The sequence below is a fragment of the Tumidithrix helvetica PCC 7403 genome (assembly GCF_965232925.1).
Taxonomy (GTDB): Bacteria; Cyanobacteriota; Cyanobacteriia; order Pseudanabaenales; family Pseudanabaenaceae; genus Tumidithrix; species Tumidithrix helvetica.
In genome coordinates this window covers 173,015-230,685 of record NZ_CBDDRA010000001.1, presented here as the reverse complement: position 1 = coordinate 230,685, position 57,671 = coordinate 173,015, and the positions used below count along the sequence as shown (strand labels likewise).

44 protein-coding genes and 1 pseudogene (2 of these 45 running past the window's edge) are annotated in these 57,671 nt (G+C 45.1%); 26 read left to right on the top strand and 19 right to left on the bottom strand.

Annotation, left to right across the window (positions count from 1 at the left end):
* A protein-coding gene (gene recG, locus ACP2WE_RS00980; protein ID WP_425213738.1) for an ATP-dependent DNA helicase RecG crosses the window boundary here: on the bottom strand, positions 1-2,153 show its 5' portion. The gene continues 361 nt to the left of window position 1, outside the view; only the first 2,153 of its 2,514 coding nucleotides appear in the window; its start codon is at positions 2,151-2,153; the stop codon falls past the left edge of the window.
* Positions 2,154-2,775: 622 nt separating this feature from the next.
* On the opposite strand from recG, the gene ACP2WE_RS00975 reads away from it, so the two are divergent.
* Positions 2,776-4,050, top strand: coding sequence for a late competence development ComFB family protein (locus ACP2WE_RS00975; protein WP_425213737.1), 1,275 nt, complete (start codon positions 2,776-2,778; stop codon positions 4,048-4,050).
* Between the two features lie 61 nt (positions 4,051-4,111).
* Here ACP2WE_RS00975 and ACP2WE_RS00970 read toward each other — a convergent pair whose 3' ends face one another.
* Both ACP2WE_RS00970 and ACP2WE_RS00965 read right to left on the bottom strand, forming a co-directional pair.
* Positions 4,112-5,734: an ATP-binding protein gene (locus ACP2WE_RS00970; RefSeq protein ID WP_425213736.1), complete on the bottom strand. Its 1,623-nt coding sequence runs from the start codon at positions 5,732-5,734 to the stop codon at positions 4,112-4,114.
* 100 nt (positions 5,735-5,834) lie between these two features.
* Positions 5,835-6,935 carry a 2OG-Fe(II) oxygenase gene (locus tag ACP2WE_RS00965; RefSeq protein WP_425213735.1) on the bottom strand — a complete coding sequence of 367 codons (1,101 nt, stop codon included), beginning with the start codon at positions 6,933-6,935 and terminating at the stop codon, positions 5,835-5,837.
* Positions 6,936-7,242: 307 nt separating this feature from the next.
* Here ACP2WE_RS00965 and ACP2WE_RS00960 point away from each other — a divergent pair.
* Positions 7,243-7,491 (top strand): annotated as a pseudogene (locus tag ACP2WE_RS00960) (IS4 family transposase); the annotation flags it as partial.
* Positions 7,492-7,923: 432 nt separating this feature from the next.
* On the opposite strand, the gene ACP2WE_RS00955 reads toward ACP2WE_RS00960, so the two are convergent.
* From ACP2WE_RS00955 to ACP2WE_RS00945, 3 genes are all read right to left on the bottom strand, one after another.
* Positions 7,924-8,487: a hypothetical protein gene (locus tag ACP2WE_RS00955; RefSeq protein WP_425213734.1), complete on the bottom strand. Its 564-nt coding sequence runs from the start codon at positions 8,485-8,487 to the stop codon at positions 7,924-7,926.
* A 120-nt stretch (positions 8,488-8,607) separates the two neighbouring features.
* A complete protein-coding gene (locus tag ACP2WE_RS00950; RefSeq protein ID WP_425213733.1) occupies positions 8,608-9,279 on the bottom strand; it encodes a response regulator transcription factor in 672 nt (223 codons plus the stop codon).
* 13 nt (positions 9,280-9,292) lie between these two features.
* Positions 9,293-10,555 (bottom strand): sensor histidine kinase, encoded by a 1,263-nt coding sequence (locus ACP2WE_RS00945; RefSeq protein WP_425213732.1) that lies wholly within the window; start codon positions 10,553-10,555, stop codon positions 9,293-9,295.
* 458 nt (positions 10,556-11,013) lie between these two features.
* On the opposite strand from ACP2WE_RS00945, the gene ACP2WE_RS00940 reads away from it, so the two are divergent.
* Both ACP2WE_RS00940 and ACP2WE_RS00935 read left to right on the top strand, forming a co-directional pair.
* The gene (locus tag ACP2WE_RS00940; RefSeq protein ID WP_425213731.1) at positions 11,014-12,303 is read left to right on the top strand and encodes a hypothetical protein; all 1,290 of its coding nucleotides are present in this window, start codon (positions 11,014-11,016) and stop codon (positions 12,301-12,303) included.
* Positions 12,304-12,513: 210 nt separating this feature from the next.
* Positions 12,514-12,870 carry an Hpt domain-containing protein gene (locus ACP2WE_RS00935; RefSeq protein WP_425213730.1) on the top strand — a complete coding sequence of 119 codons (357 nt, stop codon included), beginning with the start codon at positions 12,514-12,516 and terminating at the stop codon, positions 12,868-12,870.
* Between the two features lie 25 nt (positions 12,871-12,895).
* Here the strand turns inward: ACP2WE_RS00935 and ACP2WE_RS00930 are convergent, their stop codons facing one another.
* Complete coding sequence (locus ACP2WE_RS00930; RefSeq protein WP_425213729.1) at positions 12,896-14,794, bottom strand: O-linked N-acetylglucosamine transferase family protein; 1,899 nt, start codon at positions 14,792-14,794, stop codon at positions 12,896-12,898.
* A gap of 140 nt (positions 14,795-14,934) precedes the next feature.
* Between ACP2WE_RS00930 and ACP2WE_RS00925 the strand changes: the two genes are divergently transcribed.
* The 4 genes from ACP2WE_RS00925 to ACP2WE_RS00910 all read left to right on the top strand — a co-directional run bounded on the left by ACP2WE_RS00925 (position 14,935) and on the right by ACP2WE_RS00910 (position 28,235).
* On the top strand, positions 14,935-17,358 hold the full coding sequence (locus ACP2WE_RS00925) for an AAA family ATPase (RefSeq protein WP_425213728.1): 2,424 nt from the start codon (positions 14,935-14,937) through the stop codon (positions 17,356-17,358).
* A 238-nt stretch (positions 17,359-17,596) separates the two neighbouring features.
* Positions 17,597-22,024, top strand: coding sequence for a CHAT domain-containing protein (locus ACP2WE_RS00920; RefSeq protein WP_425213727.1), 4,428 nt, complete (start codon positions 17,597-17,599; stop codon positions 22,022-22,024).
* Between the two features lie 156 nt (positions 22,025-22,180).
* Positions 22,181-26,215 (top strand): CHAT domain-containing protein, encoded by a 4,035-nt coding sequence (locus tag ACP2WE_RS00915; protein WP_425213726.1) that lies wholly within the window; start codon positions 22,181-22,183, stop codon positions 26,213-26,215.
* 217 nt (positions 26,216-26,432) lie between these two features.
* The gene (locus tag ACP2WE_RS00910; RefSeq protein ID WP_425213725.1) at positions 26,433-28,235 is read left to right on the top strand and encodes a ShlB/FhaC/HecB family hemolysin secretion/activation protein; all 1,803 of its coding nucleotides are present in this window, start codon (positions 26,433-26,435) and stop codon (positions 28,233-28,235) included.
* Positions 28,236-28,259: 24 nt separating this feature from the next.
* On the opposite strand, the gene ACP2WE_RS00905 is transcribed toward ACP2WE_RS00910, so the two are convergent.
* Together ACP2WE_RS00905 and pyrE are read right to left on the bottom strand one after the other, a co-directional pair.
* A complete protein-coding gene (locus tag ACP2WE_RS00905; protein WP_425213724.1) occupies positions 28,260-29,579 on the bottom strand; it encodes a DUF58 domain-containing protein in 1,320 nt (439 codons plus the stop codon).
* A gap of 60 nt (positions 29,580-29,639) precedes the next feature.
* A complete protein-coding gene (gene pyrE, locus ACP2WE_RS00900; RefSeq protein WP_425213723.1) occupies positions 29,640-30,209 on the bottom strand; it encodes an orotate phosphoribosyltransferase in 570 nt (189 codons plus the stop codon).
* A gap of 84 nt (positions 30,210-30,293) precedes the next feature.
* Here pyrE and ACP2WE_RS00895 point away from each other — a divergent pair, with 84 nt between their 5' ends.
* Positions 30,294-30,731, top strand: coding sequence for a hypothetical protein (locus ACP2WE_RS00895; protein ID WP_425213722.1), 438 nt, complete (start codon positions 30,294-30,296; stop codon positions 30,729-30,731).
* A 187-nt stretch (positions 30,732-30,918) separates the two neighbouring features.
* Here ACP2WE_RS00895 and ACP2WE_RS00890 read toward each other — a convergent pair whose 3' ends face one another.
* Positions 30,919-31,329: a DUF1824 family protein gene (locus tag ACP2WE_RS00890; protein WP_425213721.1), complete on the bottom strand. Its 411-nt coding sequence runs from the start codon at positions 31,327-31,329 to the stop codon at positions 30,919-30,921.
* A 31-nt stretch (positions 31,330-31,360) separates the two neighbouring features.
* Here ACP2WE_RS00890 and ACP2WE_RS00885 point away from each other — a divergent pair, with 31 nt between their 5' ends.
* From ACP2WE_RS00885 to ACP2WE_RS00870, 4 genes are all read left to right on the top strand, one after another.
* Positions 31,361-32,044 (top strand): polysaccharide deacetylase family protein, encoded by a 684-nt coding sequence (locus ACP2WE_RS00885; RefSeq protein ID WP_425213887.1) that lies wholly within the window; start codon positions 31,361-31,363, stop codon positions 32,042-32,044.
* 50 nt (positions 32,045-32,094) lie between these two features.
* Positions 32,095-32,673 carry a GNAT family N-acetyltransferase gene (locus ACP2WE_RS00880; RefSeq protein WP_425213720.1) on the top strand — a complete coding sequence of 193 codons (579 nt, stop codon included), beginning with the start codon at positions 32,095-32,097 and terminating at the stop codon, positions 32,671-32,673.
* 171 nt (positions 32,674-32,844) lie between these two features.
* A complete protein-coding gene (gene eno / locus ACP2WE_RS00875; RefSeq protein WP_425213719.1) occupies positions 32,845-34,143 on the top strand; it encodes a phosphopyruvate hydratase in 1,299 nt (432 codons plus the stop codon).
* A gap of 324 nt (positions 34,144-34,467) precedes the next feature.
* Positions 34,468-36,738, top strand: a complete 2,271-nt coding sequence (locus ACP2WE_RS00870; protein WP_425213718.1) for a pentapeptide repeat-containing protein — start codon at positions 34,468-34,470, stop codon at positions 36,736-36,738.
* A gap of 110 nt (positions 36,739-36,848) precedes the next feature.
* On the opposite strand, the gene ACP2WE_RS00865 is transcribed toward ACP2WE_RS00870, so the two are convergent.
* Positions 36,849-37,448, bottom strand: coding sequence for a Uma2 family endonuclease (locus tag ACP2WE_RS00865; protein WP_425213717.1), 600 nt, complete (start codon positions 37,446-37,448; stop codon positions 36,849-36,851).
* Between the two features lie 174 nt (positions 37,449-37,622).
* On the bottom strand, positions 37,623-39,416 hold the full coding sequence (gene typA, locus ACP2WE_RS00860) for a translational GTPase TypA (RefSeq protein ID WP_425213716.1): 1,794 nt from the start codon (positions 39,414-39,416) through the stop codon (positions 37,623-37,625).
* Between the two features lie 156 nt (positions 39,417-39,572).
* On the opposite strand from typA, the gene ACP2WE_RS00855 reads away from it, so the two are divergent.
* The 3 genes from ACP2WE_RS00855 (at position 39,573) to glmM (ending at position 41,889) form a co-directional block, all read left to right on the top strand.
* Positions 39,573-39,707: a hypothetical protein gene (locus ACP2WE_RS00855; RefSeq protein WP_425213715.1), complete on the top strand. Its 135-nt coding sequence runs from the start codon at positions 39,573-39,575 to the stop codon at positions 39,705-39,707.
* 143 nt (positions 39,708-39,850) lie between these two features.
* On the top strand, positions 39,851-40,369 hold the full coding sequence (locus ACP2WE_RS00850) for a hypothetical protein (protein WP_425213714.1): 519 nt from the start codon (positions 39,851-39,853) through the stop codon (positions 40,367-40,369).
* 134 nt (positions 40,370-40,503) lie between these two features.
* On the top strand, positions 40,504-41,889 hold the full coding sequence (glmM, locus tag ACP2WE_RS00845; protein ID WP_425213713.1) for a phosphoglucosamine mutase: 1,386 nt from the start codon (positions 40,504-40,506) through the stop codon (positions 41,887-41,889).
* Between the two features lie 122 nt (positions 41,890-42,011).
* On the opposite strand, the gene ACP2WE_RS00840 is transcribed toward glmM, so the two are convergent.
* Both ACP2WE_RS00840 and ACP2WE_RS00835 read right to left on the bottom strand, forming a co-directional pair.
* Positions 42,012-42,650, bottom strand: coding sequence for a lysophospholipid acyltransferase family protein (locus tag ACP2WE_RS00840; protein WP_425213712.1), 639 nt, complete (start codon positions 42,648-42,650; stop codon positions 42,012-42,014).
* A gap of 8 nt (positions 42,651-42,658) precedes the next feature.
* On the bottom strand, positions 42,659-42,949 hold the full coding sequence (locus ACP2WE_RS00835; protein WP_330484279.1) for a BolA family protein: 291 nt from the start codon (positions 42,947-42,949) through the stop codon (positions 42,659-42,661).
* Between the two features lie 148 nt (positions 42,950-43,097).
* On the opposite strand from ACP2WE_RS00835, the gene ACP2WE_RS00830 reads away from it, so the two are divergent.
* The 4 genes from ACP2WE_RS00830 (at position 43,098) to rpsU (ending at position 45,492) form a co-directional block, all read left to right on the top strand.
* Complete coding sequence (locus ACP2WE_RS00830) at positions 43,098-43,589, top strand: photosystem I reaction center protein subunit XI (protein ID WP_425213711.1); 492 nt, start codon at positions 43,098-43,100, stop codon at positions 43,587-43,589.
* A gap of 152 nt (positions 43,590-43,741) precedes the next feature.
* Positions 43,742-43,852, top strand: coding sequence for a photosystem I reaction center subunit VIII (locus tag ACP2WE_RS00825; protein ID WP_330484281.1), 111 nt, complete (start codon positions 43,742-43,744; stop codon positions 43,850-43,852).
* A 264-nt stretch (positions 43,853-44,116) separates the two neighbouring features.
* Complete coding sequence (locus tag ACP2WE_RS00820) at positions 44,117-45,064, top strand: aldo/keto reductase (protein ID WP_425213710.1); 948 nt, start codon at positions 44,117-44,119, stop codon at positions 45,062-45,064.
* A 239-nt stretch (positions 45,065-45,303) separates the two neighbouring features.
* The gene (gene rpsU, locus ACP2WE_RS00815) at positions 45,304-45,492 is read left to right on the top strand and encodes a 30S ribosomal protein S21 (RefSeq protein ID WP_330484283.1); all 189 of its coding nucleotides are present in this window, start codon (positions 45,304-45,306) and stop codon (positions 45,490-45,492) included.
* Positions 45,493-45,495: 3 nt separating this feature from the next.
* Here the strand turns inward: rpsU and ACP2WE_RS00810 are convergent, their stop codons facing one another.
* The gene (locus ACP2WE_RS00810) at positions 45,496-46,641 is read right to left on the bottom strand and encodes a glycosyltransferase family 4 protein (protein ID WP_425213709.1); all 1,146 of its coding nucleotides are present in this window, start codon (positions 46,639-46,641) and stop codon (positions 45,496-45,498) included.
* A gap of 65 nt (positions 46,642-46,706) precedes the next feature.
* On the opposite strand from ACP2WE_RS00810, the gene cbiB reads away from it, so the two are divergent.
* Positions 46,707-47,741 carry an adenosylcobinamide-phosphate synthase CbiB gene (gene cbiB / locus ACP2WE_RS00805; protein WP_425213708.1) on the top strand — a complete coding sequence of 345 codons (1,035 nt, stop codon included), beginning with the start codon at positions 46,707-46,709 and terminating at the stop codon, positions 47,739-47,741.
* Positions 47,742-47,906: 165 nt separating this feature from the next.
* Here cbiB and ACP2WE_RS00800 read toward each other — a convergent pair whose 3' ends face one another.
* A complete protein-coding gene (locus ACP2WE_RS00800; RefSeq protein ID WP_425213707.1) occupies positions 47,907-48,113 on the bottom strand; it encodes a hypothetical protein in 207 nt (68 codons plus the stop codon).
* Positions 48,114-48,498: 385 nt separating this feature from the next.
* Between ACP2WE_RS00800 and psbP the strand changes: the two genes are divergently transcribed.
* Together psbP and ACP2WE_RS00790 are read left to right on the top strand one after the other, a co-directional pair.
* The gene (gene psbP / locus ACP2WE_RS00795; RefSeq protein WP_425213706.1) at positions 48,499-49,041 is read left to right on the top strand and encodes a photosystem II reaction center PsbP; all 543 of its coding nucleotides are present in this window, start codon (positions 48,499-48,501) and stop codon (positions 49,039-49,041) included.
* Positions 49,042-49,084: 43 nt separating this feature from the next.
* Positions 49,085-50,287, top strand: coding sequence for a PP2C family protein-serine/threonine phosphatase (locus tag ACP2WE_RS00790; RefSeq protein ID WP_425213705.1), 1,203 nt, complete (start codon positions 49,085-49,087; stop codon positions 50,285-50,287).
* Positions 50,288-50,328: 41 nt separating this feature from the next.
* Here the strand turns inward: ACP2WE_RS00790 and ACP2WE_RS00785 are convergent, their stop codons facing one another.
* Positions 50,329-50,652, bottom strand: coding sequence for an STAS domain-containing protein (locus tag ACP2WE_RS00785; protein ID WP_425213704.1), 324 nt, complete (start codon positions 50,650-50,652; stop codon positions 50,329-50,331).
* A 199-nt stretch (positions 50,653-50,851) separates the two neighbouring features.
* Here ACP2WE_RS00785 and ACP2WE_RS00780 point away from each other — a divergent pair, with 199 nt between their 5' ends.
* From ACP2WE_RS00780 to ACP2WE_RS00770, 3 genes are all read left to right on the top strand, one after another.
* On the top strand, positions 50,852-51,934 hold the full coding sequence (locus ACP2WE_RS00780) for an Mrp/NBP35 family ATP-binding protein (protein ID WP_425213703.1): 1,083 nt from the start codon (positions 50,852-50,854) through the stop codon (positions 51,932-51,934).
* Positions 51,935-52,048: 114 nt separating this feature from the next.
* Entirely contained in the window at positions 52,049-52,903 is an 855-nt protein-coding gene (locus ACP2WE_RS00775) for a hypothetical protein (protein WP_425213702.1), read from the top strand.
* 33 nt (positions 52,904-52,936) lie between these two features.
* The gene (locus ACP2WE_RS00770; RefSeq protein ID WP_425213701.1) at positions 52,937-53,743 is read left to right on the top strand and encodes a cobalamin biosynthesis protein; all 807 of its coding nucleotides are present in this window, start codon (positions 52,937-52,939) and stop codon (positions 53,741-53,743) included.
* A gap of 291 nt (positions 53,744-54,034) precedes the next feature.
* On the opposite strand, the gene ACP2WE_RS00765 is transcribed toward ACP2WE_RS00770, so the two are convergent.
* Together ACP2WE_RS00765 and ACP2WE_RS00760 are read right to left on the bottom strand one after the other, a co-directional pair.
* Complete coding sequence (locus tag ACP2WE_RS00765) at positions 54,035-55,465, bottom strand: pentapeptide repeat-containing protein (RefSeq protein WP_425213700.1); 1,431 nt, start codon at positions 55,463-55,465, stop codon at positions 54,035-54,037.
* 52 nt (positions 55,466-55,517) lie between these two features.
* Positions 55,518-57,671: the 3' portion of a COG1470 family protein gene (locus ACP2WE_RS00760; protein WP_425213699.1), read on the bottom strand. 675 nt of this gene lie beyond the right edge of the window; 2,154 of the gene's 2,829 nt are visible here — the last part of the coding sequence; its start codon lies off the right edge, out of view — the gene reads right to left on this strand; its stop codon occupies positions 55,518-55,520.

Below are 57,671 nucleotides of genomic sequence, written 5' to 3'. Positions count from 1 at the left end.
CCGCGCAACTGGTGCAATTGTGCCAAGCCAAAGCGATCGGCATGTTCGATCAACATGACTGAAGCATTGGGAATATCAACCCCCACCTCTACAACTGTAGTAGCGACAAGAATCTCGGTTTCAGAACGGCGAAACTGATTAATTGCTTCATCCTTTTCGCTTGAGGTCATTTGCCCATGCAGCAAGCCAATCTTAAAGTTAGGGAAAACCACAGATTGCAGATGTTCGCGTTCTTGAATGGCAGCCTTAACATCTTCCATTTTGTCTGATTCTTCTACCAAGGGAAATACAATGTAGACCTGTCTTCCTTGGGCGATTTCGCGCCGCATCAACTCATAGGCATCTTTACGCTGTGAGGGTTTGAGCAGGGTTGTTTGAATGGGCTTCCGTCCAGGCGGTAATTCATCAATAATGCTCACTTCTATTTCCGAGTTGGTTAAATAGAGCGTGCGTGGAATCGGCGTCGCTGTCATGATTAGAACATGGGGATCTTCGCCTTTTTGCAGGAGCCGCGATCGCTGATCTCTACCAAACCGATGCTGTTCGTCAATTACCGCTAGCCCCAAGCGACAAAAGTTTACTGTGTCTTGAATCAAAGCATGAGTACCAATAATTAAGGGTAATTCCCCCGTTTCTAACTGACTGAGCGTCTCTCGTCGCTTTGCGGTTCTGGTCGAACCTGTCAACAGCTCGACGGGAATATAGAGCAAATTGAACCATTCCACAATTTTACGGTAATGTTGCTCTGCCAAAACTTCCGTCGGAGCCATCAGGGCTGCCTGATAGCCCGATTCGATCGCAGCGAGTAAAGCATAAACTGCCACAATGGTCTTCCCCGAACCGACATCGCCTTGAACGAGGCGGTTCATAGGTGTAGTTCCCTGCAAATCTGCTCGAATCTCGGCGATCGAGCGATTTTGCGCCCCTGTTAGCTGAAATGGCAAAATTGCTTCTAATTTCTCAATTAAATGGCTGCGCGGCACAAACTGAATTGCTTTTTGCTGATTGCGTCGATATAGCGACACCAACCGCCGATAGAAATATTTGTCAAAGGTCAGACGCACGATCGCTGCCTCTAGTTTTTCACTGTCATCGGGGTAATGGACTTGGGCGATCGCTTCTGCTAAACCGATCAGTTGATAGTCTTTGCGCAGTTTCTCAGGAATCGAATCGGGGATTTTATGGGCGATCGGCAAGCACTGAATCACCACGCGCCGAATCAATTCGGGGCTAATGCCTTCGGTGAGGGGATAGACGGGCACAACCCGACCGATCGTATTGGACTCGATCCGATCTTGGCTGTGATCGAGCACTTCGAGGTCAAAGTCCTCTAGGGTCAGTCCATACTTGCCGCGCTTTACCACGCCCGAGGCAGCGACTGTCGCACCTTGGGGATACAGACGTTTTTGCTGCTCTTGCCAGCCGCGATTGCTATAGCGCTTGCCAGCCCAAAACCGATTAAGTTTAATTTGCCCCGTGCGATCGCGCAAAATAATTTCTACAATCGTCAAATTAGGATTTTTAGGACTGGTAAAACAGCTATAACGATGAATTGTGCCAATTACCGTGACTGTTTCCCCGTCATTGAGGTTGCGAATCTCGATCTGGCGAGCATAGTCAATATGATCGCGCGGATAATAATTCAGCACATCTTCGACGGTATAGAGATCTAACCTTGTCAGTTTCTCCGCTACTTTCGGGCCAATGCCTTCAAGATATTGCAGGTTTAGATCTAGGCTGAGTGGTTTGGGTGCAGTTGTGCCAGTTTGTGTCGAATTCGATCTTGCTGAAGTTTGCTTTGTAGTTTGTTTGACTAAAATTTCAGTCTTAGGCTTTTTGGTAAGTTGTGGCGCACTTGCTGCGGAAATTTCTCGACGGCGGACATCGTAAAGTAACCGTCTTGTTTCTGCTACCAAATGTTGCCGTTGTGGTACTGGGAGCGATGCATATTTTGCATATTGGTTTGATAGGGTTTGCGCTTGTAAGCGATCGCTACTGTCCCAAACGGGAGGCAAATTTTGCCCTAAACTGAGGCTCAGAAAGTCGGCAAATAAATACTGCCTGCCCTGCAAATTCACAAACCCCCTCTCTGCCTCAATAGTTAAGGCTTGTTGAAGTCGATTAATATCGAGTTGCGAAGTAGAGGACTCCATCGGTTTATCATCGTGGGCAGGCTAAGGCTAAGTTCTAACATACCTGAAATTCGATGAGTCTGAATTCCTGCTTAGTTATAATAATTTCTAAAAAGATTGTTCAAAAAATAAGTTTAAAATATGAGTTGTATCAGTTATATAACACTAAACTTTTTCTACTATAAATATTAGGGAGTTTAAACTACAATTAGAATGTATATGTTTAAGGCTTACATAACCAACACCAAGAGCTTAAGTTCTTGGCTCAAAGCTCAAGTCATTTAAAACTGACTAAGAATATCTTCTAATCAACTTGTTTCAAAGGATTTAAGCTTGCAGCCTGCAATTCATTGCAGGTTCTCTGTATAGTCTTAAAATATTTAAAACTTGTTTCATAATTAAAACTTCAACCTGAACTCGATCGATTTAGCTAAATTGACTAAGCTAGGCAGAACAGTTCTTATAGGTAAATAATTGACTGTAAAACGTAAGTGGACTTGCGTTATAGGCGTAACAGCTATATAAACATCACAAGTTCAGCAAAAAGTTCAGCAAAATGGCTGGGACTAAAACAGTAATAAAAGCGATAAGTTATCACTCACGTTTTCGCAAACACCTGTGAAAGCTATTCTATGGTAGGGATATGGCAAGCCTCAAAAATGCAATTGAGGACATTGTGGTGTTTGAGGCAAAAGAACAACTCAAACGCCTAGGTAGTGTCGTCAGAGAACAGATTGATTTGAGCGAAGTGGTTGCCTATGCCCTCAATCGCTTACCTCCCCTGTACGCTAGTACCAGTCGAGGCTGGTTGCAACAACGTAAGCGTGCCAATATTGAGCTAAAACCCCAAATTGTTAGTTCCGTACAACATGCAATGCTAAACGTACGGCGCGATCCCCTACGGCGCTCTACACCCATATCTGTGGATGACCTCGATAGTCCTGCCCATGCCTTGGCAAAATTACAAAAGCTATTGGGTAAGAGTGACATGAAATGGAAAGATGTTGCCAATATGGTGCAAAAGACTTTTGATGAGTCAAAATCCTCATCAGAGTATGGTTACATGAGCATTTCCGATCGCTCTCGGGTCAAAGAAATTAAAGGCTATTTACAGCGGACAAAATCAGGCAATGATTCGCGTAGAAGTTTTCAAGATGCTGCCGTTATGCTTGAAGACCCTATGGACATGAAGGAGTTTGAATCCTACATGCTGATGACCAATTGTGTATTTACAAATATCTTAGAAAAATTGGTCATACAGGTTGCGCAAGATCAAACCCATCGTATGAGTTCGGTTTTAGCAAGACATGTCGAGATTGATGATGTCGCTGCCTATGCGCTTAATCGCTTACCTGCTATGTATGCTACCACTGAGAATGGTGTAGAACGCCAAACTCAAAGGGCAAAGCAGGAAATGTCCAATCAGATTGCTTCAACCGTAATTCAAGCCTTGATGACGCTGAGTAAAACCCCTCGACGTTTGGTTTCTCCCATTCCAATTCTCAAATTTGAGGAAGAGCGAGAACAGGCACTCACCGAACTAAGGCAGATTTTCCAGCGGGATGATATTACATGGCGAAATCTCCCACGTTTACTCGAAGAAGCCTTCGAACAATCTACAATGAGAGGTAGCAATTGGCGGCAACGCTGGAGAATGCTAGGGCAGATTTATCGAGAAATGTATTTAAAACCTGGTGATGCCGATATCTTTTTGGTTCAAAGTGAAGAAGGTGAAGTACTGCTGATTCAAGCCAATACAAAGGAGTCTTTTTGGATGCTTGCCGAACACTCTCAAGCTCTAGGCAGAAGTACGTTAAGGCTGTTTCCCTCTGTTGCTTATATAGAATTATCTTCGTATTTATTAGAAGCGCCCTTGACCTATACCAGAGATGAAATGGCAGCCGATGGAATTATGTAAGAGATGTTATCGGTTATCAGTTCATAAATTGAACCTGCTCTAACCTTCTCCCAACTAACAACTATTTTCTCACCCATCGATTAATTGCCTGTTCTAATTGCTCGGGCTGAAATGGTTTACTAATATAGTCATCCATGCCTGAAGCAAGACATATCTCGCGATCGCCTTCAAGAGCATTTGCCGTTAGTGCCACAATTTTAGGTCGCCGATCGGATGACCACTTTTGGACAAGCTGACGCGTTGCTTCTAGTCCGTCCATTTCTGGCATCTGCACATCCATAAAAATTAGATCGTAAATCTGCTTTTCTACAGCATCCAAAACTTCTAAGCCATTTGCCGCAATATCTGCATCATAGCCAAATTTCTTTAATAAACGTGCGATTACCTTTTGGTTTACGGGATTATCTTCAGCAATGAGAATTTTAATGGAGGAATATTCAGACAAATCTCCTTTCTCAAGAAGTGATGGCTCGGGATTAACTTTTTGAGTTGAGTTATCTTGTTCAATTGACACGTCTTTTGAGACCTTATGAATATTCGAAATTTCGAGATCGTTCAATGATTCTACAATATAGGATGATGAGCCTTTTGTTGAGAATTCTTGAGCATAGCTAGAATGGTTTTTAGCTTTTATGGTTGACTGTAGCAGTTTCGTAGGAATTGTAAACGAGAAGGTAGTTCCTTTTTGAGTCTCGCTCTCTACCCAAATTTCGCCCCCCATCATTTCTATCAGCCGCTTACAAATTACCAAACCCAAGCCTGTTCCACCAAACTGCCGCGTTGCTGACATATCCACTTGAGAAAAGGGCTTAAAGAGGTATTCTATCTTTTCAGTAGGAATACCAATACCAGTATCTCTGACAGCAAATAAAAGCTGATTTGGGGTATGAATCTTTACCGAGAGCGATACTTTTCCCGATCGCGTAAACTTAATCGCATTACTAATTAAATTCATTAATATTTGACGAAATCGTGCAAGATCTGTCTCAATTACTTGAGGTACTTCCGTATCAATGTAGGCTTTGAGATCCAAGTCTTTCTCTTTTGCTTTAGGCTCTAGCAATGCGATCGTCTCGGTAATACAGCTTTGTAAATCAAATTTTTGGATATGTAAAGATAGCTTGCCAACTTCGATTTTAGAGAAATCCAAAATATCATTCACAAGGGCAAGTAAACTGTTACTGCTAAGCTGAAGCGTTTCCACAAATTCCTGTTGTTCGTGATTGAGATGGGTATCTTGGAGCAAATGTGCCATACCCATTACGCCATGAATCGGCGTGCGAATTTCATGGCTCATCCTTGCCATAAATTCTGACTTGACGCGCGCGATCGCTTCCGCAGTTTCTTTTGCCTGTTGCAGTTCTAACCTCAGGATATTCGTATTTAAAAGCTCTTGAATGGTCAAAAAACCCGTTTTGACGACCACATAAACAAACAAAGCACCAAAGAAGAAAATCAAACCCGTCAAGATTAAAACAAACGATGTGATATTTAACGCAAATAAGCCCAATACCCCCATATAGCCGAGCAAAAAGAAAACCATGAGCGATCGCAAGATTTGCCAAACCTTTTGATACTTATTTTCTTTTAATAACGAGAGAATTCTCTTGGTTTCCCAAATGGAGAGAAACATGATGATGCCACCAAGAGCAATCAAAATTACTGTGAATACATTAGTCATCATCTCTCAAGTTGTAAGCACGATCGGGGCATCACAAGCTTCTTTTGTAAGAAGAATTCCTGTTTTACATTCATTGCATAAAACGATTGCAGAACTTCTATCTTCAACGATGTCGCACCCAACCGTTGATCGTAAAACGGCTATCAGCAAAAGCCTTTGAGGGACAAACAACAGGTAGCACTTCATGCATACAACGGCTTGGGAAAAATACAATCGTATTGTTGCGCGGTTGTATGGTTTTAAATGACTTTGCCCCCACTAAATAACCATCTTTAATTACACTATCATAAATCACCAATTCCCCTCCAGAAAAGGCTTTAGGCTCGCGGTGAAAGTAATAGACATAGGTTAGCTCTCGATTCGCACAGTCTGGACTACCATTGTCGTTATGAAGTTTGTAGTAGTTGCCATCGTTATGAGCCGTTAATTGTGCCTCGATATCTCCAACCGTGAAATTTTGAATCTCCAAATGGCTGATAATGTGAGGCATAATCGACCGCACGCGATCGATCATTAGATTGGCAAACTCTGGGAATGAGAAGAGATACATCGATCGCCGATAGAATGGATCGTTGGCTGAGTTTGTCGTAGGTACAAAGTTAGGTTCTTGATCGATTACATATTTAAAGAGCTGCCGTAATTGGTTCCATGTCAGCAAGTTATCAATTTGGGCATAGACAGAGGGAATAATTCCACTTTCAGATTCTTCCGATTCGTGGTGCTGGCTGTTAGAAGCTTGAGCCAATGATGCCGAACCATTGTGTTGGGATGCCTGAATTGCCTGATTTTGTCGAGGCTGTGTGTGAGATGAGGGGTTTTGGAGATGGCTTGGTAAAATCACCAGATTTTCTGATGATGGGATTTGGGTGCGCGCTCTCTCCACTTCTAGAGAACTTAGATTTTGGAACGCTAGGGTTTGGGAAGCTTGCGATCGAATGCTCCAAAAACTCAACTTATCCTGACGGCTCATCAGGGTGCAATTAAAGTTTCGCCATGCAAAACAATAAGATTCTTTCTTGTAAATAAAGGATGCCGTAGTCGCACTATCTAGCCCTAGAAGCAAACTTAATTCTTCAGTTGTTAACCAATAACCAGAGTCAGCAATATGTTGAACTGCATCAAGCTGCCGTACCAAGTTCTCAACCTTGACTAGATCGGGTTCGTGGATAGATTTAGGTGGAGGGGTAGTCTTCTTTGTACTCATGACAATGGCGATCGATACTCACAGCAATATATCAGTTAGTTGACAGTTGATAGTTAACAGTTGGCAGTTATTTAGGTGTCAGTATTGGAAAGATGGGCAATAGCCATCTGGTTCACTGATGGGGTTCAAACCGATGTTTATCAGGTGCAAGCTCTGCATCAGAAATTTGCTCACCCGTTAAATATTGCGATCTTGCTCAAAACTAAACTTATACCAATTTAAAGACCGATGGTAACAGATCTAGCATGTCCTTAGGAATTACAGTGTTTTGAATTTCCTATCTGTTGCTTTCACCAATTAAATTGGTATTAGTACTCAAGCCAAAGCCCATGTTATTTTATTCTGCAATCACCTCGAACTCTCCTACCAAAAGCTGATTGACTATTACTCTCTACGTTTTCAGATTGAATTTAACTTCCGTGATGCCAAGCAGTTTGGGGGGTTGGAAGATTTTATGTAAACCTCTGAAGTAGGTGTCACCAAGGCCGCTAATTTATCGCTTTTTATAGTGAGTCTCTCTCACCATCTCTTACAAGATTTTCGCCATGCCAATCAGGAGTTAATACCATTTTCAAAAAGTGATGCAACGCATCTTTTTGAAAAGACCGCGCTCCGCGCGGAACACAAAACCCGATCTGTCGCAATTTCAAGAGAAATTGGTATAAGTATTTTAGATTTGAAGGCAGGGTTTCGTGGATTCAAGTATGTGCAGGAAGTCCTGAAATTACTTCCGCAAAAATCAGACCCTATTTTATTGGCATCTATTTTTACCAAAGTTGCTAACTTAGGGGCTATCCACTCTATTCCTTCGTTTGCAGATACCCTTTGATTTGGCGAAGGTATTGTTACATTACACGACTTGGAGGGTTATTTTGAAAACCTGACGCTATAAGGGTTTCAGCTTGGAGTTAAAACCCTAATGTTCGCGTAAATACTGGCTTTTAGCCTTGTTTTTGATCGCTAACCTACCAAGTCGTGTACATTAAACTTATAGCGCAGAACACTGATCTTCTTTGCTACCTTGGACAATATTGCCACCACCTAGAGGAAAAGGTCGGTTTTCTTTGCATTGCAAATTGCCATTAATGCGATTGGTGTAAATGCGAAGACCACCAGTGTTTTGAAATGCTTGCAAACTACCGCCAATGCGATTGTTGTTGGCTACTAACGCCCCACGATTGGAGTCAAATTGTACATCGCCATTAATAGCTGATGCAGAAACGGTAGCGGCAATACCTTGCTTTACTTGAACACTGCCACCCACTGTTGAGTTAGCCAAAACGTTGACAGCAGCAGCATTTTCGCCTTGGACATTACCAATGATACGCGCACCTCGCGCATTCAATGTGGCATTAGACTCAACTATAACGGTTCCTTGCACACGAGTACGAAAGAGGGTGCAAGTTTTACCAGAAGGCACTTTGACGTTATCAACGGTAATTGCTCCCAAGGTTCCTTGACAAGAAATTTCTTCAGCGATGCTAGGAGATGCGGGAAGATTCAGCCCAGTAAAGGTTAACAAGGCGATCGCTGTAAAATGTGATTTTTTCATCTGTAGAACTATCCTGATTGAATAAAATTGCTGATTGGGATAAGTGAAGTTCTTAACTTCAACAATTTGTACAATAAGGATTGTTCGTGAAGGTAGTTTAAGAATTGCATGAGAGATTTCTTAGGAAATACTGAGGCGGTAGCCTACTCCTCTAATCGTCTCAATTACATCATTACCCAGCTTTTTGCGTAGATAACCCACATATACATCAACAATATTGGAGCTAGGATCGTAGTCGTAGCCCCAGACACGATCTAATAATTGGGCGCGGCTCAGCACTTGACCTGGGTGCTGAAAGAACGTTTCCGCTAAGTTAAATTCCCGTCCAGGTAGTTCAATTTCTTGAGAGCCGCTACAAGCCTTGCGAGTCCGTAAATCTAATGTAATATGCCCAGCTACCAGTTGCGTCGTTTCATCATTGTGATGGTTGTTATTTTTCTTAAGACGTAACCGTACGCGAGCTAATAATTCGGCAAACTGGAAAGGCTTGGTCATGTAGTCATCTGCACCACTCTCTAATCCTGCAACCTTGTCTTCAATGTCATTTCTTGCAGTCAGAATAATAATTGGTAAATTTACTCCTTGACCACGTAATTCTTCTAAAACATCAAGCCCATCTTTGCTAGGTAGTCCTAGATCTAATAGCAATAAATCGCATTCACCATATTGAATTAACTGAAGTGCGGCGTTAGCATTTTGGGCAACACTGGTGGTAAAGCCATGCGATCGCAATCCTTTTTCAATAAAAGCAGAAATTCTTGTCTCATCTTCAGCAATCAATATATGAGGCATAACATAATTTCAACTAGCGCTTGCTTGGTAAGACGACGGTGAAGGTCGATCCAGTTCCCAAATCGCTCTGAAGTTTAATCGTGCCTCCGTGAGCATGAGCAATCGATTGGGCGATCGCTAGCCCCAAACCAGAGCCATCGGATACGCGAATTTGGTGTTGGTTGCCTCGGCTAAAGCGCTTAAAAATATGTGGTCGATCCTCTGGGGCAATACCTTCTCCTGTATCTTGAACCCAAATTTGCACCTCTGTATTAGTGATGGTAGCGCCCAAGCTAATCCGATCGCTTGGATGAGTATGCTGAGTCGCATTGAGAACCAAATTCATCACTGCTTGGGTAATGCGATGGCGATCGCAATAGATTTGACCATCATCAACCACATTCAGTTGCCATTGTCGCGGCGCGATCGATTGAGCCTTTGCATATAGCTCAGACATCAATAGATTGAGGGAGATCGACTCTAATCGCAAAAAAGCAGGTTGTTCGGATTTGGCAAGCAAGATCAAGTCGTTCACCAAACGAGCCATGCGATCTAACTCGTCAATAACCAATGCGATCGCTTCATCCTGTTCTTGAGGATCGTCCCCCATCAGTTCGAGGTGACCACGAATGATAGTGATGGGAGTGCGTAGTTCATGTCCGATATCACTGGTAAATTGACGCTGGTTCGTAAATGCTTGCTCAAGCCGTTCCATCATGTCGTTAAAAGTATTAGCTAGCTCCACGACTTCCCCATTACCTTTAATGATGATGCGCTGGGTTAAGTCAGATTCACTAATATTACGTGCAGCTTTGGCCAGAGATTGTAATGGCTTTAAAATGCGTCCTGCGGTCAGCCAAGCGATCAAGGAAGCAATTACCAACACCCAGAGCATAATATTTGTAATAGCAGCCAGCATGTCTTGGACTTCCTCGCGCTCACCTGTAGTGATATGAGCAACTACAAATACCCCCTTAAATCGCTCATTGACATAGATAGGATAAGCCAAGTAAACAATTTCTCCCTCTGACGTTGTATTTTGTCCAAACTCTTGGTGAGTAATTTTTTCCCATTGTTTAACTAACTGGCTATCAGGTTGTAATAATTTAGGCAAGGCTCTAGAACTAGCATCATAGAAGCGACCATCTAGAATCGTAATAAAGAACTCGTCGTCCTCTGGCACATTGCGAGATAGGAATACATCGAATAGTGTGGCAACATTTTCAGCTAAAGTTTGCCCTTGTATCAGTCTATGCTCTGAACGAAGGATTTTAAACTCTTCTAGCTCTTGATACATAGAGTTTTTAACTCGCGCATCTAGCTCTACAAATAAAGTATGACGAATAGCCCCAATAGCAACTATTGTAGAACCCGACATTAAAACGATGTACCAAACTAAAATTTGAGTGCGAGCTTGGCTCCATAAACGTATGAGGCTTTTCTTCATCTTCCCTTTTTAGCGATTTCCACGCTTAACATTGCAGTGATAATGATGCTCATTTGACGAGTTGTTGTGTCAGCAATGTAGTTGGACAGACAATACAGCAGTGGTAGGATGTCAAACATGGGCTTTTGACGGAGATTTTGTTCTGATTAAACTCAGTTTCCTCCAAAAAACCTCTTGACTAAATGCTATTTTTTATTTCTTGGTGTGGCATACGTGTTGTTTTGTTATTTATCATAAAAGCTACATGACAACACTTGGGGTTAGTTTACAAAGCTTTTGGCGATCATCCTAAATATTTAAGCCCATCTATGCGTTTTATTCGATATGCGCTCATTTTAGTCCTTGTCTGCTTGTTGACCGTATCGGCTTCGTTTCTGCCATTTTGGCAAACCTTGAGGCAGGGCTCAGAGCAGGCATTGAGTCAAGGCATCGGATCTCCACTCATCGATCCTTACTTGGTGTCGGGGCGATTTGCGGAGGGTGAAAAAGCCATGTTGGCAAGACTGATTAGCAAGCCAGATGATGACAAAGCTAGATTTGGTCTGGGTGCTGTCCAACTGATGCAGGGTGTCGAGCACCTGATGCAGTCTTTATTTCGTTATGGGTTGCGGGACAACTCTTTTAGAACGTTTATCCCCATTTTGCGCTTGCCTGTGCCTGAGAACCCCAAACCCGAAGTCCTAACCTACGATCGCTTACAGAGCATTTTTCAAACTTGGGTGGCAGACCTAGCAAAAGTCCAAGCAACGCTTGAACCGATTAAAGATCCCAATGTAAAGCTACCCTTACGCGTGGGTTTGATTCGGCTAGATTTTGATGGCGATGGCAAAGCAGATGTCGAGGAATCACTTTGGAGGGTATTTGCTACTGTAACGGGGGCAAATATTACTGAAGCGGATGCGCGGCAATTTTTGATTGCCTTTGACGCGGGAGATGCTTTGTGGTTACAGGGCTATAGTCATGTGTTGGGCGCTTTAGGGGAGTTTCTGTTGGCATACGATCGCCGCGAGATCTTTGAAGCCTGTGCGCATATGTTTTTTGCCAAAGTTGACACGCCCCACAAATTTTTGTTTGAGGGACGAAACCTGCTTGAATCAGGCAGTGGAATTGATTTTGTCGATGCGATTGCGGCGATTCACCTGATGCGGTTTCCTGTAGCAGAGGCGCAACGAATGACAACTGTGTTAAATCATCTCAAGGCAGTGACGCAACTTAGTCGTAAATCTTGGCAAGCGATCGTGGCGGAAACAGATAACGATCGCGAGTGGCTACCCAATGCCAAACAGACAGGTGTGATTCCTGATGTCCGTATTTCGCAGGAGGCGATCGATAGTTGGCAGAGTTTTCTAAATGAGGCAGATACCTTGCTATCTGGCAAACGCTTAATTCCATTTTGGCGTAGCAAGGATAATAAATTGGGCATTAATCTCAGCCGCGTATTTACCGAACCGCGCACTATGGATCTTGTATTATGGGTACAGGGAACTGCGGCAACCCCCTATTTAGAGAAAGGGAAACTGACAGATTTCCAAGTCTGGAATCGATTGTTTAACGTGTTTGGAGGTAATCTGTTTGGATTTGCGATTTGGTTTAATTAGTTCTTTCTGTTCCGATTCAAAGAACTTGCATTGATTTGAAGTCCTTCCGCGTTTGGGAACTCCGAGGACATGGTCGTATCAGCCTTGTGAAGGATAATTTCAAAATTGCTGCATGGGTAGTTATGATTCGTTACAATTGATGATGTTCGTTACGATCGCTATTCCACAGTAATTTCTCGGATTTTCGACTAGCCCACTGCCCAATTCAATATGAGCCAGAGTAATTTACCCATAGATACAGAATATTTACAGCAAATCTCCGATGGCGATCTTGAATTTGAGTTGGAGTTGTTGCAAGTCTATATTGATGATACGCGCATTCATATTGATGCTACGAAAGCCGCGATCGCAGAGGGGGACTTTTTGAAAATTGAACAGGAAGCCCATCACATCAAGGGTGCAAGTGGCAATGTGGGGGCTAATGATGTCCACGCATTTGCCCTAGCGATCGAAAAAAGCGGTGTCAGTAAAACGATGGATGGTGTCCCAGTTCTTTTAGAACAACTAGAGCAAAAATTTAGTCTAGTTGAGTCTTTTGTCGCAGAGAGAGCCGCTTCAATCAATTAATCCCATTTTCTCCCATTTTCAACGACTAAACAATTCGGATGGGTTTCTTGTCGCGGTTACCTTGTAAGCAATCGTGATTTTCAATTAAAAAATCAATTGCTTTTTTTAGATCTTGGCGATCGCTTGTAGCAAAGAGGGTGCGATCTAAATCTACCTTTGCCAATTTCGTTTGCAGTTCGAGCCGCAATGATTCTTGATTAACAAGTTTGAGGATAAGTTGCGTGTATTCGACAGGAGTTTTGGCAACTAATTCGGGTAAGCCAAGTAAGCGCATCAGCCTAGCTCCAAAACGGTTGTACCACTTTTTTCCCTCTAGAGTAATCGTTGGTTTTCTGAGATACAAGCCGTCAACTAGACTATTAAAGCCACCGAAATGATAGGAGTCAATACAAAGATCGCCCTCTTCCATCAGAGCCATATATTGCTCGTAGGGCTTATGTAAATACAGTTCTATTTTATCTTTTCCTAATGCTAGCTCTAAATCTTTTGCAAAGGGAAGAAAGTCATTTTTTTGAAATAAACTATCACTAGCAAAAAATCGAAATAGCACTTCTTGCTTTGTATCTTTAATGATTTTTCCTAACAGTAAAAGTAGTGGATAGTTAACTTTCTGGGCATTCCAAGCGCAATTAATAATAATCTCAGATCGAGTTTTTTTAATGCCTTGAATCTTGTATTTAGGACAGGTAGGAATCACGCCAAACCCAGGAAGCAATACCAATCTTTCGGAATAATGATTCTCAGGATTTTTGATTGCCTCAGCCTCTACGCCACTGATAAAATAATCAATCTTTGAACCAAATGTACTCACAGCATGACCTAATCCGCAAATTTGCATGGGGGCAATGCGGAGATTAGACAAGAGGATACTTGCAGGTAAGATGCCAACGTCGGGATAATAGGCAACAGCAAAATCATTCGATTGCAAGGGAGAAATATCTAGGGTTCCATTCCTATAGGTAATATACTTAACTTCTTTAAAATCACTTGTGTCAAGATCGTCCCTTGGTTCGCCCAGATGAAATAACGTCAGTTCGCAATCTAAAGCTAAGGAAAAAATGAATTGCGACAACATACGATAGGATGAATGGCTAGGAAACCAAAATCCAGTAATCACAGCGATTTTGCGAGGCGTTAAGGTCGATGGATTTAATCTTTCAGACTTTAGGATTTTCGAATTCTGAATATTTGCATCTTGGCAAAACGGACTTGCTTGAATAGATTGGTTAATTTTTTGTTTGATCGCCCGATCGCGATCGCCATCAATATATGTTGTAGCCAAATAAACATCCTCGATTTTATAAAAATCAATGATGCGATCGTCGTTAAATGCCAAATGTTCTCTGAGATTTTGATAGACAATCTTGTTCGCTAAACCCGAACGATATATTTCAAAAAAGTAGGAATACCACAAGCAGGCAATGGGTGAATTCGTATCAAATAGCAGTTTGCGATCGAACTTAAAGCTATTGCGGGCGGAATAAAGTGTAAGTAGTTTGACAAAGTTTTGGGGCTGGCTTTTTAAAATCTCTAAATAAGCATCGGTTGTTTTAAAGTCAGATATCGTAACTAGGTTGGAAATTGTAAGATTGAGTTGAATAAATCGCGCTACAAAGCGATCGCTAATTACAAAATCAGGTTGCGTAAATAAGTACAGGAAATTGTTAACAAAAGCATTGATAAAATAAGATGCCTCAATATCAAGCCCAGCGTAAGTAATCCCTTCAAAGTGTGTAAGTATAGAGATAAACTGCTCAGACAAAGCATCATAGTCTTGAATCAAATAGAGATTGAGCCATCTTCGAGGATTTATTTGTAGTCCAGTTTCTTGAATTGAGGAATGATGACTTGAACCGTTTGGTGGACTTATTTGCGAATTATTAAACAATCTACCGAGCAAATTGCCTGAGTCACTGGAATTCATAAAATCTCATCAGAATCGGTTGGGTAGGGTTAAAATATTTGCACGCAAGACGCTCTCAATCAGAATATTCTAACCATATTGCGAACTTCCCATAGTACAAGATTTATCGAAAACCTCACGAAAACTAGAGAAAGTTCCTCATGCACCTGATCTCTTTACACCTAGAAAACTTCCGCCAGCATAAAAATACTGAGATTCATTTTCCCACAGGACTTACAGGAATTCTCGGCGCAAATGGATCGGGCAAAAGCACCATTCTTGAAGCGATCGCTTGGGCATTGTATGGCAACCAAAAAGGGGTAGCAAGGGGTGATATCGAGACCCTGATTTGGCGCTTTGCCCCTGGAAAATCCGTAGCAGTGGCGGAGTTGACCTTTGCGTTTAACAATCAGACCTTTACGGTCAAGCGATCGCAATCGAGTTCTAAAAGCATGGCAGAACTCAGACAGGGAACTCGCACGATCGCCAACTCGACCAAAGCCGTGAATGAGAGCCTATCAAAACTGCTTGGCATGACCCACCAAGAGTTTTTTAACAGCTACTTTACAGGGCAAAAAGACCTCAATTTTTTAGGTGCGATCGAAGGAGCCACCGATCGCGAACGATTTATCGCCAAGATGCTTAACTACGAACGCATTACCGAAGTTCAGGGAGCGGCAAACAAAGAGGGAACGATTCGCTTCGATCTGCGTGAGAAAGAGCGGCAAAAACTGCTTTTAGAAGGAAGCTTAGGGAACCTTGAGGCAATTCAAAATGAAATAGTCGAGCAGCAAGAAAGGCTAGCTGAGACCTCAGCGCAACTGGAGTCTGCGAATCATGGGTTAAATCAAGCTCTGGAACAACGCGAATCTCTCATCCCTCAGTTAGAGGCACTCGATCTCAAACGGGATACGTACACCAAGCTAGGAACCCAACTCAAAGTAGCGCAGGCAAATTTAGAACAGATCGATCTGCAAATCGAGCAACTCTCGCAAACGCGATCGCAACTTGCTCAAGCCGTTACCCAAAATGAAATCCTACGGCTAGAGGTGGCAAATTACGACGATCTCCTAGCCCAATATTCCGAGCAAGACAGGCTCAGACAATCTGCTGTCAAATCTCAGGATTTAGAAGCTCGACGGAGCAAACTCCAAGCTGAAGCCAAAGAGCTAGAGCAGCAATTGGAACAACTAGGGGATGTATCGGTAAGATTGCAAGCGAATCAAGGGGCAATCGCACAGGAACAAACCCAACTGCTAGCGATAGAAGCAGAAATTCAAGCGCAAACGCAGGCATGGCATGAGATGCAGGCAGATCTCAAAGCCAAAATCAAATCGGAACAGCAGAATCTCAAAAAGCTGGAAACGCAGAAAAATACAATTACCACCGCAGGACATGAAGGCAACTGTCCCACCTGCGAACGTCCCCTCGAAGCCGAATTTGACAATGTAATTGGGAATTTCTCCGATCAATTAACGCATCTACACAGTCACATTCAGGCATGGCAAACCGAACTCGCCGCGATTTGTCAGCCGCCTGAAGCCCTCGAAGCCATGCAAACTAAGCAGGCTGAACTGAAACAGAACCTGTCACAACGGCAAAAACAGCAAACTGAAATCGCTGCCGACCAGACAAAGCAGCAACTTTGGCAAAAACAAGGCGCTGCGAAGCAAACCGATATCGCCGATCTGACCTTAGAAATCGCCAAACTCCCCACTGGTTTTGATGCCCAGCAATACGAGCAGCTCAGCCAACAATTGCAAATCCTCAAACCCAAACACGAGGAATATCTGCGATCGGCGGACGCACCCCAACGCCTCAGCCAAGCAGAACAGCAGTTACAAGACAAAACGCAGGAACAGATGCGTATTGCCAAAGCGATCGCTGCCCTCAGCCAAGAAATTCAACAATTAGAATTTTCGGAAGAGGACTATCGCAATCTCAAACAAGCGATCGCCCATGCCACCCAACAACTCGAACAGGCACGGCAAAATCAAAATCAAGCCCAACGCGATGTTGCTCTGATTCAGCAATCCCTTGCAGATATCCAAAAGCGCGAAGCAGAATATCATCTCAAGCATAAAGAATTTCAAACTGCCAAAGCCGAACATGCGTTACTAGAGGAACTGGATAAGTCGTTTACGGAATTTCGCCAATATTTAACCGAACAAATTCGCCCACAGTTGGCTGAGAGTGCCAGTGAATTTCTCAAGCAACTTACTGATGGTCGTTACGATGCCCTAGAAATTGATGCCAAATATAATGTTGTGGTGCTAGATGGTGGCGATCGTAAACCCGTAATCTCTGGTGGCGAAGAAGATATTGTAAATCTATGCCTGCGTCTGGCGATCTCTCAGATGATTACCGAGCGCAGCGGACAACCTTTTTCACTGCTGATTTTAGATGAAGTCTTCGGTTCCCTCGATGATGGTCGCCGCGATAAAGTGCTTGAGTTGCTGCAAGGGCTAGAGCGTCAGTTTGAGCAGGTTCTAATCATCACGCACATCGAATCAATTAAAGAAAGCTTTAACCACACGATTCGCTTGGAGTTTGACCCCAAAGAACAATGTTCTTTTATAAAATAGACACAAAGAATTCACAGTAATCTTTTAGTTCTTAATTTAGTTTGTGACTACCTTCCCAACACACAATACAAACAGGCTAATTTTAGGCTTTTAAGCCGATAGCGTATGACTGAGGCTTCTGAAATAATTAAAAATAGTGTAAACCTTGTCAGAAGTAAGAACTGTAGTCATAAAACTAGCTACAATTGGCATTGAATTTTTCGTTCGTTAACTCTAAATTGTTACTTTCAGGTGTGGAATGAGAAATAGATATTGCTTGCTCTTATCGGCGATCGCTTCTTTAAGCGCTTCCTTAAACCTATCTCATTCGGCGCAAGCTCAGATCGCACCTGATGGTACTACGGCTACACAAGTTAATGGGAATGCGATCGCACCCACAGGATCGGGCACGATCAGCGGTGGCAACCTCTATCACAGCTTCAACGAGTTTAACGTTCCCCAATCAGGTGTCACCTTCAATACGGGAAACTCTTCCGTAAAAGGGGCGGAAGTTCAAAATATTATCAATCGCGTCACGGGTGGCAATCCCTCGGCGGTCTTAGGCATGATTGAAAGTCGCCAAGCCTTTCCCAATGCCAATCTCTATTTAATGAATCCCAATGGGATTGTATTCGGGCAAAATGCACGTCTGGATATCGGTGGATCTTTTCACGCTACGACAGGAACAGGCTTAGGATTTGACAACGGACAAACCTTTAACGTCGATAAGAATTCGCTCAGTTTCCCCAGTGGCGACCCCAAGAATATTCGCTTTGCGATTACTCAACCTGCGGGGATTATCAATCAAGGCAATTTATCGGTAGATACAGGTAAAAGCATTACTTTTACAGGTGGCACTGTAATCAATACAGGTACGTTAACGGCTCCAAGTGGGAATGTAGCTTTAACATCTGTGGCGGGGAATTCACAGGTTGAGTTGCGATCGCCTGATGCGGTCTTAGGCTTACAAGTCACAGCCAATGCAATTCCCACTAACTGGAGTGGCAAGATTACAGAACTACCAAAACTAGCAGAGTTGCTTACAGGGAAAGTACCCGAAGCCGATCGCGTAGTTGTAAAAGCCGATGGTTCACTCGCCCTAGTAGCGAATCCCGCCCCAACCGATCTTGCAGTCACAAATGGCATGGCGATTGTTTCAGGACTGATTGATGTATCAACTCCCCCCCTTAAGGGGGGGCAGGGGGGGGTAGTTGGCATCTTTGGCGAGAAAGTAGGACTTGTAAATGCTCGAATTGATGCATCTGGCTTAAATGGCGGTGGCACAGTTCTAGTTGGGGGTGATTTTCAAGGTAAGGGAACCGTACCGAATTCTTTGAGAACTTTTATTGATAGCAATTCCAGAATAGATGTCAGTGCGATTTTAGATGGGAATGGTGGTAAAACTATAGTCTGGGCTGATCAGAATACGAGATTCCTAGGCACAATTGTGGCACAGGGTGGAACTCAGTCTGGGAATGGAGGTTTTGTAGAGGTTTCAGGGAAACAGAATCTTGATTATAGAGGGACTGTGAATACACTAGCTCCTAATGGAATCGTTGGAATGTTGCTCCTTGACCCAACAAACATTAATGTAATCAACGGCAGTGGAACATTCTTCTCGTTGACTGACGTGGATCAATTTAGCGATCCAGATATTGGCGCAAACACAATAGATGTTGGTCTGATTAATTCTGCAACTGCAAATGTCATACTACAGGCAACCAATGATATTAACTTCAACGCAATTCTTAATTCAACTAAGCAGGTGACGGTACAGGCGGGAAGGGATGTCAATTTCAACACGAATGTGAATACATTCAATGGATTAAACGTACAGGCGGGGAGAGATATCAACTTCACCAGCAATATTGCTACAAATGGTAATTCAATTACCTTTAATGCAGGTAGAAACATTACTGGCTTGGGGAATATCTCCCCAGCGGCTTTGATGAATAGTGCTGGAGATATCAGTCTCATTGCTGGTGGGAATATAACCGTGAATAGCATTGATACAGCTACCACCTATATCTCTGGAACTTTGCGCGGTGGTAATGTAACAGTGCAGGCTGGTGGCAATATTCTAACTACGGGAACATCCAGCGGTACATCTAGTGGCGTAACTGGCGGTTTATACAGCATCATCGCAAGTGCCTCGCCCAATACTGCTGGTAACGCAGGCAATATTTCGCTAATCAGTACAAATGGTGCCATTGATGTTAGCTCTGGTCGAGTTCATGCGGTTGGGTTTCAGGGCAGTGGTGGGAACATTACATTTCAGGCAGCAGGAAATATTAAGACGGGAAGTGGTGACACCCCATTTGCTGCTGTTTCGTCTGGCATTACCAATGGGGGGATTGGCAATGCTGGCAATATTTCGATGACTAGTTTTAACGGAGCGATCGATACAAGTTTGGGGGATCTAGATGCTGGAAATGCAAACATTGGTAATGCTGGCAATATTTTCCTTCAGGCGGCCAATAATATAATTACGTCCAATGTAATTGCCTCCTCAGGGGATGGTATTCCTGGAAACAGCGGACAGATTACGCTCATCAGTCAGGCAGGTTCCATTAATACCACAGCAGGACAACTAATCGTTCGATCTGACAATGGCAATGCAGGGACTGTTTCGCTGCAAGCATCGGGTGATATCAATATAGGGCAGATTTTGGGAACAGGTAGCTTGGGTGGTGGTAGCATCAACCTTACAAGCATAAATGGAGCCATTAATACTGGGGCAAGCGATATTGACGTTAGTTCTATTACTGGGAGTGGTGGTTCTATCAATTTTGCTGCCTCGAACGACATCACAACTGCAAATCTAAATACGAGTAGCGTCAATACCAATGGTGGAAGTATTACAACTAAGAGCAGTAACGGTGGCGTCACTACTGGTAATCTCAATTCCTCAGGTCAGAATGGTGGCAATATTGTTGTTAGTGCTCGTAGTCAGATTACTACAGGTGCGATCGATTCTAGTGGATCTACAGGTGTCGGAGGGAATGTTACGCTCGACCCCATAGGTAACATCATCTTCACTTCTGCGAATACTTCTGGAGCGATTCAGGGTGGAAGCTTTTTAGCTTCTTCAACAGGGGGAAATATTCGAGTTTTGGGTTTTGTTACTAGTCCGTTAGCTGCCTGTGCGGGAGCAAGTATCTGCTCGGCAAGTGGCAATGGTGGGTCGGGCGGTCAGATCTTCCTTCGATTTGGCGGGGCTACACCATTCACAGTTGGCGATCCTAGTATTAACGGAACCGCAGGTATTGTCACCACTGGTTCGTCAACCTTAGCTCTTGGTAGAACATTTCGTTTTGGTACGGGTATTTTTGTTCAAGGTAATATTCTCATCGCTCCTTCAGGAGATACGGTATTTACACCCCCTGATGTTTTGATCGATATACTTGTCATTGGTATAGATACGCTAGATTTAATCGAAATCAGGGAGGTGATGAAACAGGAGGTCGATCGCTATTTTAAAGAAGAGAACTTACAAAAAGCTTTTGAGGCGATCGAAAAAGCCTATGTTTCAGAATTAGGAATTTACTTAGGGGAAGACCTCAAGCCTCCTACGTTAAACATGAACCAAGCCCAAGACGCGATAAGTGAGGTTTCAAAGCGGTCTGGAAGTGTTTCCGTACTAATTTATCCCGTCATTTTGAACGATCGCATCGAAATTCTGGTTGTCCCTCCTAAAGAACTGGGTAAACCTTTCCACCGCCATACCAATTATGCCAACGAAGCTGAAATTGTCGCTCTTTTAGAAGAATACAGATCCAATCTTCGCGATCCCAGTTCGCAAGATTATTTGGTGCAAGCCCAAAAACTCTATGACTGGGTTATGCGTCCGATTGACGACCAACTGCAAGCTTTGAAAATAGAAACCGTCGTATTTGTAATGGACTCAGGCTTGCGCGTGATTCCTCCTGCTGCCCTTCATGATGGCAAACAATTCCTCATGGAGCGCTATGCCTCTGCAAATATCCCTTCATTACGTTTGACGAGGTTTGAAGAACGCGATCGCAAGAACACGAACGTTTTGGCGATGGGTCTAACCCAAGCAAGAGAAGGTTTGAGTGCGCTTCCAGCCGTTGAAATTGAGGTGAGAACGATTGGTACGCAGGTGCTCTCTGGCATCGCGTTTTTAGATCGAGATTTCACCGTCAGTAATATGCAAGATCAACGCAGTAAATCTAGTTATGGAATTCTGCATTTAGGAACTCACGGTCAATTCCTTGCCGATCGCGCGAAAGATTCCTACATTCAGTTTTGGGATAGCAAGTTGCGATCGCATCAAATTCCCGAACTGAGATTTGATAAGCCAGTAATTGATATGCTGACCTTGAGTGCCTGTGAAACTGCTGTTGGGAACAATTTGGGTATCAGTGGTTTGGCAATAGAGTCAGGGGCTAGAAGCATTCTTGCCTCTCTGTGGACGGTATCAGATGCGGGGACTGCTCCCTTGATGATCAATTTTTATAAGGCTTTTCCCAATGCTCTGAGTAAGGCGACAGCTCTGCGACAAGCGCAACTCGATCTGCTGAAAGGAAAGGTTAAAGTTGAAAACAATCAAATTGTGGGAATTGAAGGTTTAGCCCCAATTACTTTACCCAAGGGAACTGGCAATGTCGATCTGAGGCATCCTTTCTTTTGGTCATCCTTTATCTTGGTGGGAAATTGGCTATGAGTTAACCAAGACATGCTTGAGATTTCCGAGATAATTAAGAATGATATAGGGTTTGCTAGAAGCATGAACCCTAAGTATTAAGCTAATTATGCTTGCCATTAAGTTTTCGTTTATGGTGCAGGTACTTCTAATCGTCACTCTCTGGGATGGGTTGAAATGAGAAATAGATATTGTCTGCTCTTATCAGCGATCGCTTTCTTAAGCGCGGCACATTCGGCACAAGCCCAGATTTCAACCGATGGTACTACGGCTACACAAGTCAATGGAAATGCGATCTCCCCCACAGGCACGGGCACGGTCAACGGTGGCAATCTCTATCACAGCTTCAACGAATTTAACGTTCCCCAATCAGGTGTTACTTTCAATACGGGTAACTCTTCTGTAAAAGGGGCGGAAGTTCAAAATATTATCAATCGCGTTACGGGTAGCAATCCCTCTGCGGTTTTAGGCACAATTGAAGGTCGTCAAGCTTTCCCCAATGCCAATCTCTATTTAATGAATCCCAATGGGATTGTATTTGGTCAAAATGCACGTCTGGATATCGGTGGATCGTTTCACGCTACGACAGGAACAGGCTTGGGATTTGACAACGGACAAACATTTAACGTCGATAAGAACTCGCTCAGTTTCCCCAGTGGCGATCCCAAGAATATTCGTTTTGCGATTTCTCAGCCTGCGGGGATTATCAATCAAGGCAATTTATCAGTAGATACTGGCAAAAGCATTACTTTCACGGGTGGGACTGTAATCAATACAGGCACGTTAACGGCTCCAAGTGGAAATGTGGCTTTAACTTCTGTTGCGGGGAATTCACAGGTTGAGTTGCGATCGCCCGATGCGGTCTTGGGTCTTCAAGTAGCTGCGAATACTGTCCCTTCTAACTGGAGTGGCAAGATTACAGATTTACCCAAATTGGCAGAGTTACTTACGGGTAAAGTCCCTGAAGCCGATCGCGTAGTTGTGAAAGCCGATGGTTCTCTGGCACTGGTAGCGAACCCCACCCCAACCGATCTTGCTGTGACAAATGGGATGACGATCGTTTCGGGACGGGTTGATGTATCAGATCCTTCTGGTAAGGGAGGAAATGTTGGGATTTTTGGTGAGAAGGTAGGACTTGTAAATGCTCGAATTGATGCATCTGGCTTAAATGGCGGTGGCACAGTTCTTGTTGGGGGTGATTTTCAGGGTAAGGGAACTGTCCCAAATTCCCTAAGAACATTTATCGATTCTAATTCCAGAATAGATGTCAGTGCGATTTTAAATGGGGATGGTGGGAAAACAATAGTCTGGTCTGACCAGAACACGAGATTTCTCGGTACAATTGCGGCGAATGGAGGAACCCAGTCTGGGAATGGTGGCTTTGTAGAGGTTTCAGGTAAACAGAATCTCGATTATCAGGGAACGGTGAATACACTCGCTCCTAATGGCAATATTGGAACTCTGTTACTTGACCCAACCGATATTACCGTAATTATTAGTGGTGGCTCGTTTTCCTCACTGTTACAAGTGGATCAGTTTAGCGATCCAGATATCGGTGCAAACACAATAGATGTCGGTCTGATTAATTCTGCGCTAACCAATGTCACTTTACAGGCAACCAATGACATCAACTTCAATACTCCTGTGGCTATTACTACGACTGGGGTGGGCTTAACGGCTCAAGCAGGTCGAGATATCAATGCCAATAGTAATATTGTGACAAACGCAGGGGCAATTAATTTCACGGCTGGTCGAGATATTGTTGGTGTTGGGGCTATCAACACAATTCCCATAACTGGCAGAGCTGCGGATGTCAATCTCACAGCGGGTCGAGATATCAGAGTTAATAGTATTGATGCAGGCTCAGTTGATAGTAGTGGAGGAAATGTTTTCCTTCAAGCCGTAAATAATATTGTTACTTCAAATATATCTTCCTTAGCTGGTGTGGCTGGTAGTGGCAACGCTGGCTCGATTTCACTAATTAGCACAAGTGGAACGATTGACACTAGCTTGGGAAACCTTGTTTCCACTTCATTTATTGGAAACGGAGGGAATGTTTCCCTTCAAGCAGCAAATAATATTGTTACTTCAAATATATCTTCTTTCGTTAGTACTAGTGGTAATGGAGGAAACATCTCTCTGGCAAGTACAAGTGGAGCGATCAACACTAGTTTGGGAGCCCTTGTTTCCACTTCATCTATTGGCAAAGGAGGAGATGTTTCCCTTCGGGGATCAAATAATATTGTTACTTCAAATATATCTTCCTTTGTTACTTTAAGTGGCGATGCGGGCTCGATTTTGCTGATTAGTACAAATGGGGGGATTAATACTAGCTTAGGAACCGTTAGTGCTACTTCATTGATTGGTAATGGAGGGAATGTCTTCCTTCAAGCAGCAAATAACATCTTTACTGCAAATGTAAATACATTTACTAGCAATGGCAATGGTGGCAATATTAACTTCACTGCTCGCAACAGTATTACAGCAAATAATCTCAATGCCAGAAGCGCGATCGCCAATGGCGGCAATATTACCCTCGACCCCATAGGTAACATCATCTTCAACTCTGCGAATACGGCTGGAGCGATTCAAGGCGGAAGTTTTTCGGCTTCTTCAACAGGAGGGAATATCCGAGTTCTGGGTTTTGTTACCAGTCCGTTCGCTGCCTGTGCGGGAGCAAGTATCTGTTCTGCGAGTGGCAATGGTGGAACGGGCGGTCAGATATTTCTTAGACATGGCGGATTAGCTCCTTTTATCATTGGCGATCCTAGTACTAATGGAACCGCAGGCATCGTCACCACAGGTTCCTCCACCTTAGCCCTCGGCAAAATTATTCCCGTCGGTACGAGTATCTTTACCCAAGGCAATATTCTTGTCGCTCCCTCAGGGGATACAGTATTTACGCCCCCTGACCTTTTGGTCGATCTACTTGCCGTCGATCTGGATACCTTGAAACTGCTAGAAATCAGGGAGGTAATGAAACAAGAAGTCGATCGCTACTTTAAAGAAGAGAACTTACCAAGAGCTTTTGAGATTATCGAAAAAGCCTATGTTTCTGAGCTAGAGATTTATTTGGGAGACGATCTCAAGCCACCTGTATTAAACATGAACCAAGCCCAAGAAATCATAGGTGATGTTTCAAGACGATCTGGAAGTATTTCGGTATTGATTTATCCTGTCATCCTGAACGATCGCATCGAAATTCTGGTCATTCCTCCCAAGGATCTAGGCAAACCATTTCATCGCTATACCAATTACGCCAACGAAGCTGAAATTGTCGCTCTTTTAGAAGAATATAGATCCAACCTCCGCGATCCTAGTTCGCAAGATTATTTGGTACAGGCACAGAAGTTGTATGACTGGGTCATGCGTCCAATCGACGACAAATTGCAAGCTTTAAAAATAGAAACCGTTGTCTTTGTGATGGACTCAGGCTTGCGGGTGATTCCCCCTGCAGCGCTTCACGACGGCAAACAGTTCCTCATGGAACGTTATGCCTCCGCAAATATTCCCGCCTTACGTGTCACGAGATTAGAAGACCGCGATCGCAAAAACACCCGCGTTTTAGCCATGGGGCTAACCCAAGCAAGAGAAGGCTTGAGCGCATTACCTTCTGTCGAAATTGAAATTAGAACTATCGGTACGCAGGTGCTCTCTGGTGTCGCGTTTTTAGATCGAGATTTCACGGTTAGCAATATGCAAGAGCAACGCAGTAAATCTAGTTATGGAATTTTGCATTTAGGAACCCACGGTCAATTCCTTGCCGACCGAGCTAAAGATTCCTACATTCAGTTTTGGGATAGTAAACTGCGATCGCATCAAATTCCCGAGCTAAGATTCGATAAGCCCGTAATTGATATGCTGACCCTAAGTGCTTGCGAAACCGCTGTTGGGAACAATTTGGGTATCAGTGGTTTGGCAATAGAGTCAGGGGCTAGAAGCATTCTTGCCTCTCTGTGGACTGTATCAGATGCGGGGACTGCTCCCTTGATGATCAATTTTTATAAGGCTTTTCCCAATGCTCTGAGTAAGGCGACCGCTTTGCGGCAAGCGCAACTCGATTTGTTGAGAGGAAAGGTTAAAGTTGAAAACAATCAAATTGTCGGGATTGAGGGTTTAGGTGCGATCGCTTTACCCAAGGGAACTGGTAATGTCGATCTGAGGCATCCTTTCTTTTGGTCGTCGTTTATTTTGGTGGGGAATTGGTTGTAATTAAAGAGAAACATAAGATAAAACCCGTTGTTTCCTAGATCTCAATTTGACAATCTAGTTGTAATATATAGCGGTTAGTGCTTGATATCAAGCCAGCTACTTGCTTAAAAGCTTTATAGTGTAAAGATTTTACTGAGATTTCATTATCGTAAAGCGTGATGCGATCGCAAACGTTGGTCTACAAAACCTGTGCAAGTTAACAATCTGAGGTGTGAGGGTGAATCGCAATTTAAAGAGTCTAAGGACGATTGGCAGCAAGATACTGACAATCTCGCTACCGAGTTTACTGCTTGGTTTTGGCGAACTATCTTGTTATGCTCAAGTCCCCTCAGTACCCTCTCCATTAACACTTCCGCCAGAGACCCTAGCTCCAAAGCTAGAGACACTGGCTCCAAAGCTTCCAATTAAACCAACTAGCCCAATTCTCGATACTTCTCAATTATCCCTTCCTAAAAAAACAGAGCTAACGGCTCAGGATTCCCCGGGCTCTCAAAACCAACTTCCGCAAACACCTCAAAACGAAGTTTTAATTCCAGTCAAACGGATTGATGTTGTGGGAAGTACGATTCTCACAGCCGCAGAAGTTGAGGCACTGACCGCTCCACTGCAAAATAAATCGGTTACGTTGACACAACTGCGAGATGTGACGGATAAAATCACGCAAATCTATCAAGAGCGCAACTATATTACCTCTCGTGCCGTACTTGCACCGCAAGACATTAAAGATGGGGTTGTCACCATTCAAGTGCATGAGGGAACTTTAGAGCGCGTTGATGTTAAGAGGGCAGGGAATGTTACAGGAAGGTTGAATGATAGCTACCTCCGCGATCGCGTTTTGCAAGCAGCAACTCCACCTCTCAACTTTACCCGCCTAGAAGACGAACTCCAGTTACTGAGATCTGACCCCTTAATCGGTGACATTCGCGCCAATTTAACCACGGGCAGCAAAGAAAATCAGAGCGTCTTGCAAATTACATTTACTGAAGCTCAGACTTTCAGCATACGTCCATTTTTCGACAACTATGGAAATCCTTCTACAGGAATCTATCGATTTGGTGTGAACCTGCAAGAGCTTAATGCTACGGGAAATGGGGATCCTATGATTTTAGGGTACACGCGTTCTGGTAGTTCTGATATTTATCAGGTGAACTATCAATACCCAATTAATCCGAAAGGTGGAACCCTTGGTTTTAACTTTTCCGCAGGGCAAAACCCTGTCACCGAACCACCCTTTGATAGCTTAAAAATCCTCACAGATTCGCAAACCTATGAGCTAGCCTACCGTCAGCCCCTAGTGCGATCGCCTCGCGAAGAGTTTGCCCTTGGTGCTAGTTTCGCCATTGAGAATAGCGGTTCCTATTTTGGAGATCGCTCGTTTAATTTCCAGAATTTCAAGTTTGACGACGGGCGATCGCAATCGAGGGTTTTGCGATTTAGCCAAGATTATCTGAGCCGAGATCCAAGTGGCGCTTGGGCATTGCGTTCTACGTTCAATCTTGGATTAAATGCTCTAGGCGCAACAATTCGTACAGATGGTTCCCCTGACGGTAGATTTTTCTATTGGATCGGCCAAGTTTTGAGAGTGCAAAAACTGGGTTCCGATCGCGACACCTTGGCATTCTTTCGACTGAATATGCAGTTCTCTGGCGATCAGTTGCTGTCGCTCAATCGTTTCAGTATAGGTGGACCTCAGTCTATCCGAGGCTATCGTCAAAATCAGCTTACAGGAGATAGTGGTATACAAGCTTCTATAGAGTTGCAATTTCCCGTGGCAAGAGATAGCGAAGGGTTTTCCACTGTAAAGCTCCTACCCTTTGTGGAAGCTGGCACGATTTGGAACTCTTCAGGTATAAATTCTACTACGCAGTCATTGCTTGGAATTGGTTTAGGGGCAACCTATCAACCAATTCGCAATCTTATCCTGCGGCTTGATTATGGGATTCCTTTGGTAAATGTCAGTAACCTAGGCACAAACCTCCAAGATTCAGGTTTTTACTTCTCAGTAAATGCAAATTTCTAGAATAGATTTTCGTAGATGCACCGATTAACGCAGTTGAGATTGCAATTGGGATTGTAGCGCTCCATAGATTGTGTCAGGGACTCCATCTAAATCTGTATTTGGATCGTTCGTATCAACCACCATTCCTAAAAGCTCTCCAGAACTAGGAGGAATTCCTGAACCCGTTTGTTGCCAAAGTAGCCAACGACTACCGAGGGGTAAATCTGCAAAACTCCGATCGCGATGAGTCAGCCACACCACAGGTAGATCGGGCAAATCCAAAACATCCGATGAGGAATTTTGGGATAGGGGTTCATCGATCGCGATCGCAGCCAAGGTTTCCAACACCAAACGATTTCCTTGCAACAGGTCGGTTGTACTTGTCCAGAGTTTGACATTGAGATTGACTTTTTGAGCGTAAAAATACAGAGACACTGCGGCGACGACTGCTTGCTCAAAGGCTTCCGCTTGCCAACCTGCCGAAGTATCCAAAGCAATTACGACCTCTTGCCCGCCAATCGTTACTTCTAACTCGCGGACGCGCAACTCGCCAAATCTGGCACTGGTACGCCAATGAATTAGTCGGGTCGGATCGCCCCAGCGATAGGGGCGCAGGGTTTTAGTTAATCCCTCTGTAGAAGTGTTATGGGTATGGTCGGGGCTGTATTGCCTAGGACTAGTATCTCGACCGATTAGATCGATCAAGGGGCATTGATTTAGCGGCAAAACGGTGGGATAGACGATCGCTTTTTCAGGAGTGCGGCGCGATCGCCGACTTCTAAAGAGTCCAAACGGACTGGCTGTGGCAATTTCTACTTGGGTAAATTGAAATACGCCGCGACGAATCGATGGAACGGTATAGGACCAATAATATTTTTGGTTTGTGGCAATCTGCTCGATTACCACCTCTTGTTTCAGAATATTCGACATTCCCTCTGGTAGAATATCCCGCACTTCGAGCAGTAATTTATCGGTTTTGGTGGGATTGCGAAATACCAATTCAACGGTGATGTCATCACCCGCACTGACTGCCTCAATCTGCGATCGCTCCACTTCTAGTTCGTGCAACAAACGTGCAGGCATAACTGCCCCAATCAGCAATAGCGCAAAGCTGACCCCACTAATCACATACAGCCATCCCGCTAACGTATTGCTGGCAGCCGCAAAGAAAAAACCTGCCATGCCAATTAGCATTCCCCCCGCAAATTCTGGTGTAGAGAAACGCCATTCTAACCAATTAAAAAAACGCTGCCAGAGATTGGGTTTACGCTTTTTTTGTTTTTGGTAAGTTTGCGATCGATTAGGCTTTTGATTTCCTCCTACTTTAGAGTTTGAAACTTGGGTCGAATGCTTGGCATTTGTCATGTCATTTAAGTGGTTATTTGACAGGCTTATTTCAATGATTTATTTGACTCGTTTCGTTGCCTAGTTGAGTTGGCTGGCAAATTCCTGAATTTCGGCGATCGTAAATACAGAGGCAAACTTTAATCCTGCCTCAGCATAAAATTCAGCACCACCTTGATTTCGATCGACAAGCGTGATAATTTGCTCGACTTGATAGCCTGCTTCTTGCAACTTTTCCACCGCAAACATGGCTGATTTTCCCGTGGTTACAACATCTTCTAAAACGACCACTTTGGCTTGAGATGGTAGCTCGGGGCCTTCAATCCAAGCAGCAGTACCATGACCTTTTGCTTGCTTTCGCACAATTAATGCTGGAATGGGGCGATTTTCATAGGCAGACACAACACTTACTGCCGAAACAATCGGATCGGCACCCAAAGTTAAGCCTGCTACTGCTTGTGTTTCTGGGGGCAACATGGACAATAAAACCTGTCCCGTCCACAGAGCACCAAAGGGATCTAACGTTACCAATTTCCCGTTGATGTAATAGGTACTATCTTGCCCAGAAGAGAGTGTAAAATTACCACTTTTATAGGCTAAACGGCAAAAAAGTTCTAGCAGTTTTTTTCTGGTTTGAATTTCTTCAGGCATAAATTAATTAATTAATAGAATTATTAGTTTAAACGGTAATTAATCTGCTAAATTATTCTGCATCTAATTGTGAGGATGTACATTATGAGTACTCGGTTTTGTTTGTTAGCTTCATCGATCGCGATCGCTTCAATGGCGATCGTCACGGCTCCATCTTTTGCCGATCCATATCGCACGAATCAGGATGCCTATCCCAAAAACTACCCAGCCATATATCCGCAGGTACAAACAAAGGTTTTAGACATGACCTCTGATACTAATGAGCCTGTACCTTTTTTCCAGTTTGAATGGCGAGATCAAGTCATCGGACGGCAATCTAATGCGTTTCGTGCGGTACAACAAGAAATGATGGATTTGCAAACGATGAGCGATCCCACGATTCGCACCCGCGATCTGCCAAGTGCCTATTGTACGTCTTTGCTGGCTGAAGGTTTCAATGCTTGCGCTCCTGTAGTCGAAGCTGAGCCTGTCGTTGTTCCACGTTATGAGCCACCATCCCCTGCTGTTCCTGCGCTTTGGTAATGGCATGGTTTCTTAATTAATTCTTCAACCTGTTCCATAATTTGTCGTTTGACTACAAATTAGCAGGCTGGAAATTTATAGCGATCTAACGCTCAATCTATAACTCCATAAGTAAGCTCACAAAACAGATCTATAACTTCTCCTTCTCTCAGGTTTTGAGCAGGAGAAGTTTAGATGTTAATAAAACTTAGAGGTGGAATAGATCGAGGGGAAAGTGACCGTAGGTTCCAGAAAGTCCGTCCGCAAAGTCTGATTGATAGGAAACCAGTACTCCACGATACTTGCCAGAGTAGACATCCTCATGGCAACGGTTTGTTCTAGGGTTAAATTTGATGTAGATTCCATACTCAGAATGATGGGAAGCATCGCCAATTGTGGGAGGGACTTCATAGCCAAATGCTTTTGCATAAGCCTCTAGAGCCATGCGTCCTTGTGCTTGACTATCTGCACAGACACCAAAGATTTGATAATCTGATGCTGTCGCTAGACTCAATAGAGCCTTTCGCACGATTTCGGGTTCGGCTGATGAATTCGGATCGAGATCGCTTGCAGCAATTAGAATTGCCTCAGTTGCTTGAGTGGTTAGATGGTTGGGCATTATGTTTGTGTAATCAGAAACATTTCCAATGATCCAGCTAGCGCCCCTATACCCTCAGCTCTATAAAATTTTAAAACCGAGTTTTCCAGATTGCCTCTGGTCGGGCAAAGGAGATCGTAAAGTCGTCGCTTTAACGTTCGATGATGGACCACATTCTCAATATACGCCGCAACTGCTCGAAGTTTTAGACCAACACCAAGCGATCGCTAATTTCTTTTGGTTGGGTTGCTGCGTCGAGCGATCGCCTCAAATCGCTAGTGAAATCTATCAACGCGGTGATTGGGTTGGCATACATGGTTACGACCATACATCCTTCCCTTGGCTCACCGCCGATGCCCTTCAACAGAGTTTAGCGAAAACGCAAATTGCGATCGCCGAGGCTTGCAATCTAGATCCCAAAGATATTCGGGATGTACGCCCACCGAATGGACTATTTACACCCCGCACGCTCACGCTTCTGCGGCAATGGCAATATCGTCCTGTGATGTGGAGCGTTGTCCCCGAAGACTGGGTACGTCCTGGTATCGATGTTGTGGTCAACCGCGTCATGCATCAGGTCGCCAATGGTTCCATCATTGTGTTGCATGATGGCGCTCATGGCGGTCAGGATGTTGCTGCGACTGTGGCTCAGTTGCTACCTTTATTACAAGCTCAGGGCTATGAGTTCGTTACAATCGAGCAGTTGTGGCGTGGAACATATGCACAGGCGGGATGATTAGGGGATAATAAATTTCTGCTGTTAAGCTGCTATCTCAATTTGTCGCAATGATTGTTTCCCCCGAACCCGATTCTGAATCTAGCGAATTATCTCCGTCGTCCGTCAATATTCGCGATATGGCGATCGACGATATTGCCCCTGTCTATCACCTTGGCGAAGAGCTATTTACCAGCGATCTCTATCCCTACCTCTATCGCACTTGGGATGAATGGGAGGTGATTGGGTTATATAACACCGATCCTGAATATTGCATGGTTGCCGAGGTCAACGAGCAGTTGGCAGGATTTGTATTGGGAACAGTGATTACCAAAGCCTCTTGGACTTACGGCTATATTATTTGGCTCGGGATCGATCCCAACTTTCAAAGACGGGGCATTGGGGACAAACTGGTCGATAAAATCGTCGAACGCATGATCGAAGAAGGGGCAAGGTCGATGCTGGTCGATACCGATCCCGCCAATTTACCTGCGGTAAACTTCTTTACCCGTAAGGGGTTTGGCAATGCCCACAAGCATATTTTTCTATCGATGAATCTTAGTAAACACGAATATTATGGGCGACTTATTGCCTACGAACGCGATAAAGCCGATCGCAACAAGCATCGCCGCCCCCGCCGTCGCCCTTAAAAATTCAAGTGAAAAACTTAAATAAAAAATTCAAGTGAAAAATTTAAGCCTGCGATCGCAATTCCCAAGCCGTCCCAACCAAATATTAAAATAGGCACATTTTTTGAAAGTATCTAGCGCTAAAATCTGAAAGCAAATTGAGGCATAGTTGTTAAAAGAGGACGAGTCATAGTGACCAAAAGTACAACGACGAAAAGTACAGCAATCACCGCGATCGCCGCACGGGAGATTCTTGATTCGCGGGGAAAACCCACCGTCGAAGCAGAAGTACATCTCGCGGATGGATCGGTAGGACTAGCCCAAGTACCCAGTGGTGCATCAACAGGCAGCTTTGAAGCCCATGAGCTGCGCGATGGTGACAAAAAACGCTATGGCGGTAAGGGCGTACTGATCGCGGTGCGAAACATTCACGAGAAAATTTTGCCCGAACTAAAAGGGCTAGATGCGCTCAACCAAGAGCTGATCGATCTCACCATGATTAAACGGGACGGTTCAGCCAACAAGACCGAGCTGGGTGCTAATGCGATTTTGGCAGTTTCTCTCGCCAATGCTAAAGCTGCGGCAGCATCTATTGGACTGCCCCTCTATCGCTATTTGGGTAGCCCCTTGGCAAATCTGCTACCAGTCCCCTTAATGAATGTGCTGAATGGTGGTGCTCATGCCGACAATAACGTTGACATTCAAGAATTTATGATCGTGCCTGTGGGCGCACCGAGCTTTAAAGAGGCTTTGCGCTACGGGGCAGAGGTCTTTGCAGCCTTGAGTGCCGTACTGCATGACAAGGGTTTATCCACCTCCGTGGGTGATGAAGGCGGCTTTGCCCCTAACCTAGAGTCCAACCAAGCCGCTTTAGAGCTTTTGGTGGATGCAATTACTAAGGCTGGTTACAAACCAGGCGAGCAGATTGCTCTTGCCTTAGATGTTGCCTCTAACGAACTCTATAAAGATGGTCAGTACACCTTTGATGGCAAATCTCACAGCGCCGCTGAAACGATCGCTTATTACGAAAAGATGGTGAGCCAATATCCGATTGTCTCCATCGAAGATGGCTTACAGGAAGAAGACTGGGCGAGTTGGAAAGCAATTACAACGCAACTGAGTAATACGCAGCTTGTGGGCGACGATCTGTTTGTCACCAATAAAACTCGCCTCGACCGAGGCATTCGCGATGGCTGCGCCAGTGCGATTTTAATTAAGCTCAACCAAATTGGTAGCTTGACGGAAACCCTAGAGACGATCGCGACAGCGGACAAAAACAAATACCGTTCTGTGATTAGCCACCGTTCGGGCGAAACCGAAGATACGACCATTGCCGATCTAGCGGTTGCTACCCGTGCGGGGCAGATTAAGACAGGCTCTCTCTGTCGAAGCGAGCGCGTTGCCAAATACAACCGCCTGCTACGGATTGAAGCCGAGTTAGGCAACCAAGCTGTATATGCAGGCAAAGTTGGCTTAGGCCCAGCTAGATAACCGTAAGTTCGGGTTGAGAATTTTAGAACCACGCAAAACAAACCCTTTAGAATAAAAGGGTTTGTTTTGTTTGGCTATGGTGTACTACAAGGAGTTATAGCAATCGTCAAGTAAATAAGACTATCTATTGTGGATAATTACTTGGCTACGCAAGGCTTTTAAAAAGCTAATCGCTAATCGCTGAATGCTAACCACTGTACTTTGCCTTTAGAAAAAAGGGATCTTTGATTTTTCTCACCCATTTTTAAGAGAAAATATAGGTTTTCAGACTCTCTTATCCCCAACTCGCGAAAAGATAAGGGAGCTACTTTGACTGGAGGTAAGATGTCACAAGACTTTGCAGGGCAATATCTACGCGGACGGTCTTTTAAAGGACAAGATCTGACGGGAGCCAACTTTAGTCGCGCCGATATTCGCAGCGCTGATTTTACGGGTGCGAATCTCACGGGTGCAAATTTTAGCCATGCCAAAGCAGGGCTGACCGATGTGCGCAAAGCGATCGCTTTGACGGGTCTATTTGCGCTCTCTAGCGTGACGGGCATCTTATCTTTTTTCCTGAGTACGGCGATCGCTAGGGAAACCCTGACAAGAACGGGAATTGCTGCTATCCCAAGCGTATTTTTGCTGATTGCTTTAGCCTTTGGCTTTCTGGTGGCACTGCGGCAAGGTTTCAGCGTTCTGGATGGTTTTTTGTTTAAAGGCATGGTGGCAGCAACGGTGATTGCAGGTTCGATTGTCGGTTCTCAACCCTCGATCGCGGAGGCACTCGCAACTAGTACGTTGAGCGTGCTGTTAGCCTTTGCGATCGCGAGAGGGGTTGCCGCAATTGTGGCAAGTGCCGAGATGGTGCGTGGCAAGACCGCAGGGGCATTTGCAGGCGCGATCGCGATCGTAGCCGCAGTAGTGGGATGTCAATTCGCAGATGCACCTGTATGGAGTTCGCTCTGTACAGTGGGTCTAGGGATCTATGTGGCATGGCAAGCGATCGCAGGTGATGAGGGACACACTTCCATTCACAATTTTGCCGTGATGACGGCAGCAGTTTTGGGAACTAGCTTCCGCAATGCTAACCTTACCGATGCGGATTTTTCCCAAGCCCATTTGAATAATACGGACTTGAGAAAAGCAATTTTGACGCGATCGCGCTTTTATCAAACCGAACAGCTATCTCTAGCAAGAGTGGAGCCCAACTCGATTTTGAGCCAATCTGCCTTACGGCATCTTTTGACTACGGGCAATGGGAGGAAACAGTCCTACGTGGGCGTGGACTTTCGGGGTGCGAATTTGAGCGGTGCGGATCTGAGTGCTGCGAACTTGAGAGAAGTGGATCTGAGAGGGGCTAAGCTGCGGGGCGCGAACTTAGAAAGAGCGAATCTGACACTAGCGAATGCTGTGGGCACAGATTTTGGTGGTGCCCTGCTCACGGGAGCCTGTCTGGATCGCTGGACAATTGATTCGAGCACCAATCTGGAACAGGTTGACTGCCGCTATCTCTATTTGCAATCTGCTTCGGCAAAGGGAGAGCGTGCCGAACGCCGACCTACCCAAGGCGACTGGACGCTAGGAGAATTTACGCGCCTGTTTACGGTAGCCGATCGCCAAACGGCAAGTGTATTTGAGTCAGCAGCACTGGCAGATTTGGCAATCAATCGCGAAGAGATCTTTGCCTGTCTGATGATTTTGATTCAAGTGGCGATCGCGGATAATCGTTTGGACGCCCAAGAAAAAGCCCGACTCACAGAAGCCATTGCTGCCCTAGATCTGGGCGAAGACATCACGCTGGATCGCTTGCTCGAAGAGAGAATCTCTGCGAACGATCTGCTCGAAAAAATTAATAGTCCTCTGATTAAGGAGCAACTTTACCAATCTGCTTACATCATGGCTAAAGCGGATAGCGATGTCAGTACGCCTGAAACGGAACTCTTGCAGACAATTCAAGCTAAGTTTGAGCTGGCGGATACGACCATTGAGAAGCTCACTGGCATTGTCGATGCTGCCCAAAATCTGTCGATCTCGGAACAAATGGAAGCGATCGCCGATCCTGACAAACGAGAATTGGCAGTAAATACCAACGTGCGCCTGTTTGCAATCATGCATGCTGTCGGTGGCGCGATGCCCACGCCCGGATTTGCCACGGTCAGCCATTTGATGATTTACAAAGATCAAGTGGAATTAATTCAAAAAATCGGCAAGATTTGGGGCTATCCCTCCAACTATGCCTCTCCAGATTTTAATAAGGTCGTGTTTGGCAGCGTAGGCGCAACCGCAGCGAGGATTGCCCTCTCCAATATCGTTCTCCTGATTCCCGTAGCAGGAAGCATCATTAGCGGTTCTACGGCATTTAGCATGACTTGGGCAATTGGGAATCTGGCGAATCAATATTTTGCTGAAGGCTGCGAAATCGATGGAGTCACGCTGACGGAACTGTTTTCTGATGCTAGAGCCGAAGGCAAACGAACGTTCCAAGATCTGCAAGAGGCGATCTCGGAAAAGCAAAAGGAACTCGCACCAGCGATCGCGGCTCTACAAGAGAAGTTCCAATTGGGCAAAATTAGCGAACACGAATATATCCGCGAGATCAAAGCGATCGCTTAAAAGTCTTTAAGCAAACCCACCGATCGATTTCCTGAAATAGATAGACAGGTTTACAGGTTCTAAAATATAGTTTTGCCTAGAAATTGGGATTAAGGAGCTTCCAGTTCTACTTATTCCAAACATAGCAAATCAAACACATCATCTACCGTTACCTGCCAATCCAAAACATCCAAAACTGGCAAAATATCCTTCCCACTCATTTTTTCAGGAAAGCGATCGCCATCGTAGACCATAATCAAATCTCGATCGGGAGAAATAAGCCAACCAAGCTGAGAACCGTTCGTAATCGCCGAACTAATTTTATTCATCACCCGTAAAGTTGACTGGTCTGGCGAGAAAATCTCAATAATCCAATCAGGAGCAACCAAAATTTGATTAGCAACTCGTTTATTCGGCAAGAAAGGAATATTTTCCCAACGCATTACGGCAATATCAGGGACGATCGATATACCTCCAAACGTACAGCGCAATTCGGGAAATGCAAAAGCAACTTTTTGAGGTTTAGCAATCAGGTTGATCGCAGTTGCAATTTCCACTTGAAAAGTACTGTGTTGTCCTTGGGGCATCAGTTTTTGATAGATCTGACCGTCAATATAATCGCTAGCGGGTTTGGTCTCAGGCAAAGCTAAGAACTCCTCAAGGGATAATCCATTTCCGCTTGAAGGTACATCGGACTCTAGATTTTTATGCTTGTCTGATGCGATCGCCATCACCTAAACCTCCATAGCAATAAGAAAGTTCGTATCAAAAAATTGCTCGACTAGTTGATAGAAATCAGAACCTATCAAGATGATATTGGTAGTATATCAAAAGCCCCAAATCAAGAGAATAAATCTTTATTTGGGGCTTTTGAATCTTTAAATGAAACGCTCGATGGAACTTGATTAACGTCTAGCGAACTTCTTCGTCATTTTGCGTAAGCGAATGGACTCTGGAGTGACCTCAAGCATTTCATCGGGGCCGATGTATTCCAGCGCACGCTCTAGACTCATTTCGATCGGAGCTTGTAACTGCACGATCTCATCCGCACCAGCAGCCCGCATGTTGGTCAGTTGCTTGCTCTTACATACATTCAAGTCCATGTCTTGAGGGCGATTGTTTTCCCCAATGATCATGCCCTTATAAACCTTAGTTCCAGGCTTAATAAAGAACACACCGCGATCTTCTGCATTCTTTAAGGAGAACTCAGTGGCGACGCCTTCTTCAAAGGAGATTAGGACGCCATTACGACGGGCGCTAATTTCGCCAGCGGTAGGACGGTAATCGAGGAAGCTATGGTTCATGATGCCAGCACCACGAGTTGCCCGCATAAAGTCACCGCGGAAGCCGATCAGTCCACGGGCAGGAATGACAAACTCTAACTGAGAGCGTCCGCCACCTGACATTTGCATATCAACCATTTCAGCGCGACGTTGACCGAGCCGCTCGATGCATCCACCCACAGCGTCTTCAGGCACATCAAGGACTAGGCATTCAAAGGGTTCGCACAGTTGCCCGTTGAATTCGCGATAGATAACCTGTGGCTGAGTAACTTGGAACTCATACCCTTCGCGGCGCATGGTTTCGATCAAGATACCCAAGTGCAATTCACCGCGTCCTGACACGGCAAAGCGATCGGGTGATTCAGGATCTTCTTGAACGCGCAGAGCGACGTTCGTTTCCAATTCGCGCATGAGGCGATCGCGTACTTGGCGAGTCGTAACGAGTTTGCCTTCTTGTCCGACAAATGGCGAATCGTTAACGCAGAATGTCATCTGCAACGTTGGTTCGTCCACCTTGATCATCGGCAGAGCCTGAGGATCGTTAGGGCAGGTGATCGTTTCACCGATGTTAGCCGTGGCAAAACCTGAGACAGCAACAATGTTCCCTGCAGAAGAGGATTCCATTTCCACCCGCTTCAGACCATCAAATCCCAAAAGTTTTGTGATTTTTCCTTTGGTGATTGTGCCATCTTCAGAGATCAGAGCGGCTTGCTGTCCAGCAGTAATCGTACCGTTATGGATTTTACCAATTACGATCCGACCTAGATATTCAGAATAGTCAAGGGTGGTGACTTGCAACTGCAAAGGCTTTGTAGGATCGCCAACAGGTGGGGAAACATGATGCAAAACTGCCTCAAATAGAGGCTTCATATCGATACCTTCATCTTCGAGCTTGTCTTTGGCAAAACCAGCCATACCTGAAGCGAATAGGTATGGGAAATCGCACTGGTCGTCATCTGCGCCGAGTTCGATAAATAAGTCGAGAACTTTGCTAACCGCAATATGAGGATCGGCAAATTCGCGATCGATCTTGTTGATTACAACCATAGGACGCAAACCCTTTTCTAGCGCTTTTTTTAACACAAAGCGAGTTTGGGGCATAGGGCCTTCGTTGGCATCCACGATCAGCAAACATCCTTCGACCATGCCAAGTACGCGCTCAACTTCGCCGCCAAAGTCTGCGTGTCCAGGAGTATCAACAATGTTGATCAGCGTATCTTTGTATTTAACAGCAGTATTTTTAGAAAGGATGGTGATACCGCGCTCACGCTCGAGATCGTTGGAGTCCATCACGCACTCTACTAGCGCTTCTCCTTCTCTAAATGCCCCAGATTGCCTGAGGAGAGCATCGACGAGTGTGGTTTTACCATGATCGACGTGGGCGATGATGGCAACATTACGAATGGGGAGAGACATGAGAGTATGCCGATTTTCCTAGAATTTAGTATTTCTTTACTATTATCGGTCATGCTTGACTTTTCTTAACAGTTAAAGCCTAACTAACTTTGCGATCGCAACCTTAACTCGATTAAAATTTCTGCAAAAATTCTGCCCTAGTCGCTACGCTAGCCAATGCTGACATTCCTGTTCTGGAACCTAAATGGTAAAGATCTCGTACCTGCGATCGCGAGATTGGTAGCAGCCCATGAATTGGAATACCTTCGACCAAGTGTTAATTCGCCCAGACCTACTTGGTTATTGGGATGAAGAATTTTTACAAATACTCACCACAGATGGACAGCAAAGTTTTCTAACTCCAAATAGCTCAACTCCAAACAGCACGAATTTTTCCGATCACTTACCACTTTTGTTCAGATTAAATTTATAAACACAGAGAGGTAATACCAACGATGGCACAGACTAATCCTAGAAATTTATGGCCCGAGGATTTAGTAGGAAAACCTGACGAAACTGGAATAGTTGCGATTTTACGTCAGCAAGCAGTGATGCTAAGCCAATTAACTAAAGATGTTTTAAAGGGAGAAGTTATATCGGAAGCATTTGAAGGTGGAATCGTCTCAGTTCGTTTACCAACTGAAGCATTAAAGAGATTTGGTATAGAAGCCCCTCAAACATTGCCTAATAACATTACCAACATCTTTTATATTAAAGTCCCATCTATTGAGTATCGTTACAAATTATTTTATATTCATCACGCAATTGAACCTGAGTATCCAGCACGAATTGTGAATCCATCAGAGCTTTCACCACCAACTGGTAAAAATATTGCAGTGGTGGGTAGCAACAGCAACCTACCAGGCACGATCGTTCACAATGAAACCCAGCTATATGAGAAGTTGCAGGAGATATTTAATTCCGATCGCACAAAAAAGGTGATCCGATCGCTGATCGCACAGAGCGTTTCATAAATCTCGAATTGAAACCTAAGTTGTCGGTACAGAGTCTAACTAAAGGAGTATTTGTGGGGCATTGTGCTTGACAACAGTGAGACATGGGTAATCAAATATAGGCAGACTTAGGCAGAGTGTGAAGGGTGAATTACATGAAATTATTTGGTACAGACGGCATACGCGGTCATGTTGGGACGTTTCTTAACGCCCAGCTAGCCCTCGAAGTTGGAGTGAGTGCAGGGAAAATTCTTCGCGATCGCGCGCTAGGTAGTGCCAATCGTCATGTAATTGCGATCGGGCAAGATTCTCGGACTTCGAGCAATATGCTATCTGCTGCCTTAGCAGCAGGACTGACAGCATCAGGTTTAGATGTGTGGAATTTAGGTCTGTGCCCCACCCCTGCTGTGGCTTTTTTAGCAGCGAAAATGCCCGAAATCATTGGTGGTGTGATGATTTCAGCCAGTCACAATCCACCTGAAGATAATGGTATTAAATTTTTTGATGCGGACGGCACAAAACTCAGTAGCGAATTGCAAGCCCAGATTGAATCGCTCATGATGAACAACGATCGCTGTAACAGCGATCGCAATACAACTCAAACTGCTCAAGAGACGCATCATTGGGGCAGCTACAAGGAGCGATCGCAGCTTATTTCGCTCTATCAAGAATCAATGCAACAGTCGATTCAAACAGACTTACGGGGCATCAAGGTCGTCTTGGATTTAGCATGGGGTTCGGCAACCAAGGTTTCACCTGATATTTTTAGAAGTCTAGGTGCAGAAGTAATTTGCTTGCACGATCGCCCCCTTGGCGAACGAATTAACGTCAACTGCGGCTCAACGCACCTACAGCCTCTGCAAGAAGCAGTCAAAGAATTGGGAGCGGATATGGGCTTTGCCTTTGATGGCGATGCCGATCGGGTCTTAGCGGTAGATGGTCATGGGGGAGTTGTCGATGGTGACTATATCCTCTATTTATGGGGACAGGAACTGCTCCATTCCGAGCGTTTACCCAATGCTTCCATTGTTACGACTGTGATGGCTAACCTTGGGTTTGAGCGGGCATGGCAAAAATTAGGCGGACAAATGCTACGGACGCCCGTTGGCGATCAGTACGTCCATGCAGAGATGGTGAAATCGGGCGCAATGCTGGGTGGCGAACAGTCTGGTCATGTCCTGTGTCGGCACTATGGGGTGAGTGGGGACGGCTTGCTGACGGCTTTACATCTTGCCGCCTTGGTCAAACTGCGATCGCCTCTATCTGAGTTGATGCAACAGAGCTTTAAGCCCTTCCCACAACTCTTAAAGAATGTGCGTGTTGAAGATCGGGAAGTGCGGCGGCACTGGCAAAACTGCGATCCGATCGTGCAAGCGATCGATTGTGCTACCCACGATCTAGGCGATCGCGGACGGGTACTGGTGCGGGCTTCGGGAACAGAGCCTCTGATGCGCGTCATGGTGGAGGCAGAAACCCTCGATCTAGCACAGCATTGGACAGATCATCTCAGTCAGTTAATTCAGCAGCACTTGGTTCATTAACTTTGCAACGTTACGATCAACAACTCTAAGTCCCCAATTCTTGAGGAGAAATCTCTTAAAGCCTCCCAGAATTGGGGGATTTAGGGTGCGAAAATTAAGCCTAGCCCCCTATCCCAATTCAACTAACGTCCTTGAGCGTGTAGGGCGTTGATCGTATCGGCACATCGTTTGGTGGTTGCCTCTAGGTCAGCGCGATCGCCCGAAGCAGGGGGGGGAATTAACCCTCCCATGCGAATGGTGACAGCGTGGAGGCGCGGGAATTTAGCTCCCTTCGGTAATATTTTCTCTGTTCCCCAGACGCTGATCGGTAAAAGTGAGGTCTGTGTTTTTGCTGCAATCAATGCAGCCCCCAGTTTTGGATCGGTAATGCGTCCATCGGGTGTGCGAGTTCCTTGTAAAAACACCCCTGTCGCCCAGCCATTTTCTAAAGATTCTAAAGCGGCTCGAATGGCAGCGCGATCGCCTGACCCGCGTTTGACAGGATATGCCCCATATAGCTTTATTGCGGTTTTAAGTACGGGTATTTGAAATAATTCCTCTTTTGCCATGTAGGCTACGGGGCGACCCACGCAATTGGATACGATTAACGGGTCAAAATCACTGGCATGATTACTTACGACAATTAAAGGACCCTTTTGGGGTACGCACTCCGCCCCGTAAATACGGGCACCAAAGCAGATATGTAAAGCTGGACTGACGACTGACCACTTAAACAAGTGATACAGGGCTAAGCTAATTTTGGGTTCTCGTTCTGTTGTCATGAAATAAGTTAATGATCGATCGCTGACCACTGTTTAGGAGAGTAGGTCTTAAGAGAGAGCGCATGAATCGTCGTTTGCATCTGCTCAGACAAAGCTTCATACACCATACGATGTTGTTGCATGATCGTCTTACCTAAAAACAAATTCGATACAATTACAGCATCATAGTGACCGCTTCCGACAGGGGCATCCATACGCCCTTTATGATGCTGATGCTCGTGGCTACGATCGGTAATTTCTACATATTCCGCTTGTAACTTTTCTTGTAGAATCGCTTGAATTTGATTGAGTGTTTTCATAATTGATTGGCTGATATTTTGAAAAGATCGGATGCCCCATAGCGATCGACTGTGAACTTTTCTAACGATCTCGCTTGAAGATGCAACTTCAGAATTACATATTCTCTAGAATGTGAGATCAAATCCTTTTTGTACTTATAGATAAATTATGGACTACATCAAACCATATAAAGGCGATCCCCAAGAGGGTAATCTATCTACCCCAATCAGCGATTCTGCATTTACTAGAGCTTTTATCGGTAATTTGCCTGCCTATCGCAAAGGGTTATCACCCTTAACGCGAGGATTGGAAGTTGGTTTAGCCCATGGATATTTCTTGCTTGGTCCTTGGTATAAGTTTGGTCCCCTCCGTGACTCTGAGTTTGCTGCTATTGGCGCTTTCGTCTCGGCTGTTACGTTGGTTCTAATTGCCACTGTAGCTCTATCTGCCCATGGGTCTGTTTCTTTGGGAAATAGCTCTGCATCTGCTCCTGATACGCTAGCAGCATATTCTAGCCCCGATCGCATTAAAACAGCCGAAGGCTGGAGCGAATTTGCTGGTGGATTTTTTGTCGGTGGCGCAGGTGGTGCTTTTGTTGCCTACTTTTTAATCCAAAATCTCTCAGTTGTTGATGCGATTTTTCGTGGTTTAGTCAATTAAATTTAGTCAGCTACAGTAAAAGTGGGTGAACTACTACGCAAAGTAAGCTCAATGAAGAATATATTCTTTCACTGACTACAGCTAGTATATTTCCCCAGATCTCTGTAACGATTTGAACATTCTACTAACAACCCTAGTAAGGAATTTTTAACATGACAGGTTCTTACGCAGCTTCTTATCTTCCTTGGATTTTGATCCCTATTGTTTGCTGGCTCTTGCCCGCAGCTACCATGGGTATGTTGTTCTTCTATATCGAACGCTAATTTGGCGATTGAAAAGTTTCTTTTTAAGAGCTACCTAGCCTGATGGTTAGGTAGCTTTGCTATAGATAATCCTTCCGTAGTGGTAGGACAAGCCTAAAGTGGTGTGTAAAACTTTTGGGAATTTGCACTTCATTAGCCCTGTCAGTCCAGTAGGGTGTGTTAGGCAATCGCAGTAACGCAGTATAAAAAGGTTTCTACTGACAACAGGTTAATAGAACTAGAAGTCACTAAACCAACTATCGCGCTAACCTCTATTGAAAATCTATGGAAACGATTACGCTTGGTAAAACAGGGCTGCAAGTTACCCCTCTTGGTGTGGGGACTTGGGCTTGGGGCGATAAGTTTTTTTGGACCTATGGACAAGACTATGGTCTAGAGCAGATAAAAGCAGCCTATGATGCCTCGATCGCTGCAGGAATCACCCTGTTTGATACAGCCGAGGTCTATGGCTTGGGTGAGTCTGAGCGCATATTAGGGAAGTTGATTAAAAGTAGTCCTGCTGGTTCCTTAGCGATCGCTACCAAGTATATGCCCCTTCCCTGTCGCGTTAGTGCTAAAGCTGTAAAAAAGGCACTATCCGCGAGTTTAGAGCGCTTACAGCTCAAAAAAATCGATCTGTATCAGATCCATCAACCCGTTAGCTTTTTGATGAGTCAGAAGACCTTAATCGATGCGATCGCGGATGAAGTGAAGCAAGGCAAAATTACGGCTGTGGGGGTGAGCAATTACTCCGCCGAGCAAATGCGAGAAGCCCATGCTTATTTTGCTTCTAGGGGCATCCCCCTTGCGGTGAATCAGGTGCAATATTCATTAATGGCACGAAAGATTGAGACAAACGGGATCTTGGACACAGCTAAGGAGCTAGGTGTGACGATCTTGGCATATAGTCCTCTCGCCCAAGGTTTACTCTCAGGAAAATACACGATTACAAATCCCCCTACTGGGGCAAGAAAACTCGATAGTCGGTTTGGGGCAGATGGTTTAGCCAAACTGACGCCTTTATTAAAGTTACTTCAACAAATTGCCACGCAATACGATCGCACCCCTGCTCAAGTTGCGCTGAATTGGCTAATTGCCCAAGGAAATGTGATCCCCATTCCTGGTGCTAAAACTGGAGAGCAAGCAACGCAAAATGCTGGTGCATTGGGCTGGAAACTCGATCCAGTTGATGTTGGTCAATTGTCACGCACGAGTGCGGCATGGAAAAAGTAAAGTCATGATGAGTCATGGATTCACTTTTAGTCATAAACTATTAAACTGAGAAAAAGACCCAAACAGCAGTACCAAATTTCAGATTCAATAAAGACTGTTAAAGCAAGACTCGTGGGCGATGCTCTCAAGCAGAGGTAACTCTGCAAGCTTACTTTTAAACACATCCTTACAGCTCTGAATGCTGCTATAAACAAAAAACTTGCGTAACACTTACAGCGTGATTTTGCATATCTAGGAAAATGACTCAAATTATTGTTGGAGAAAATGAAGGCATCGAGTCTGCATTACGCAGATTTAAAAAGAAAATCCAGAAAGCTGGACTACTGGCAGATATCCGTCGCTGTCAGTTTCATGAGACAGCAGGCGAAAAGCGCAAGCGCAAAGCTGAAAATGCCAAGCGCAAAGGTCGGTTTCGTCGGCCGTCTTAATGCCTAATCATTTTCTTGTCTAGGGAGATCCGATGAAGATGGCGGTAACTTTGCCATCGTTTTTTGATGCTCTCTTTGTCTTTTGGCAAGATGTGCGTTGATTCTCAGCCACACTTGCCAACAGGCATATAACATAAGAAATGTACTGACAATCGCATAGGTTCCACCCGCAGGTAAGCCCGAAATTGCGATCGCAATGCTACCCACCCATAAAGTCAGAGCATAGATAAATAACACGGTTAGGCGCTTTGATACCCCAGCTTTAACCAAACGATGATGTAGATGGTGTTTACCCGCTGATAGCGGAGATTGCCCATTGCTAATGCGCTGCAAGATCACGATCGAACCGTCCAGAATTGGCACTGCCAAAATGATATAGGGCAGTAAAACGGCTACGGTGGCAACACTTTTTGCTAAGCCGATAATACTCACCCCTGCTAGGGTAAATCCTAAGTAATAGGCTCCCCCATCCCCCATAAAGATTTCGGCTGAGCTTCCAGGTTTAAAGTTATAGCGTAAGAAACCTAGACAGCCCCCCGCAAGTGCCGCCGCAATCAAAGCCGCTCCGGGCTGTTGCATAAATAAACTAGTTACCAGTAAAACCGCAGCCGCGATCGTCGTTACCCCTGCTGCCAAACCATCTAAACCGTCAATCCAGTTAATCGCATTTGCCATGCCCGCTAACCAAAGCATGGTGATCGGTAGGCTAAAAACCCCAAACTTGATAATGCCAATAAACGGAATGGAAACGAAGTCAATTCTGACGCCAACTTTCCAGGCAGCGGCAGCGATCGCTAACTGCATAAACAGACGAGCTATAGCTGGTAGATCGAATAGATCGTCTGCTAAGCCAAGTAAAAAGAAGGCAGCACCACCAATCGTTACCCCCCAAATTTCATATTCCTTGAATGTGGGTATGGTGCCAAACCAGCCAATCCACCAAACCAGTAAAAGGGCACAGAGACTGCCTAAAAAAATCGAGACCCCACCGAGACGAACAACAGGTGTTGTGTGCATCTTGCGATCGTTAGGCTTATCTGTCACTCCCGCTGTTAAGCCAATGGAGCGAATCAGGGGTGTACTAAGCCATACAACTAACGCTGACACTACAAAAGAGACTAGGTAAGGAGCAGCATCTTGATGCAGCATTGACCAACTTGTTATTCTGAGACATTTATGCTTGCAAGCATAGCAGAGTAAATGAATTAGAAGTGATGATTAATCTGCCATTTTCTGTCAGCGATCTTACCGATTTGAGAATTTTGCCTTTACTCATTGCGTGCTTCTTAGACTGGTTCATTGGCGATCCTTGGGGCTTTCCGCATCCAGTGCAGGCGATGGGATGGGCGATCGCTTTTGGGAAAAACATCATCCTCAAAAATATTAAAACGCCCCTAGGTCAGAAACTGGCGGGCATAGGGCTCAACCTAGTCTTGCTTGTTGGTGTGGCAGCGATCGGTGGAATTATCGTGCAGGTATGTTATCGCCTCGATCGCTTGCTAGGGATTGGCATAGAGAGCATTCTACTGGCAAGCTGTTTTGCAGGCAGGAGTCTTAGAGATGCCGCGATCGCTGCGCTCGAACCCTTAGAGGCAGGGGAGATCCAACAAGCCAGAGCTGTTCTGAGCCTCTATGTGGGTAGGGATACGGATAATCTGGAATCGCCAGACATCTTACGCGCAGTCTTAGAAACCGTTTCAGAGAACTGCACCGATGGTGTGATTGCCCCGCTGTTCTATGCCGCGATCGGGGGAGTGCCTCTAGCCCTAGCCTATAAAGCCGCTAGTACGCTGGATTCGATGATTGGCTATAAACGAGAACCCTATACCCATATCGGCTGGTTTAGCGCCAAATTAGAGGATGTTTTAAGTTGGCTGCCCTGTCGCTTGACCGTAATCATTGTGGCAATTTTAAGCATGTTAATGATGCGTCAAAATCCTCTAAATATCTGGCGTATTTGCCAGAGAGATGCCCCTCACGATCCTAGCCCTAACTCAGGTTGGAGTGAGTGCGTATTTGCTGCTGCCTTAGGTGTGCAATTGGGTGGGAATAACACCTACAAAGGTGTTACGAATGTCAAACCGCTTTTGGGAGATCCAAATCAACCCATAACGGTTGCAGTCATTCACCAAGCTTTACAGCTAATGCGTTGGAGTTTCCTGTTCCTTCTATGCTTGGTAGCTGTGCGGTCAGTAGCTTGTGAGTGGTCAGTTTTCAGTTTTCAGTTTTCAGCTTTTGGCTTTCAGTAGATTCTTGCCAATCGAGGAACTGCTTATATGCGAAATATTCTGCACGCGCCATCTCCTGACTATAGAAATAAAGCCAATAAAAAGCCTGCAATTGAATCGCATCGTTGCGGACAAAGCAGGCTCTCTAATTATTTAGTTCGGGATTTCAGGATGGTGAGCCAAATCTCACTGGCGCGAGGCAAATTTCTCGAAATCAGCTTGGGTCTGCTGTAAAAGTTGACTACGACTGTCAACAGAAGAGCGATCGCCATGCAAAGAAGGTACGAGATTACGAGCTTGTAAAGCCATGTGCAGTTGTAAGTGCGCCACGTACTCGCTCAAATCTTCTTGGCGACCGATCAAATCAAAACGATCGAGGATTTGTTCTCTCATGTGAAGTTGCTTAATAAATCGTCTAACTTATAAATAGAAGCTATCACGGTCGGTAGGAATGCCTCCTAACTTTGAAATGAACCGTAATGTTTCGCTGTATTACTTAATTAAATTATATTGCGATCGCAGAAACAGCGTTAATTTTACTCAACGAGGCATCAATCTAAGGTTAGAACTTCGGTTAATGTTTTAAGAAAAAACGCCAAACTCAATTAGGAAACGTACTTTAAAACACCTAATGTCTGTTGAGTATAGGTTTCTCTACAACCAATACGATATGCTAGAAGCGTTATGCAACATGAATCTAGTCAGGCAACCTAGTCGTTCAGAATTTGTATAAGTTATTCATTCCCAATCTTATTTAAATTTTTTAGTTTAGAGTCTTATGTTAAAACGTGCTGTCTGCGCCTTAATGGTGGTGCTTACCTTTTGTCTAAGTGGCTGTGTTACCCCTACAAGTGGCTTAGTACCTTTTGTTGACAGCAAAGATGGCTACCGATTTCTCTACCCTAATGGCTGGCTAGAAACCAAGCTAAAAGATGGCCCGGATGTCTTATTTCACGACATCATTGAGCCATCAGAAATTGTCTCTGTGGTGATTAGTAAACTTGAAAGTGTCAAGAACTTACAAGATATTGGCGATGCTAAGGATGTTGGGTTACGCTTGCAAAAGCGTGTGATTGCGGCACCAGGTTCTGGGCGAGAAGCTGAATTACTTAGCGCCGAACAACGCGACCAGAATGGCAGACCTTACTATTTATTAGAATATGCGGTAAAACGAACCAATGGAGAGTTTCGTCACGACTTAGTCAGTGTTTCGGCAAATCGCGGTAACCTTTATACATTGAGTGTTTCAAGCCTTGAAAGCCGTTGGACTAAAGTGAAAGATCTGTTTTACAGGGTCGCAAGCTCTTTTTTAGTCGAATAGCCTAAATAATGAGATATTAAACCCGAAGGATAAAAATCTCTGTATGTCTCAAATTCTGATTATTGATGATGACCCAACTATGCGTCTGACCTTATCAAGGTCACTCAAAAATCAGGGCTATGAAGTGGTTTTGGCGGCAGATGGTGGAGAAGGATTGCGCATGGCAAAAAGCCTACATCCGTCACTGATTATCTGTGACTGGATGATGCCAGTGATCGACGGGCTAGAAGTCTGTCGCAGTGTCAAGGCAACCCCTGAGCTAGCCAATACATACTTTATTTTGTTGACAGCACGAGATCAAGAAGGGGATTTAGTGCAAGGGTTCGAAACTGGAGCTGATGATTTTCTAGCCAAGCCACCCCGAATTAATGAGTTAAAAGCAAGGGTAAGAGCGGGTCTACGTTTGTATCAAGCAAATCACGATCTACAGCTGCAAAAGCAATTGCTGGAAAACGAATTGTCACAGGCTGCGGAATATGTGCGATCGCTTTTGCCGCCCGACCTAGAAGACGACGTTTCCATCCATTCTTGCTTTTTGCCCTCCACGCAGCTAGGCGGAGATTGTTTTGACTATTACTGGTTAGATGACGAAAATTTTGTGGTTTACCTGCTAGATGTCTCAGGGCATGGGGTGGGCTCGGCTTTACTCTCAGTATCCGTTTTAAATCTATTACGCACCAGAGGACTACGCAGTCGCACGCACCCTTTAGAGGCAACTAATTTTCGCAAGCCCAGTGAAGTCTTAAGCGATCTAAACACCAACTTTCAAATGTCAGATCACCAAGAGATGTATTTTACGATCTGGTATGGCGTTTATAACAAAAATACCCGCAGACTCACCTATGCCAGTGGTGGTCATCCTCCAGCGATTTTAATTAATCCAGACAGTTCTCAAGCAGAGCCTCGGTCTGACGATCGCTTAGTACAACAGCTTAAAACATTCGGGTTGCCGATTGGCATGATGCCTGATGTCGAATATGAGGAAGCCTTCTGTGACATCACAGTTGGTAGCTCCTTGTATATATTTAGTGACGGCGCCTATGAAATTCCCCTAGAAGATGACAGTATCTGGGGAATTGACGCCCTGGTTGATGCCCTATTGAGATTCCCTGTAGGGTTACAGCCACCTGACGGCGAAAATTCACCGATTGACTATGCCTTAAGTTGTGCTAAAAAAGTTAACAAAACTGGGCAACACAATCTTGACGACGACCTATCTTTGCTCGAAGTTCGTTTTGTGAGGTAGAAGGTTGAGTACTGCCTAGGTCGAAAAATTATGATCCCTTCCTAATTTGCTCCAACCTTTGCGTTGAACTCATCGCGACTAGCATAGATTTTAAATATTTTGCTCATGCTCGTTAGCTCAAACAACATCTGTACTTGTTCGCTAGCAGAACAAATCGCCATGTCGCCATCGACACTACGCATTGTTTTTAAAGCTGAAACCAGTGCGCCTAGTCCAGAACTATCCATAAAGCTAATATTCTTGAGATCTATCAGTAAAAACTTAGGCTTATTGGTAGAAATTTGACTAACTTGACGGCGAAATTGACCCGCACTAGTGACATCTAAGCGTCCAGATGGTTCAAGAATTTCAATTTCAGCACTCATGCGTTGACTCCGAATGTGACTTACTGAAGATAACAAAATTAAGCATAAATCTCAAATTGCCAAACTATTCAGTAGTTAAGTTATACCAGTTACTCACCGGCATTGTTCTCTTAATTTCATCGACGAGGGGCAGTTCATATTTGGCAAACGTGGCAACAAGGGTCAAAATATCTACAGCAATGTCATCAGGTTTCCATTCATGTCCGAATTACCTAGTCCCGAAAAAATTCTCCAAGTACTTACTTCGATCCTAGAACCTCAAGAGAAAAAAAGCTTAGTCGATCTCAATAAGATTCGGGATGTTGCTGTCAAACCATCTGGTGTCGTGAGTTTTAGCTTGGTAAATCCCAGTAGTTCGTATCGAGATGCTCTGATCGAACAGTGTAAAAGCGCAATAAAGACTTTACCCGCCGTGAATGACGTTTGGGTGAAAGTTATTACCGAAACGCCAGCGATCGCTAAAGATTCAGCTGCCAGCGTAGCAACTGGCGTGGGAATTGAAGGAGTGAAACACATTCTTGCTGTCTCTAGTGGCAAAGGTGGTGTCGGTAAAACCTCTGTCGCTGTAAATTTGGCAGTTACGTTGGCAGAGATGGGGGCAAAGGTAGGCATTCTTGATGCGGATATTTATGGGCCCAATGTCCCTGTAATGTTGGGTATGGATGCAGCACAGATTCAAGTAACCAAAAACGCCGATGGCTTAGATATTGTCGAACCAGCATTTAATCATGGGGTGAAGATGATCTCAATGGCATTTTTGATCGAAAAAGATCAGCCTGTGATGTGGCGAGGCCCCATGCTAAATGGTGTCATCCGTCAGTTTTTATATCAAGCCAACTGGGGCACGCTCGATTATTTGATCGTCGATATGCCTCCAGGAACGGGAGATGCTCAGTTAACCCTAACGCAGTCCGTCCCGATCGCTGGGGCAATCATTGTGACAACGCCCCAAACCGTTTCTCTATTAGATTCGCGTAAAGGACTCAAGATGTTCCAAAGTCTGAACGTGCGCGTGTTAGGGATTGTAGAGAATATGAGCTACTTTATTCCTCCTGACATGCCCGATAAGCAATATGACATTTTTGGCTCAGGGGGTGGGGCAAAAACTGCCGCAGAGCTAGGTTTACCTTTGTTGGGTTGCGTTCCTTTAGAAATTGGGCTGCGAGAAGGTGGCGATCGCGGCATTCCCATCACGCTCAGCCATCCTGAATCTGCTTCGGCAAAGGCTTTAAAAGCAATTGCTCAAGCGATCGCACTCAAGGTTTCAACGCCAGGAGCTTAGTTTTTGCCATTGGATTGCCTGAAATAATAGCTAGAATCGCAGCAATGTAATATAGTGAGACAGTCAATTATGAAAATTGTTGGCTCAACTCTAGTAAGAATCCCGTGAGGCCTCATGGACACTGTAATTGCCATGTTGCAATACTATAGCTTTGACCTCGGCGGTTACACGACTGACGATCTCGCCCGAGTGTGGAGTAAATACGAATCTAGCTGGGTTCGCCTCGCGATCGTAGAATCTTTATTTCAGGGACGCTATAAGGCAGTATCTGTTAACCAGATTTTGACCTTTTGGGAGCGTAAAGGAGAACCTCATTGTCGGTTTAATCGAGAATTTGAGCGTTTAGTTTGCGGTGACTTTGTGACGCAGCTCCCCGCCGCTTTCTCTAATCATCCTCAAAAAGTCACCTATACAACGGATAAAGCGAAAACCGTTAAAGCTGAACTGCCTAAGAGCGAACCAGTAAAGCCTGAAATACCTAAACCTGAGACATCAAAGGGTGTAAGTCGTTCCATACCTTCGCCCTCTCAAAACACTGCCACTCAAAATCTCTCAGAGCGCATACCCCTCCCTAAATCTAGTCGCCAACAAGAGCAGCCGATCGCAGCCAAGCCAAGCAAAAACTCGATTCCAGCATCTCCCTCTAGATCTTTGCCTCCTGCACAGGTTCCCCCACATGTCTCTGATGTTTATCGCTCCGCGCTAGAAAATATGCAGCTATTTGCAGAATCTTCGTTGTTTGTCGATAAGCTTAAGTCTATGTGTCAAGGCAGTGACGTTATTGTGCATTTGCCCAAAAACCTGCAAAAACCCTTGCAAACAACCCTGCAAGTTGACACAAAAATTGCTGTGGAGGTAGGCGCTAAAACGATTAGTACACCAACCATTGAAGCGATCGCAGAACCTAAAATTGAGACTCAAGTAGAAGCAAAAATAGAACCCAAAGTTGAAGCGATCGCAGATTCCTAACGATTGATTCCACAAGCTTCCATCGGAGTTCCAATGGGTGATATGGAATTGCTGGATATAAAGACGTTAGGCGAACCTTTTGGTTGGCAACGTGGTTCTGGGAATTGGCAGGCTGTGAACGATGCGATCGCCCGTCGAGAGCCGATTCAGGTAATTCAAGAGGTTGGTTCCACGCTTTGGCAAACGCATCTGCCAGAGGGACATTCTTTTCAATTTGGCTTTCCTGAAATTTACGATACGACTCCTTCGCCTAAAGCGCGAGTTTGGATTAGCCACATTCAAAGACGGTTCTCGCCTGAGTCGGATTTCCCTAAAGTACAATGGCATCCGAGGGTGTTATGGATAGGAATGGGTTGCGAACGCGGTACATCCGCACAAACAATCGCAGAGGCGATCGCGATCGCCTGCCGTTCTCGCCACTTATCGGAACAAGCGATCGCGGGGATTGCCACCATCGATCGCAAGGCGGATGAAGTTGGTTTGTTAGAATTTTGTCGCGATCGCGATCTGCCTTTACGTTTCTATAGTTCAGAGAGTCTTCGTGCGATCGCAGTACCCAATCCTAATTCATCCGTAGATCGAGAAGTCGGAACGCCTAGCGTGTCAGAAGCTGCTGCAATCTTGACTGTAATGGAAATTGACCTCTCTCTCCCAACCTCTCTCTCCTACAAGGAGAGAGAGGAGCAAGAAAATATAAGCCCCTCTCCTTTGAGGAGAGGGGTTGGGGAGAGGTCAAATTGCCTACTTATACCCAAACAGATATTCAAGCAACCCAATCAAAAAGGATCGGTGACTGTGGCGATCGCATTGGCAACCAGAGAATATATCAAAAGGGCATAAAATCTGATATTTTCCTGACCGAGAATTGCTATTGTTGCGGTAAGATGAAAAAAAAACCGTTAGTGTTTGGTGTAAAGCTGATACCATTTTCAAAAAATGATGCAACGCATCTTTTTGAAAAGACCGCGCAGAGCGCGGAACCCAGAACCCGATCTGCCACAAATTCAAGAGAAATTGGTATAAACTTTAAAGCAAAGGTAATGCAAGTGTATTGTCTTATCAACATGGATAGGCAAATTGTCACAAAGGTGGATTACTCTTCACGATCTTTTAGACGCTCATCACAAATGGCTATTGGCAGCGTTTGACTTCTCCATCGGGCATAATGGCTCCGCATAAGCTGGTCTGATTGAGCAAAACTCCCTCTAAATTTGCCCCGCGTAAATTTGCGCCGTTCAGGGTAGCAGCCCGCAAATTGGTTCCTGATAGATCGGCTCCTGATAGATCGGCTTTGAGCAAATTAGCGCCGACTAAATCGGCTCCGCTCAGATTAGCGCCTCTCAGATTAGCTTCGGTTAATCTTGCGCCTCTCAGTCTTGCTAGCTTTAGGTTTGCGCCTGCCAAATCCGCACCAGCGAGATTGCGATTTTCCGCACCGATATTAACGATTTCCCAGACAATGCGCCACTTGCGATCGAGCACAGTCTCCAGATTGATTTTGCTCTCTCTTAGGTTGGCTAGGCGCAGGTCGGCTCCCTCTAGATTGGCGTTATAGAGCTGTGCTCCGCCCAGATCGGCTTCAACCATGGTGGCATTTCTCAGGTCGGCATAGCGCAGGTTGGAAGTAGTTAAATTGGCGCGGGTGAGGTTGCTCCGCCGCAGGTTGATAATAAACAGATAGCCTTGCGATAGATTTGCCTCTTCGAGGTTTGCTCCTTCGAGACTGGCTTTTTCCAGATTTGCGCCAGACAGGTCAGCTTTGACAAGGCTTTGACCTTCTAGGCGTTGGTTCGCCACCTTCCAGACTAGGAACCATTTGGGATCGAAAGCCGTATCGCCATCAATTTTGCTATGCCTCAGATCGGTGTGAAATAGATTTGCTCCCGCGAGGCTTGCTCCTGCTAAGTTAGCGCTTTCCAAGGTCGCTCCTGATAGATTCGTTCCCTCCAAGTTGGCTCGTGTCAGATTGGCATGCTTAAAGCGAGCGTTGCTCAGATCGGACTTTTGTAAATCGGCTAATCGCAAATTCGCTCCATCGAGATTTGCCCCATCGAGTTTGGCATTGCTGATGTTGGTTTGCTCCAAATTGGCATTCCGTAACACAGTTTGACTGAGATTTGCCCGTTCCAGATTGACTAATTTCAAATTAGCCCGAAAGAAGTTCGCTCCTGCTAGCTTGGACTCTAGCATATTGGCTCCGATTAGCTTTGCCCCTGAAAGCAGCGCTTCCCTAAGGTCAGCGCCGATCATATTTGCCGCCGTCAGGTTTGCCCCTTCTAGCTTTGCTGCCTTTAGATCGGCATATCTGAGGTCGGCTTCTCTTAAATTTGCACTGTTGAGTTCGGCTCCCCCCAGTCGAGCATTGGGCAAATCGCATTCGGCACAGGCGCGGGTTTTGATCAGTTGATCGACATGGCTTTGGTTGTAAGCCAAGACTGCTGTGGGATTCACGCTAAGGGCACAGAGTAAGGCGATCGCTACTCCCGCCCAACTCCTTTTCTGTCCTTTGCGGCGATCCGCCATTTTAGAATCGCAGGGCGCTAACCAATCTTCTGTTTGCATAAGGTTGAATCTAGTCCTGTGTCGACACATAAATGGTAATGCAACTCATTTCTTAATTTCTCCGAGGTGGCAACTCAGAAGGAGAAAGGGAATCGCTTCTAGGACGACCCGATGGATCGCTAGGCACGAGCGGAGAATCAATTTCAGGGACAGGAGGTATAGGTGGTGCGGTCTTCGCATCCGCTGAGGGTGGAACTTGGAGGGGGGCGATCGTCTGGACGACAAAGGAGCGCACCACCTTCTCGCCATCTGCCCCTGTTACCTGCAACACGTAGTTCTCGGATGCGGTTTGAGGACTGAGGGTAATCGCTGCCTGACCTACCGGGGGTACTGTACCTGGCGCAGGTAGCAGTTCGACCTTCATTGCAGCGGATCCTTCTACTTTCCAACTAATCGTCAAGATTGTAGGAATATCAGGTGTAACATTAAAGGAATATTGGGGTAATGCTTCCTGTCCGTTGACCTTGAGTTCCAAAACTTGCGAAGGTAAGGGTGCAATCTTAATCGTGTCTGTTTTCTTGGCTTCTGGAGGAGCTTTAGGATCTTGAGGGATCTGTCTAGAAGTTGTAGTTAGCTCAAACACATAGCTCCCGGGCTTGAGGGCATCGGTAGGCACGCTTTGACAGACAAGTTGGTCTTGGGCAACTTTACAGAGCGGTTGCAAGTTCTTAGGAATACCTCGGCTAAAGTCATAGGTTACAGGGGGGCTGTTGACTTCACCCTCAGGCGATCGCCCTACGATCGTCACGCCTTTAAGCTGTCTAAAGTTATCGATCTTCCAATTCAACTGAATCAGTCCTTTGGGAAGTGGCGGGTTTTTCGGATCGGCTTTTGGATCGTTTGGGATGAGAGCGACAGTATTCGGCAAGGATGGCGTGGGATTTTGTGAAGGTGCAGAACTAGCAGTGGTTACCGTGCTTGTAGAGGAATCCTTCGCTGTGTTGGTATTTGCGTTGGTATTTGCGTTGGTATTAGAATTCGTTCCCTTTGTAGGAGGTTTGAGTTCGGCGTAGAGGGGGCGGGTTGAGGCAAACTCAGCGATTTTAGGAGAAGGAATGGGATCGATTAAAACTGTACTGGTTTTGATCGTAGCAACGGGTACGCCTTTGGCATCTTTAGGTACTAACTTTAACTCAAACACATAACTACCCGCTTTATGGGCGTCTGTCGGTACATTTTGGCAAATCAGGACTTGCTCGATCGTACAGTTTTTCTTTAATTCGGCGGGAATGCCCTGACTAAAGTTGTAGGTGACAGGAGCGCTGATGATTTTGCCATCGGGTGACATGCCTAAAACCGCCACCTCTTGCAAACGGTTAGGGTTGGTAATGCGCCATCTCAGGCGTACGGCTTCTCCTTCGACTTCACGATAGGAATTTGCTTCGGAGGCAAACTCCACAACCTGCGGACTGGCAGGCGGACGAAAAAAGAACCACCAAATCAAGAAGATAATGAAGCCAATAGTTCCTAAAATGCTCAGGAGTAACAAGAGAAACTGCCACCAAGGGCGAGCTTCCATCATTAAAATACCAGGGTAGCGGTTGTTGAGTAATGGAAAACCTTCCTTATCCTCAAGCTCTACCATAAAGGGAAGGTAACGATCCACAAAAAAGCGGGGCTTGCATTTCTCAGTAGGTTGAACTTGGAGACTGATTCTCACGCCTCCCTTGGGCAAGATCTTCACCGACTCAGGTGCAAATGCGTAGGTACATAGATCGACTTGATCGGTGCTTCTTGCCTGAAATGTGACTTCACGGATCAAGTTACTGCGGTTATGGATACGAAGATCGTAGAGCCCCGGTTGGCGTTTGACTCGACCCAGCAACGTTAGCAACTCGACGTCAATCTGGTAGGTCGGCAATACCTCTATGTAAATCACATCCAAAAGCATCAACTCGGGACTATTGGATGAATGCAGGCGAATGGTAGGAGCGTAAACGCCAGCCCAAGTATCGATCGGAGGTTTGATTGTCAGTCGAATATCGCCGCGATCGCCTGGATTAAGCTGCAACCCATCAGCAGCATTAATAATTCCTAGGGAGGGTAGACCTTCGGGATAATGAATCGTCAGCCATTTTGTATCGAGTTCTGGACAAGACACTCGAAAGCGATCGACGCGATCGGAGCGATTTAAAACGGTGACCGTGACTTGAAAGGGTTCGTTGGGTTGGAGAGGATGGGGGGTATCTGAACTGGTGCGAGGCAG

Coding starts and splice junctions, on each gene's coding strand:
- ACP2WE_RS00775 (WP_425213702.1), top strand. CDS start 52,049: ATGGACACTGTAATTGCCATGTTGCAATACTATAGCTTTGACCTCGGC.
- ACP2WE_RS00855 (WP_425213715.1), top strand. CDS start 39,573: ATGCTGACATTCCTGTTCTGGAACCTAAATGGTAAAGATCTCGTACCT.
- ACP2WE_RS00785 (WP_425213704.1), bottom strand. CDS start 50,652: ATGAGTGCTGAAATTGAAATTCTTGAACCATCTGGACGCTTAGATGTC.
- ACP2WE_RS00970 (WP_425213736.1), bottom strand. CDS start 5,734: ATGATGACTAATGTATTCACAGTAATTTTGATTGCTCTTGGTGGCATC.
- glmM (WP_425213713.1), top strand. CDS start 40,504: ATGAAATTATTTGGTACAGACGGCATACGCGGTCATGTTGGGACGTTT.
- ACP2WE_RS00830 (WP_425213711.1), top strand. CDS start 43,098: ATGGACTACATCAAACCATATAAAGGCGATCCCCAAGAGGGTAATCTA.
- ACP2WE_RS00940 (WP_425213731.1), top strand. CDS start 11,014: ATGCGTTTTATTCGATATGCGCTCATTTTAGTCCTTGTCTGCTTGTTG.
- ACP2WE_RS00915 (WP_425213726.1), top strand. CDS start 22,181: ATGAGAAATAGATATTGTCTGCTCTTATCAGCGATCGCTTTCTTAAGC.
- ACP2WE_RS00925 (WP_425213728.1), top strand. CDS start 14,935: ATGCACCTGATCTCTTTACACCTAGAAAACTTCCGCCAGCATAAAAAT.
- ACP2WE_RS00950 (WP_425213733.1), bottom strand. CDS start 9,279: ATGCCTCATATATTGATTGCTGAAGATGAGACAAGAATTTCTGCTTTT.
- ACP2WE_RS00895 (WP_425213722.1), top strand. CDS start 30,294: ATGAGTACTCGGTTTTGTTTGTTAGCTTCATCGATCGCGATCGCTTCA.
- ACP2WE_RS00770 (WP_425213701.1), top strand. CDS start 52,937: ATGGGTGATATGGAATTGCTGGATATAAAGACGTTAGGCGAACCTTTT.
- ACP2WE_RS00905 (WP_425213724.1), bottom strand. CDS start 29,579: ATGACAAATGCCAAGCATTCGACCCAAGTTTCAAACTCTAAAGTAGGA.
- typA (WP_425213716.1), bottom strand. CDS start 39,416: ATGTCTCTCCCCATTCGTAATGTTGCCATCATCGCCCACGTCGATCAT.
- pyrE (WP_425213723.1), bottom strand. CDS start 30,209: ATGCCTGAAGAAATTCAAACCAGAAAAAAACTGCTAGAACTTTTTTGC.
- ACP2WE_RS00965 (WP_425213735.1), bottom strand. CDS start 6,935: ATGAGTACAAAGAAGACTACCCCTCCACCTAAATCTATCCACGAACCC.
- ACP2WE_RS00800 (WP_425213707.1), bottom strand. CDS start 48,113: ATGAGAGAACAAATCCTCGATCGTTTTGATTTGATCGGTCGCCAAGAA.
- psbP (WP_425213706.1), top strand. CDS start 48,499: ATGTTAAAACGTGCTGTCTGCGCCTTAATGGTGGTGCTTACCTTTTGT.
- rpsU (WP_330484283.1), top strand. CDS start 45,304: ATGACTCAAATTATTGTTGGAGAAAATGAAGGCATCGAGTCTGCATTA.
- ACP2WE_RS00810 (WP_425213709.1), bottom strand. CDS start 46,641: ATGCTGCATCAAGATGCTGCTCCTTACCTAGTCTCTTTTGTAGTGTCA.
- ACP2WE_RS00825 (WP_330484281.1), top strand. CDS start 43,742: ATGACAGGTTCTTACGCAGCTTCTTATCTTCCTTGGATTTTGATCCCT.
- ACP2WE_RS00975 (WP_425213737.1), top strand. CDS start 2,776: ATGGCAAGCCTCAAAAATGCAATTGAGGACATTGTGGTGTTTGAGGCA.
- ACP2WE_RS00865 (WP_425213717.1), bottom strand. CDS start 37,448: ATGGCGATCGCATCAGACAAGCATAAAAATCTAGAGTCCGATGTACCT.
- ACP2WE_RS00870 (WP_425213718.1), top strand. CDS start 34,468: ATGTCACAAGACTTTGCAGGGCAATATCTACGCGGACGGTCTTTTAAA.
- ACP2WE_RS00935 (WP_425213730.1), top strand. CDS start 12,514: ATGAGCCAGAGTAATTTACCCATAGATACAGAATATTTACAGCAAATC.
- ACP2WE_RS00765 (WP_425213700.1), bottom strand. CDS start 55,465: ATGCAAACAGAAGATTGGTTAGCGCCCTGCGATTCTAAAATGGCGGAT.
- ACP2WE_RS00835 (WP_330484279.1), bottom strand. CDS start 42,949: ATGAAAACACTCAATCAAATTCAAGCGATTCTACAAGAAAAGTTACAA.
- ACP2WE_RS00880 (WP_425213720.1), top strand. CDS start 32,095: ATGATTGTTTCCCCCGAACCCGATTCTGAATCTAGCGAATTATCTCCG.
- ACP2WE_RS00890 (WP_425213721.1), bottom strand. CDS start 31,329: ATGCCCAACCATCTAACCACTCAAGCAACTGAGGCAATTCTAATTGCT.
- ACP2WE_RS00820 (WP_425213710.1), top strand. CDS start 44,117: ATGGAAACGATTACGCTTGGTAAAACAGGGCTGCAAGTTACCCCTCTT.
- ACP2WE_RS00850 (WP_425213714.1), top strand. CDS start 39,851: ATGGCACAGACTAATCCTAGAAATTTATGGCCCGAGGATTTAGTAGGA.
- ACP2WE_RS00930 (WP_425213729.1), bottom strand. CDS start 14,794: ATGAATTCCAGTGACTCAGGCAATTTGCTCGGTAGATTGTTTAATAAT.
- ACP2WE_RS00780 (WP_425213703.1), top strand. CDS start 50,852: ATGTCCGAATTACCTAGTCCCGAAAAAATTCTCCAAGTACTTACTTCG.
- ACP2WE_RS00840 (WP_425213712.1), bottom strand. CDS start 42,650: ATGACAACAGAACGAGAACCCAAAATTAGCTTAGCCCTGTATCACTTG.
- cbiB (WP_425213708.1), top strand. CDS start 46,707: ATGATTAATCTGCCATTTTCTGTCAGCGATCTTACCGATTTGAGAATT.
- ACP2WE_RS00945 (WP_425213732.1), bottom strand. CDS start 10,555: ATGTATCAAGAGCTAGAAGAGTTTAAAATCCTTCGTTCAGAGCATAGA.
- ACP2WE_RS00790 (WP_425213705.1), top strand. CDS start 49,085: ATGTCTCAAATTCTGATTATTGATGATGACCCAACTATGCGTCTGACC.
- ACP2WE_RS00955 (WP_425213734.1), bottom strand. CDS start 8,487: ATGAAAAAATCACATTTTACAGCGATCGCCTTGTTAACCTTTACTGGG.
- ACP2WE_RS00920 (WP_425213727.1), top strand. CDS start 17,597: ATGAGAAATAGATATTGCTTGCTCTTATCGGCGATCGCTTCTTTAAGC.